Annotated in this window: 58 protein-coding genes, 2 tRNA genes and 3 pseudogenes (1 of these 63 only partly in view); 29 read left to right on the forward strand and 34 right to left on the reverse strand. The window is 67.2% G+C overall.

Annotation, left to right across the window (positions count from 1 at the left end; translation table 11 throughout):
* Positions 1–401: pseudogene (locus JAN5088_RS18110) on the reverse strand (transposase); the annotation flags it as partial.
* Positions 402–892: 491 nt separating this feature from the next.
* On the opposite strand from JAN5088_RS18110, the gene JAN5088_RS02165 reads away from it, so the two are divergent.
* The gene (locus tag JAN5088_RS02165) at positions 893–1,300 is read left to right on the forward strand and encodes a hypothetical protein (RefSeq protein WP_055681178.1); all 408 of its coding nucleotides are present in this window, start codon (positions 893–895) and stop codon (positions 1,298–1,300) included.
* Between the two features lie 54 nt (positions 1,301–1,354).
* Here the strand turns inward: JAN5088_RS02165 and JAN5088_RS02170 are convergent.
* Positions 1,355–1,429, reverse strand: a tRNA-Thr gene (locus JAN5088_RS02170).
* A gap of 113 nt (positions 1,430–1,542) precedes the next feature.
* Between JAN5088_RS02170 and JAN5088_RS19020 the strand changes: the two genes are divergently transcribed.
* From JAN5088_RS19020 to JAN5088_RS02225, 12 genes are all read left to right on the forward strand, one after another.
* The gene (locus tag JAN5088_RS19020; protein WP_177220074.1) at positions 1,543–1,701 is read left to right on the forward strand and encodes a hypothetical protein; all 159 of its coding nucleotides are present in this window, start codon (positions 1,543–1,545) and stop codon (positions 1,699–1,701) included.
* Entirely contained in the window at positions 1,694–2,968 is a 1,275-nt protein-coding gene (gene murA, locus JAN5088_RS02175) for a UDP-N-acetylglucosamine 1-carboxyvinyltransferase (protein WP_055681179.1), read from the forward strand. The genes JAN5088_RS19020 and murA overlap by 8 nt, the downstream gene beginning before the upstream one ends.
* A complete protein-coding gene (locus JAN5088_RS02180; protein WP_055681180.1) occupies positions 2,961–3,446 on the forward strand; it encodes a DUF2948 family protein in 486 nt (161 codons plus the stop codon). The genes murA and JAN5088_RS02180 overlap by 8 nt, the downstream gene beginning before the upstream one ends.
* On the forward strand, positions 3,443–3,964 hold the full coding sequence (locus JAN5088_RS02185; protein WP_055681181.1) for a GNAT family N-acetyltransferase: 522 nt from the start codon (positions 3,443–3,445) through the stop codon (positions 3,962–3,964). Before JAN5088_RS02180 ends, JAN5088_RS02185 begins: the two co-directional genes overlap by 4 nt.
* Before the next feature lie 31 nt (positions 3,965–3,995).
* Positions 3,996–5,297 (forward strand): histidinol dehydrogenase, encoded by a 1,302-nt coding sequence (hisD, locus tag JAN5088_RS02190; protein ID WP_055681182.1) that lies wholly within the window; start codon positions 3,996–3,998, stop codon positions 5,295–5,297.
* A gap of 58 nt (positions 5,298–5,355) precedes the next feature.
* Positions 5,356–5,826: a UPF0262 family protein gene (locus JAN5088_RS02195; RefSeq protein ID WP_055681183.1), complete on the forward strand. Its 471-nt coding sequence runs from the start codon at positions 5,356–5,358 to the stop codon at positions 5,824–5,826.
* A 63-nt stretch (positions 5,827–5,889) separates the two neighbouring features.
* Entirely contained in the window at positions 5,890–6,270 is a 381-nt protein-coding gene (locus tag JAN5088_RS02200) for an arsenate-mycothiol transferase ArsC (protein ID WP_233489701.1), read from the forward strand.
* Positions 6,271–6,366: 96 nt separating this feature from the next.
* A complete protein-coding gene (gene infA / locus JAN5088_RS02205; protein ID WP_055681185.1) occupies positions 6,367–6,585 on the forward strand; it encodes a translation initiation factor IF-1 in 219 nt (72 codons plus the stop codon).
* Complete coding sequence (locus tag JAN5088_RS02210; protein WP_055681186.1) at positions 6,586–7,152, forward strand: Maf family protein; 567 nt, start codon at positions 6,586–6,588, stop codon at positions 7,150–7,152. It abuts the gene before it with no gap.
* Entirely contained in the window at positions 7,149–8,153 is a 1,005-nt protein-coding gene (locus JAN5088_RS02215) for a ribonuclease E/G (RefSeq protein ID WP_055681187.1), read from the forward strand. Before JAN5088_RS02210 ends, JAN5088_RS02215 begins: the two co-directional genes overlap by 4 nt.
* Positions 8,150–8,341 carry a DNA gyrase inhibitor YacG gene (locus tag JAN5088_RS02220; protein WP_055681188.1) on the forward strand — a complete coding sequence of 64 codons (192 nt, stop codon included), beginning with the start codon at positions 8,150–8,152 and terminating at the stop codon, positions 8,339–8,341. The genes JAN5088_RS02215 and JAN5088_RS02220 overlap by 4 nt, the downstream gene beginning before the upstream one ends.
* 99 nt (positions 8,342–8,440) lie before the next feature.
* Positions 8,441–8,515: transfer RNA gene (locus JAN5088_RS02225), tRNA-Phe, on the forward strand.
* Between the two features lie 276 nt (positions 8,516–8,791).
* Here the strand turns inward: JAN5088_RS02225 and JAN5088_RS02230 are convergent.
* From JAN5088_RS02230 to JAN5088_RS19160, 5 genes and pseudogenes are all read right to left on the reverse strand, one after another.
* Positions 8,792–9,526, reverse strand: coding sequence for an inositol monophosphatase family protein (locus JAN5088_RS02230; protein WP_074962640.1), 735 nt, complete (start codon positions 9,524–9,526; stop codon positions 8,792–8,794).
* A complete protein-coding gene (locus tag JAN5088_RS19145) occupies positions 9,523–9,927 on the reverse strand; it encodes a P-loop NTPase family protein (protein ID WP_233489696.1) in 405 nt (134 codons plus the stop codon). The genes JAN5088_RS02230 and JAN5088_RS19145 overlap by 4 nt, the downstream gene beginning before the upstream one ends.
* Complete coding sequence (locus JAN5088_RS19150) at positions 9,902–10,141, reverse strand: hypothetical protein (RefSeq protein WP_233489704.1); 240 nt, start codon at positions 10,139–10,141, stop codon at positions 9,902–9,904. Before JAN5088_RS19150 ends, JAN5088_RS19145 begins: the two co-directional genes overlap by 26 nt.
* A 6-nt stretch (positions 10,142–10,147) precedes the next feature.
* A pseudogene (locus JAN5088_RS19155) lies at positions 10,148–10,585 on the reverse strand (ATP-binding cassette domain-containing protein); the annotation flags it as partial.
* A gap of 208 nt (positions 10,586–10,793) precedes the next feature.
* Entirely contained in the window at positions 10,794–11,309 is a 516-nt protein-coding gene (locus JAN5088_RS19160) for an ABC transporter permease (protein WP_233489697.1), read from the reverse strand.
* Between the two features lie 261 nt (positions 11,310–11,570).
* Between JAN5088_RS19160 and JAN5088_RS19165 the strand changes: the two genes are divergently transcribed.
* A complete protein-coding gene (locus tag JAN5088_RS19165) occupies positions 11,571–12,005 on the forward strand; it encodes a hypothetical protein (RefSeq protein ID WP_233489698.1) in 435 nt (144 codons plus the stop codon).
* Positions 12,006–12,124: 119 nt separating this feature from the next.
* Here the strand turns inward: JAN5088_RS19165 and JAN5088_RS19170 are convergent, their stop codons facing one another.
* The 6 genes from JAN5088_RS19170 to JAN5088_RS02265 form a co-directional block, all read right to left on the reverse strand.
* The gene (locus JAN5088_RS19170; RefSeq protein ID WP_158448460.1) at positions 12,125–12,289 is read right to left on the reverse strand and encodes a hypothetical protein; all 165 of its coding nucleotides are present in this window, start codon (positions 12,287–12,289) and stop codon (positions 12,125–12,127) included.
* A gap of 113 nt (positions 12,290–12,402) precedes the next feature.
* Complete coding sequence (locus JAN5088_RS18825) at positions 12,403–12,558, reverse strand: hypothetical protein (RefSeq protein WP_158448461.1); 156 nt, start codon at positions 12,556–12,558, stop codon at positions 12,403–12,405.
* Positions 12,559–13,024: 466 nt separating this feature from the next.
* Entirely contained in the window at positions 13,025–13,834 is an 810-nt protein-coding gene (gene iolB / locus JAN5088_RS02250) for a 5-deoxy-glucuronate isomerase (protein ID WP_055681191.1), read from the reverse strand.
* A 33-nt stretch (positions 13,835–13,867) separates the two neighbouring features.
* Complete coding sequence (locus tag JAN5088_RS02255; RefSeq protein ID WP_055681192.1) at positions 13,868–14,656, reverse strand: ATP-binding cassette domain-containing protein; 789 nt, start codon at positions 14,654–14,656, stop codon at positions 13,868–13,870.
* Complete coding sequence (locus JAN5088_RS02260; RefSeq protein WP_055681193.1) at positions 14,656–15,774, reverse strand: ABC transporter permease; 1,119 nt, start codon at positions 15,772–15,774, stop codon at positions 14,656–14,658. The genes JAN5088_RS02255 and JAN5088_RS02260 overlap by 1 nt, the downstream gene beginning before the upstream one ends.
* A gap of 61 nt (positions 15,775–15,835) precedes the next feature.
* A complete protein-coding gene (locus tag JAN5088_RS02265; protein ID WP_055681194.1) occupies positions 15,836–16,783 on the reverse strand; it encodes a sugar ABC transporter substrate-binding protein in 948 nt (315 codons plus the stop codon).
* Between the two features lie 151 nt (positions 16,784–16,934).
* Between JAN5088_RS02265 and JAN5088_RS02270 the strand changes: the two genes are divergently transcribed.
* On the forward strand, positions 16,935–17,927 hold the full coding sequence (locus tag JAN5088_RS02270; RefSeq protein WP_055681195.1) for a LacI family DNA-binding transcriptional regulator: 993 nt from the start codon (positions 16,935–16,937) through the stop codon (positions 17,925–17,927).
* Here the strand turns inward: JAN5088_RS02270 and JAN5088_RS02275 are convergent.
* The 3 genes from JAN5088_RS02275 to JAN5088_RS02285 are packed head-to-tail and all read right to left on the reverse strand — an operon-like array spanning position 17,911 to position 21,086.
* Positions 17,911–19,077 carry a Gfo/Idh/MocA family protein gene (locus JAN5088_RS02275; RefSeq protein WP_055681196.1) on the reverse strand — a complete coding sequence of 389 codons (1,167 nt, stop codon included), beginning with the start codon at positions 19,075–19,077 and terminating at the stop codon, positions 17,911–17,913. The genes JAN5088_RS02270 and JAN5088_RS02275 overlap by 17 nt on opposite strands.
* A gap of 1 nt (position 19,078) precedes the next feature.
* On the reverse strand, positions 19,079–19,969 hold the full coding sequence (locus JAN5088_RS02280; protein WP_055681197.1) for a sugar phosphate isomerase/epimerase family protein: 891 nt from the start codon (positions 19,967–19,969) through the stop codon (positions 19,079–19,081).
* Positions 19,970–19,973: 4 nt separating this feature from the next.
* Positions 19,974–21,086, reverse strand: a complete 1,113-nt coding sequence (locus tag JAN5088_RS02285; RefSeq protein WP_055681198.1) for a Gfo/Idh/MocA family protein — start codon at positions 21,084–21,086, stop codon at positions 19,974–19,976.
* Between the two features lie 93 nt (positions 21,087–21,179).
* Here JAN5088_RS02285 and iolD point away from each other — a divergent pair, with 93 nt between their 5' ends.
* The 6 genes from iolD to iolG are packed head-to-tail and all read left to right on the forward strand — an operon-like array spanning position 21,180 to position 27,499.
* The gene (iolD, locus tag JAN5088_RS02290; RefSeq protein WP_055681199.1) at positions 21,180–23,051 is read left to right on the forward strand and encodes a 3D-(3,5/4)-trihydroxycyclohexane-1,2-dione acylhydrolase (decyclizing); all 1,872 of its coding nucleotides are present in this window, start codon (positions 21,180–21,182) and stop codon (positions 23,049–23,051) included.
* Positions 23,052–23,891 (forward strand): phytanoyl-CoA dioxygenase family protein, encoded by an 840-nt coding sequence (locus JAN5088_RS02295; RefSeq protein ID WP_055681200.1) that lies wholly within the window; start codon positions 23,052–23,054, stop codon positions 23,889–23,891.
* The gene (iolC, locus tag JAN5088_RS02300; RefSeq protein ID WP_055681201.1) at positions 23,888–24,874 is read left to right on the forward strand and encodes a 5-dehydro-2-deoxygluconokinase; all 987 of its coding nucleotides are present in this window, start codon (positions 23,888–23,890) and stop codon (positions 24,872–24,874) included. The genes JAN5088_RS02295 and iolC overlap by 4 nt, the downstream gene beginning before the upstream one ends.
* Positions 24,855–25,697 (forward strand): 5-deoxy-glucuronate isomerase, encoded by an 843-nt coding sequence (locus JAN5088_RS02305; RefSeq protein ID WP_055681202.1) that lies wholly within the window; start codon positions 24,855–24,857, stop codon positions 25,695–25,697. Before iolC ends, JAN5088_RS02305 begins: the two co-directional genes overlap by 20 nt.
* A complete protein-coding gene (locus JAN5088_RS02310; protein ID WP_055681203.1) occupies positions 25,694–26,509 on the forward strand; it encodes a class II fructose-bisphosphate aldolase in 816 nt (271 codons plus the stop codon). Before JAN5088_RS02305 ends, JAN5088_RS02310 begins: the two co-directional genes overlap by 4 nt.
* A gap of 3 nt (positions 26,510–26,512) precedes the next feature.
* Entirely contained in the window at positions 26,513–27,499 is a 987-nt protein-coding gene (gene iolG / locus JAN5088_RS02315) for an inositol 2-dehydrogenase (RefSeq protein ID WP_055681204.1), read from the forward strand.
* A 49-nt stretch (positions 27,500–27,548) separates the two neighbouring features.
* Here the strand turns inward: iolG and JAN5088_RS02320 are convergent, their stop codons facing one another.
* The 5 genes and pseudogenes from JAN5088_RS02320 to speD form a co-directional block, all read right to left on the reverse strand.
* Positions 27,549–28,415, reverse strand: coding sequence for a spermine/spermidine synthase domain-containing protein (locus JAN5088_RS02320; protein ID WP_055681205.1), 867 nt, complete (start codon positions 28,413–28,415; stop codon positions 27,549–27,551).
* 54 nt (positions 28,416–28,469) lie between these two features.
* On the reverse strand, positions 28,470–28,673 hold the full coding sequence (locus tag JAN5088_RS02325) for a hypothetical protein (RefSeq protein WP_143114847.1): 204 nt from the start codon (positions 28,671–28,673) through the stop codon (positions 28,470–28,472).
* Positions 28,670–28,978 (reverse strand): hypothetical protein, encoded by a 309-nt coding sequence (locus JAN5088_RS02330; RefSeq protein ID WP_055681207.1) that lies wholly within the window; start codon positions 28,976–28,978, stop codon positions 28,670–28,672. The genes JAN5088_RS02325 and JAN5088_RS02330 overlap by 4 nt, the downstream gene beginning before the upstream one ends.
* 72 nt (positions 28,979–29,050) lie before the next feature.
* Positions 29,051–30,358 (reverse strand): hypothetical protein, encoded by a 1,308-nt coding sequence (locus tag JAN5088_RS02335; protein WP_144431845.1) that lies wholly within the window; start codon positions 30,356–30,358, stop codon positions 29,051–29,053.
* Between the two features lie 123 nt (positions 30,359–30,481).
* Positions 30,482–30,826 (reverse strand): annotated as a pseudogene (speD, locus tag JAN5088_RS19175) (adenosylmethionine decarboxylase).
* 206 nt (positions 30,827–31,032) lie between these two features.
* Between speD and JAN5088_RS02345 the strand changes: the two are divergent.
* Positions 31,033–31,941, forward strand: a complete 909-nt coding sequence (locus JAN5088_RS02345; RefSeq protein WP_055681209.1) for a sugar kinase — start codon at positions 31,033–31,035, stop codon at positions 31,939–31,941.
* A gap of 14 nt (positions 31,942–31,955) precedes the next feature.
* On the opposite strand, the gene JAN5088_RS02350 is transcribed toward JAN5088_RS02345, so the two are convergent.
* The 4 genes from JAN5088_RS02350 to cobT all read right to left on the reverse strand — a co-directional run bounded on the left by JAN5088_RS02350 (position 31,956) and on the right by cobT (position 37,895).
* Positions 31,956–33,635 (reverse strand): chloride channel protein, encoded by a 1,680-nt coding sequence (locus JAN5088_RS02350; RefSeq protein WP_055681210.1) that lies wholly within the window; start codon positions 33,633–33,635, stop codon positions 31,956–31,958.
* A gap of 142 nt (positions 33,636–33,777) precedes the next feature.
* Positions 33,778–34,119, reverse strand: coding sequence for a DUF427 domain-containing protein (locus tag JAN5088_RS02355; protein WP_055681211.1), 342 nt, complete (start codon positions 34,117–34,119; stop codon positions 33,778–33,780).
* A 57-nt stretch (positions 34,120–34,176) separates the two neighbouring features.
* A complete protein-coding gene (locus JAN5088_RS02360; RefSeq protein WP_055681212.1) occupies positions 34,177–35,952 on the reverse strand; it encodes an aminopeptidase P family protein in 1,776 nt (591 codons plus the stop codon).
* 77 nt (positions 35,953–36,029) lie between these two features.
* The gene (gene cobT / locus JAN5088_RS02365) at positions 36,030–37,895 is read right to left on the reverse strand and encodes a cobaltochelatase subunit CobT (RefSeq protein WP_055681213.1); all 1,866 of its coding nucleotides are present in this window, start codon (positions 37,893–37,895) and stop codon (positions 36,030–36,032) included.
* Between the two features lie 129 nt (positions 37,896–38,024).
* Between cobT and JAN5088_RS02370 the strand changes: the two genes are divergently transcribed.
* A complete protein-coding gene (locus JAN5088_RS02370; RefSeq protein ID WP_055681214.1) occupies positions 38,025–38,738 on the forward strand; it encodes a hypothetical protein in 714 nt (237 codons plus the stop codon).
* A 55-nt stretch (positions 38,739–38,793) separates the two neighbouring features.
* On the opposite strand, the gene JAN5088_RS02375 is transcribed toward JAN5088_RS02370, so the two are convergent.
* Positions 38,794–39,480 carry a hypothetical protein gene (locus JAN5088_RS02375; protein ID WP_055681215.1) on the reverse strand — a complete coding sequence of 229 codons (687 nt, stop codon included), beginning with the start codon at positions 39,478–39,480 and terminating at the stop codon, positions 38,794–38,796.
* Positions 39,477–40,463: a cobaltochelatase subunit CobS gene (gene cobS, locus JAN5088_RS02380; RefSeq protein ID WP_055681216.1), complete on the reverse strand. Its 987-nt coding sequence runs from the start codon at positions 40,461–40,463 to the stop codon at positions 39,477–39,479. Before cobS ends, JAN5088_RS02375 begins: the two co-directional genes overlap by 4 nt.
* 107 nt (positions 40,464–40,570) lie before the next feature.
* On the opposite strand from cobS, the gene JAN5088_RS02385 reads away from it, so the two are divergent.
* On the forward strand, positions 40,571–41,737 hold the full coding sequence (locus JAN5088_RS02385; protein ID WP_055681217.1) for a T6SS phospholipase effector Tle1-like catalytic domain-containing protein: 1,167 nt from the start codon (positions 40,571–40,573) through the stop codon (positions 41,735–41,737).
* A gap of 3 nt (positions 41,738–41,740) precedes the next feature.
* Here the strand turns inward: JAN5088_RS02385 and JAN5088_RS02390 are convergent, their stop codons facing one another.
* On the reverse strand, positions 41,741–42,355 hold the full coding sequence (locus tag JAN5088_RS02390) for a DnaJ domain-containing protein (RefSeq protein WP_055681218.1): 615 nt from the start codon (positions 42,353–42,355) through the stop codon (positions 41,741–41,743).
* Positions 42,356–42,443: 88 nt separating this feature from the next.
* On the opposite strand from JAN5088_RS02390, the gene JAN5088_RS02395 reads away from it, so the two are divergent.
* Positions 42,444–42,704, forward strand: a complete 261-nt coding sequence (locus JAN5088_RS02395) for a BolA family protein (RefSeq protein WP_055681336.1) — start codon at positions 42,444–42,446, stop codon at positions 42,702–42,704.
* Positions 42,705–42,783: 79 nt separating this feature from the next.
* Here the strand turns inward: JAN5088_RS02395 and JAN5088_RS02400 are convergent, their stop codons facing one another.
* The 3 genes from JAN5088_RS02400 to gatB all read right to left on the reverse strand — a co-directional run bounded on the left by JAN5088_RS02400 (position 42,784) and on the right by gatB (position 46,131).
* Complete coding sequence (locus JAN5088_RS02400) at positions 42,784–44,076, reverse strand: PQQ-dependent sugar dehydrogenase (protein WP_074962638.1); 1,293 nt, start codon at positions 44,074–44,076, stop codon at positions 42,784–42,786.
* A 141-nt stretch (positions 44,077–44,217) separates the two neighbouring features.
* Positions 44,218–44,532 carry a c-type cytochrome gene (locus tag JAN5088_RS02405; protein WP_055681219.1) on the reverse strand — a complete coding sequence of 105 codons (315 nt, stop codon included), beginning with the start codon at positions 44,530–44,532 and terminating at the stop codon, positions 44,218–44,220.
* Between the two features lie 84 nt (positions 44,533–44,616).
* Positions 44,617–46,131 (reverse strand): Asp-tRNA(Asn)/Glu-tRNA(Gln) amidotransferase subunit GatB, encoded by a 1,515-nt coding sequence (gene gatB / locus JAN5088_RS02410; RefSeq protein WP_055681220.1) that lies wholly within the window; start codon positions 46,129–46,131, stop codon positions 44,617–44,619.
* Positions 46,132–46,480: 349 nt separating this feature from the next.
* Here gatB and JAN5088_RS18120 point away from each other — a divergent pair, with 349 nt between their 5' ends.
* Complete coding sequence (locus JAN5088_RS18120) at positions 46,481–47,281, forward strand: transglycosylase SLT domain-containing protein (protein WP_082429781.1); 801 nt, start codon at positions 46,481–46,483, stop codon at positions 47,279–47,281.
* Positions 47,282–47,290: 9 nt separating this feature from the next.
* On the opposite strand, the gene JAN5088_RS02420 is transcribed toward JAN5088_RS18120, so the two are convergent.
* Genes JAN5088_RS02420 through JAN5088_RS02430 form a run of 3 tightly spaced genes read right to left on the reverse strand, consistent with a single transcriptional unit; the run spans position 47,291 to position 50,844 of the window.
* Positions 47,291–48,217: an AEC family transporter gene (locus tag JAN5088_RS02420; protein WP_055681221.1), complete on the reverse strand. Its 927-nt coding sequence runs from the start codon at positions 48,215–48,217 to the stop codon at positions 47,291–47,293.
* Between the two features lie 4 nt (positions 48,218–48,221).
* The gene (locus JAN5088_RS02425; RefSeq protein ID WP_055681222.1) at positions 48,222–49,016 is read right to left on the reverse strand and encodes an MBL fold metallo-hydrolase; all 795 of its coding nucleotides are present in this window, start codon (positions 49,014–49,016) and stop codon (positions 48,222–48,224) included.
* 43 nt (positions 49,017–49,059) lie between these two features.
* Positions 49,060–50,844, reverse strand: coding sequence for an SLC13 family permease (locus tag JAN5088_RS02430; RefSeq protein ID WP_055681223.1), 1,785 nt, complete (start codon positions 50,842–50,844; stop codon positions 49,060–49,062).
* A 140-nt stretch (positions 50,845–50,984) separates the two neighbouring features.
* Between JAN5088_RS02430 and JAN5088_RS02435 the strand changes: the two genes are divergently transcribed.
* From JAN5088_RS02435 to JAN5088_RS02445, 3 genes are all read left to right on the forward strand, one after another.
* Complete coding sequence (locus JAN5088_RS02435; protein ID WP_055681224.1) at positions 50,985–51,956, forward strand: TAXI family TRAP transporter solute-binding subunit; 972 nt, start codon at positions 50,985–50,987, stop codon at positions 51,954–51,956.
* A gap of 61 nt (positions 51,957–52,017) precedes the next feature.
* A complete protein-coding gene (locus JAN5088_RS02440) occupies positions 52,018–53,940 on the forward strand; it encodes a TRAP transporter permease (RefSeq protein ID WP_055681225.1) in 1,923 nt (640 codons plus the stop codon).
* A 36-nt stretch (positions 53,941–53,976) separates the two neighbouring features.
* Positions 53,977–54,042, forward strand: partial view of a YebC/PmpR family DNA-binding transcriptional regulator gene (locus JAN5088_RS02445; protein ID WP_055681226.1) — the 5' portion only. Its footprint extends 678 nt past the window's final position; only the first 66 of its 744 coding nucleotides appear in the window; it begins with the start codon at positions 53,977–53,979; its stop codon lies off the right edge, out of view.

The raw sequence follows: 54,042 nt of genomic DNA on the forward strand, positions 1-54,042 counted from the left end.
CCCCCTTTCGGCAGCATGCCGCACACGCGCCTGCCGGGCAGGGCATGGCCTTCGCGAGGTCGTCGACGAAGCGCGTGGGGATGCCCTGATACAGGCTTCCCGGATCACGGCAGTCCGCGCCTTCTCGGCCATCCGGCGCGGCTCGAGAAGGCCGGGGAAGGTGCCGCGGGCACGCCCTTCCAAAGCTTCGGAACGCACAGTCCGACCGTTCCGGACCGAGCCTCCCGGTCCCGGTCGCGATAGCCGTTGCGCCGCGCCTGTCGGGCCGGGTCCTTCCGGTCATAAGCCGCGCCAGTGGCGGCACCGACCTTTCTTTCCATCAGGCGCCCGGCTGCACAGCCGGCCATCTCGCGCAAAAGGTCAGCATCCGGGGCCTTCTCGACAAGGTCGCGCAAGTCCATCGCGTCAACGGCCGTCGGTGGTCTTTCCGGTCCAGGCCGGCGCCAACAACCAGACCCTGCCGGAACATCGCCGGTGACCACCTCAACCAGAACCCACACGACGCGGCGGGACAGGATCCGACACGGCCGATCGAAGTGCCCCAAGATTTGCAGACGCTTCGCCCCCTGACTTTGAGGTCGGGAGGTCGACATTGGGACGAGCCGTGACAGCGATGAGTTCGAGCGGGATGCGGTCGCGCGGATCACCGAGCGAGGTTGCCCGGCCAGCGGGGTGTCGGGGCGGCTCGGGGTAGGTCCATACTCGCCCTCCGCCTGGAAAGGAAGTTCGCGACGACGTCACCCGGCGATGGTGGGAAGGATACCGGGATCGGGCGTCTGAAGCGCGAGCTGGCGCGGGCGATCGAGGAGCGCGGTACCCGGAAAAAAGGGCGAGGCTTGTCCGCCATCGGTCCGAGGACGATGCCCAGCGCGTACTTCGCGCGAGAGTTCCGATGAAGTACGCCTTTGTTCAGGCGCATCGCGAGGAGTTCGGCGTGCGGGCCATGTGCCGGATGCCGCGGATTGGCTCTGCTGCACGGAACGCGTTGAAGGTTGATCTCCCGCTTTCCCTGATTGGCTTGATCGGCCGTCTGGTTGATATCGAGAACCGGACGGTCGCCGGGAAGCTTGAAGAGCGCATCGACACGCTGGAGCGCCAGAAGCTGATGCTGGCCGAAAAGGCTGCAAAGGACGTGCCGAGCAAGGGAAGGCTGGAGGATTGTATGGAACTAACGCTCAAATTCCTCTCAAGACTTTGTAATATCGAAAATAATGGTACTCATGCAGTGAGCAGGCAGTGCTTCGGGTGGCCTTCGCAGAGCCTCCGAGATACTGCCGGAATCAGGGGTATGGAACTATAAAAACTGCCTTCCCCTATAAGGTGCCAGGAGATTTGACATGCCTAGATGGAGAAATGGTGCTGTGAGAGAGGATTGAACTCTCGACCTCACCCTTACCAAGGGTGTGCTCTACCACTGAGCTACCACAGCATTCGGGGGCGGATTAGACCGAACCTCGCGGCGCTGCAACCCCCCAATCGGGCGGGATTGCTGGACCCCGGACGGCCGAGCCGCTATGGGGGCGCCAGAGAGCAGGAGCCCCGATGCCCGGCAAGGCGACCCCCACCCGCGAGGACCGGCTGAAGGCCGCGCTCAAGGCCAACATGGCCCGGCGCAAGGCGCAGAAGCGGGAACGCGCGGAGGAGGAGGACGCTGCCGCGGAGGGGCAGAGCGACAGGCAGGACCAGACCGAAAATGGATAGCATCATCGTCACCGGCAATGGCCCGCTCTGCGGCACCATCCCGATCGCCGGGGCCAAGAACGCCTGCCTGACCCTCATGCCGGCGACCCTTCTGTCGGAGGAGCCGCTGACCCTGACGAATGCGCCGCGCCTGTCGGACATCCGCACGATGACGACGCTGCTGCAATCGCTGGGGGCCGAGGTGTCGGCGCTGTCGGACGGGCTGGTCCTTGCCATGTCGAGCCATGACCTGAACGGCGACCGGGCCGATTACGACATCGTCCGCAAGATGCGCGCCTCGATCCTGGTCCTTGGGCCGCTGCTGGCCAGGCTGGGCCATGCGGTCGTGTCGCTGCCCGGGGGATGCGCCATCGGGGCGCGGCCGGTCGACCTGCACCTGCGCGCGCTGGAGGCTCTGGGCGCGGAGCTGGAACTGCGCGACGGATATGTCCATGCGACGGCGCCTTCGGGCGGGCTGCGCGGTGGCATCGTCGAGTTTCCCTTCGTATCCGTGGGCGCGACCGAGAACGCGCTTATGGCGGCGACGCTGGCGCGCGGGACGACGGTGTTGAAGAACGCCGCGCAGGAGCCCGAGATCGTCGATCTGGCCCGGTGCCTGAGTGCCATGGGCGCGCAGATCGGGGGAGCGGGGACCGCCACGATCGAGGTTCAGGGCGTCGACCGCCTGCACGGCGCCACGCACCGCGTCGTCACCGACCGGATCGAGCTCGGCACCTATATGCTTGCGCCGTTGATCGCCGGCGGAGAGGTGACGTTGCAGGGCGGACGCCGCGACCTGCTGGAGGCGTTCTGCGCCAAGATCGAGGAAGCGGGTGCGTCGGTGTCCGAGTCGGACGAGGGTCTGACCGTGCGGCGGGCGAACGGCCCCATTCGGGCCGTGGACGTCGAGACGGAGCCGTTCCCCGGCTTTCCCACCGACCTTCAGGCACAGATGATGGCGCTGCTCTGCACGGCGGAGGGAACCAGCGTTCTGGAGGAGAAGATCTTCGAGAACCGCTTCATGCACGCCCCCGAACTGATCCGCATGGGGGCGAAGGTCGATGTGCACGGCGGCCATGCAACCGTCACGGGCGTCGAGCGGTTGAAGGGGGCGCCGGTGATGGCCACGGACCTGCGCGCCTCGGTCAGCCTGATCCTTGCGGGGCTGGCGGCCGAAGGCGAGACGCGGGTGGGCCGTGTCTATCATCTGGACCGCGGCTATGAGCATGTCGTGGCCAAGCTGCGCGGCGTGGGCGCCGATATCGAACGGGTGAAGGACGATGGCTGACACGACGAACCGGACTGGCGCGGAGGACGCGCGTTTCGCGGATGGCGAGGACCGGCCGCTGCGCCTCTGGGCCACGGATGCCGAGGATTTGCAGGTCATCGCGGCGCTGTGTCAGGACGCCGTCCTGCCCGCGTCGGAAATGACGTGGCGGAAGTCGTCCCGGCGCTTCGCGCTGTTGCTCAACAGGTTCCGGTGGGAGGGTGGCACGCGTACGGCCGAGCGGGTGCAGAGCGTGCTGGCCGCGGGCGACGTGTCGTCGGTGCGGGGTCAGGGCATCTTGCCGGGCGACGCGGATACGGTGCTGTCGCTGCTGACCGTCGAATGGGAGGCGGGAGCGGATGCCGAGGGCGTGCTGCGCCTGACCTTCGCGGGCGACGGGGTGGTCGAGGTGGCCTGCGATTGCCTCGACGTGACGCTGCGCGACGTGACGCGGGCTTACGGCGCCCCTTCGGGACGGACGCCGCGCCACCCGGAATGAACGCGGCGCCGGTCCTTCGACGGTTGGGTGCGGAGGACGGGCGGGCGTGGCTTGCGCTGATGCTCGCAGGCGTGCGGGAACTGCCGGATGCGTTCCTGTCGACCGAGGACGAACTGCTCGCCCTGACGCCCGATGACATTCACGCCCGGATCGAACGGAGCCTGCTGCACGGCCTGTTCGATGGCGACCGTCTGGTGGGGGTCGCGGGCCTGAACCCCGGTGGCCCGCGCGCCGTCCGGCACCGCGCCGAGGTCGGGCCGTTCCACATCCTGCCCGAATGGCGGGGCAGGGGCCTGGCCGACCGCCTGATGGAGGCGATGGTGTCCGAGGCGCGGACGCGGGGGATCGCGTGGCTCGACCTTTGGGTCGCGGCGGGGAACGGCCGGGCGCTGGCTTTCTATGCGCGCCACGGGTTCCAGAGGACAGGCTTTCGCGCCGATGCCGTCCGGGTCGACGACGTGCCCTGCGACGACGTCCTGATGGCCCGGAGCCTTGAGGCCGTCGCATGGGGCGTCTAGGCAGGCGGCACGCAATCCGCCCGGAGGCCCGATGCCGCATTTCCTCAACAGCGCCGACGCGGACTTCGACGCGAGGTTCGCAGCCCTTCTGACCATGAAGCGCGAGGATGCGGCCGATGTGGACGATGCCGTGGCGGCGATCATCGCGGACGTGCGGGAGCGGGGCGATGCGGCGGTCTGCGAGTTGACGGCGCGGTTCGACCGCTTCGACCTGACGCCCGACACGATCCGCCTGACCGGATCCGAGATCGCGGAGGCCGCCGCCGGAGTGCCCGACGCCGAACGCGCCGCGTTGGAACTGGCCGCCGCGCGCATCCGGGCCTATCACGAACGCCAGATGCCCCGCGACGAAAGCTGGACCGACGGCGCCGGCGCCACGCTGGGCTGGCGGTGGGGGCCGGTGGATGCGGCGGGCCTCTATGTGCCGGGCGGGCTGGCGAGTTATCCGTCGTCGGTGCTGATGAACGCCATTCCCGCACGGGTGGCGGGGGTCGGGCGGCTGGTCATGTGCGTGCCGACGCCGGACGGCGTGCTGAACCCGCTGGTCCTGCTGGCGGCGCAGATATCCGGCGTGACCGAGATCTGCCGGATCGGCGGCGCACAGGCCATCGCGGCGATGGCCTGGGGCACCGAGAGCATCGCGCCGGTGGACAAGATCACGGGGCCGGGCAACGCCTATGTCGCCGCGGCCAAACGCCGTGTCTTCGGACGCGTCGGCATCGACATGATCGCGGGCCCGTCCGAGATCCTGGTGATCGCCGATGCCGACAACGACCCGGACTGGATCGCGGTCGACCTGCTGTCACAGGCGGAACACGACGAAAGCGCGCAATCGATCCTGATCACCGACGACGCCGCCTTCGGGCGGGCCGTGGCGGAGGCGGTCGAGACGCGCCTTGTCACGCTGGAGCGCCGCGCCATCGCGGGCGCGTCCTGGCGGGATTTCGGGGCGGTCGTGGTCGTGCGCGATCTGGACGAGGCCGCGGCCCTGTCGAACCGCGTCGCGCCCGAGCATCTGGAACTGGCCGTGGCCGACCCGGACGCGCTGGCCGCGAAGATCACCCATGCGGGGGCGATCTTCCTCGGCGCCTGGACGCCAGAGGCGGTGGGCGACTACGTCGGCGGGCCGAACCACGTCCTGCCCACCGCGCGGTCGGCGCGGTTCTCGTCGGGGCTGTCGGTGCTCGACTTCATGAAGCGCACGACGCTGGCCCGCATGAGCCCCGACGCCCTGCGTGCCATCGGCCCGGCGGCGGTGACGCTGGCCACCTCCGAGTCGCTCGAGGCGCATGGCCTGTCGGTGCAGGCGCGGCTGGATCGGTTGAACCGATGAAGGGGATGGCAATGTTCCGTCGTGACAAAGGCACGGGCGCCGTCGTATCCCCGGCGACATGAACGCACGTATCGCCAGCATCCGCATCGACGACCGCAACCTGCCGACCCCCACGCCGGAGATCGAGCAGGAACGGGCGGTCGCCATCTTCGACCTTCTGGAGGACAACTCCTTCGCGCTCTGCGCGGCCAATGCGCCGGAGGGGCCGTATGACGTGCAGTTGGCGATCCGCGACCGGAGGCTGGTCTTCGATGTCGATACGGAGAACGGCAAGGCGGGGGAGTTTCACCTGTCGCTCGGGCCGTTCCGGCAGGTGGTCAAGGACTACTACCAGATCTGCGAGGCCTATTTCGACGCCGTCAAGAAGCTGCCCGCCAGCCAGATCGAGGCGATCGACATGGCGCGGCGCGGTATCCACAACGAAGGCGCGCGCATCCTGCAGGAACGTCTGGAAGGCAAGGCGCAGGTCGATGCCGACACTTCACGCCGTTTGTTCACACTTATCTGCGTCCTGCACTTCGGAGCCTGACGGGTGGGCGCAAACCCGCAGTCCGTGCTGTTCTGCTGCGATCACAATGCCGTCCGGTCCCCCATGGCGGAAGGGTTGATGAAGCAGCGCCACGGTCACTCCATCTATGTGCAGTCCGCCGGGGTGCATAACGACCTGGAGATCGACGGCTTCGCTATCGCCGTCTGCGGCGAGCTGGGGGTGGAGCTGTCGCGTCATCGGACGCGGTCGTTCGAGGAGATGCGCGAATGGGGCGACGACCTGGAGCAGTTCGACCTGATCGTCGCGCTGTCGCCCGCCTCGCAGCGGGTCGCGATGGAACTGGGCCGGCACGCCCATATCGATGTGGAATACTGGCCGATCATGGACCCCACGGGTCTCGGCGCGCACCGGGAGGAAAAGCTGGCCAGCTATCGCCAGACGCGCGACCAGATCGCGGAGCGGCTGAAGGTGCGGTTCGGCTGACGCCGGACGGCCAGATCACCCCTTGAACTTCTGGCCGATCCGCCCCATCTAGCGCCATCCAGTCGCAGTGCGTGCGGCGTCCCCACAGGAGAGACCATGGCCAAGGAAGAAATGCTCGAATTCCCCGGCGTCGTTAAGGAACTCCTGCCCAACGCGACATTCCGGGTCGAACTCGAGAACGGCCATGAGATCATCGCGCATACGGCGGGCAAGATGCGCAAGAACCGCATCCGGGTTCTGGCGGGCGACAAGGTGCAGGTGGAAATGACCCCCTATGACCTGAGCAAGGGTCGCATCAACTATCGCTTCAAGTAAGTGCTGATCCTCGGATCAGGATCGCCCCGTCGGCTGGAGCTGCTGGGGCAGATCGGCGTCGTGCCCGATGCCGTCCGTTCCCCCGACATCGACGAGACTCCCCTGCCGCGCGAGACGCCCCGCATCTATTGCGAGCGGATCACCGCCGCCAAGATCGCCGCCATCGAGGCCGACGCTGACGACGTCGTTCTGTGTGCCGACACGACCGTGGGGCTGGGTCGGCGCATCCTGGGCAAGCCCCAGGATGCCGCGGACGCGGCGCGGTTCCTGCGCCTGCTGTCGGGCACGCGCCACAAGGTCGTCACCTGCGTCGCCGTGCGGCGGGGGGAGCGGACGTCGCAGCGCACCAGCGTCACCTCGGTCAAGTTCAAGCGTCTGTCGGAGGCGGAGATCGACGGCTACCTCGCCACCGGCGATTGGCAGGGCAAGGCGGGAGGCTACGCCATCCAGGGTCCGGCGGGCACCTTGATCCCCTGGATCGAGGGCAGCTTCACCGGCGTCATGGGCCTTCCGCTGCACGAGACGGCGAACCTGTTGCAGGCCGCGGGCGTGGAGGTCTGGCGATGAAGGGCGAGCAGATCGTTCTGGGTCACCACCACGGCCGCACCGCCGCCGCGAGGATGGTCGATGGCCGCCTGTCCGACCTGCTGATCGACGGGGCCGACGACAGGCCCGTGCCGGGCACCGTGTTCCGCGCCGTCTGCGACCGGCCCGTCAAGGGGCAGGGCGGCATGTTCCTGCGGCTGGGCGACGGTCTGACCGGCTGGCACCGGGGGGCCAAGGGCCTCGCTCCGGGGCAGGTGCTTCTTGTGCAGGTCACTGGCCATGCCGAGCCGGGGAAGGCGATCCCAGTGAGCGACCGCGTGCTGTTCAAGTCGCGCTATTGCATCGTCACCCCCGGCGCGCCCGGTCTGAACGTCGCGCGCAGCCTGACTGACGAAGCGGAGCGCGACCGCTTGCTGGAGATCGCCAACGACGCGGTGCCCGACCGCCAGGGTCACGGAATCATCCTGCGGACTGCGGCCGAGGGCGCGGACGAAGGCACGCTGACCGACGACCTGACCGCGACCTGGGCCACCGCGATGCAGGTGCTGGGGGACGCCGACACCAAGGCCGAACGCCTTCTGGACGGGCCGGACGCCCATACGCTCGCCTGGCGTGACTGGCCCGCCGCCGAGGTCTCGGAGGATTGGGATGCCGTCGCCGACCAGATGGATGCCCTGCGCTCGCCCGAGGTGCGGCTGGGGCAGGTAACGCTGTCCATCGAACCCACGCGCGCGCTGGTCGCCGTCGACGTGAACACGCCCGAAGGCGGGGCGGGGGGCCTGAAGGCCAATCTGGCTGCTGCGAAGGAACTGCCGCGGCAGTTGCGCCTGCGCGGTCTTGGCGGGCAGATCGTGCTCGACCTCGCGCCCATGCCCAAGAAGGACCGCAAGGCCGTGGAGAGCGCGCTGCGCGCGGCCTTCAAGGCCGACCCGATCGAGACGAGCCTGATCGGATGGACCCCGCTGGGCCATTTCGAGTTGACCCGACGCCGCGAGAGACGACCGTTGGAGGAGGTGCTGTGACCTGCCCGATTTGCGACAAGCCGACCGATCCGAAATACCGACCGTTCTGTTCGCGCCGCTGCGCCGACGTCGATCTGGGCAAGTGGCTGACCGGCGCCTATTCCGTCCCGTCCGCCGACCCGGACGACGTGGACGAAGCGCTGGATGCCGCGAATCCGGGACCGGAGCCCAAGTCCCGCCCGAACTGACGATTTTCGTCTGGACAGCGTTTTGAGCCTGTCCTAGACGGTGCGGACCCCGCGGAGAAATCCTCCGCTTCCGACGGAAAGCGCCGTGGGAAAACCAGTGCCTGGGTAGCTCAGGGGTAGAGCAGTGGATTGAAAATCCTCGTGTCGGTGGTTCGATTCCGCCCCCGGGCACCACTTTTCCCTAAGCGCGGCGACCTCGGGGCTTCACCTTGTCTTTGCAGGTTTTGAGGTGCTGAAGCGATCTCTGAGATTTTTTGACCATTTGCGCGGATTCCCGGGAGCGGTGTCGGTAGATGAGTCCGGGGGACGTGTGGCAGCGGGCCGTTCCCTGCATTGTCCGCGGCGGATCACGATCCGTCAGGGTCTTCCGCCCCGGCAGTTCCCCATAGGTCCAGTCGTCGAGGCGGGTCGGGCGAAGAACGTCTTTGTAGGTACCGGCCTTAACCCCCATTAACGGGGGCGGGGCGGGTCAGGCCTGGGTCGGTCGGTAACCTGAGGGTGCGGCCTCCCGCGGCGTCCATCGATCAGGCAGTAACCGGCGATGCAGCCCCACGCACTCATCCTCGGTTCGGCGTATCCAAGCAGGCGGCCGACGGTGAACCAAGCCAGCATCAGGGCGCCCGACGCGTAGCGGACCCAGCTCGCTCCTGCGTCCATCGGATCGGCCATCATCCGCCCGACCTTCTCCGACGGGGCGCGATCCCTGGCGTCCACGTCAAGCAGGCCGGATCGGAGATCGAGCGCTTCCGCGTCGATCCGGATCCGCTTGCCGTTCAGGGTGGCGCAGTGGCCGCGTCTGGCGACGAACATCTCGTTCACGATGGGGGCACGGATGACACCGATGACCGGACCCTTCGCATCCAGCAGGCCGATGGAGATGCACCAAGCCGGCTGGCCGGCCAGGAACGGCGCGGTTCCGTCGATGGGGTCGATCACCCAGATCAGGCCGGAGGTGCCCGGCCTGAGGCCGTGCTCCTCGCCCAGTTGCGCGTCGGCGTGAAAGACCCGGGCAAGCGCTTTGCGGATCAGCGTCTCGACTTCCCGGTTGGCTTCGGACACCATGTCCTGCCGGCTGAGCTTGGCTTCGATGTTGAAGTCGCCGCAGCGCCCCAAACAGTGGAGCGCCAGCGTACCGGCGCGGCGGGCGATGTCCTCTGCCTCGCTCAGGCAGTCGACGAGGCTCATCCGATGCCCTCCTGAATGACGGCCAGCCCGCGAGACCGGAATGCCAGGGCGACCACGGTTCCGACGTTGAGTGGCGCGTCGCTGTTGATCGCGTACAGCCGGTCGATGGGTTCAGCGACTCCGTATGCCACATGGTCGGCGAGATAGGCCGATGACTGGACGCGTCGCCGTAGTGGTTCTTCGCCGGGCGTGAGCGCGATGGCGTCTGCCCGCACCGCCAGCTTCGCCGGACAGGCCGTGACGCCTCGTGCGGGCACGGGATGGCGCAGGCCCCCGACCCGGATCGTCGCGGTGCCCACTTCGACGCGTTCCTTGTCGCAGGGGATCAGGTTCGCCTTGCTGATGAAGTCGACGATGAACTCCGGTGCGGGCGCGTCATAGAGGTTGCGCAGTGCACCCACCTGCCCGGACCCGGCTTTCTCGCATCACGACGATCCGGTCGGAGACCACCAGCGCCTTCTTCTGGTCGTGGGTGACGTAGACGGCCGTGAAGCCCAGCCGCTGCGGCAGGTTGCGGATCTCGGTCCGTATTCGGCCACGCAGGCGGGCATCAAGGTTCGACAGCGGCCTGTCGAGCACCACCATCTGGGGCTCCAGCGTCAGCGCGCGGGCCACCGCGACGCGTTGCTGCTGTCCGCCGGAAAGTTCGGGTGCAGGCAGTCACCAATGTCGTCGAGACCGACGGGGTTCAGCCCCTTTCCGGCAGTGGCCCGCGCCTCGCGCGGTTTCATGCGGCCTTGTTCGAGATCATCGGCCAGGTTCTTCGTGACGCTCATATGCAGTAAAAAGCGCGTAGCTCTGAAAGACTATCGACACGTCGCGGCGCTCGGCCGGCAGACGGGTCACACCCTCTCTGCCGATCAGGATGCGGCCGGAGGTCGTGCTTTCTAGTCCCGCCAGCATCCGCAGCGTCGTCGTCTTGCCGCAGCTGGAAGGGTCCAGAAGCGTCACCAGTTTGCCCGGCTCGATCGACGACGACAGGTCCGGTATCGTGGTGAAGGCGCCGAAATCCCTGCGGACATGCCAGAACGCGACCGCGCCGCGGCTTCTGTCGGCCATGCCGGAGCCCCCTTGGCCCTGCGCGCCGCGGCCCAGCGCGCGCCGTCCTCCCTCGTCGCAGCAGCCGGCGGCCCACGGGGAGCTGGAACCCGGCGATCAGCGTGATCATCACTAGGATGAAGACCTGGGAATAGGCAGTCGTTTGGTTGTACTTGGCCGAGACCAGCAAGATCACCGCGGAAATCGAGTTGATCGCCCGGACGAGGGATTAGATCAGGGTGGCCAGGACGGCAGGGCGAAGCAGCGGCAGGATCATCCGGCGCAGCGCGCGCCACGAGGATGCCCCCAGCGAGAGCGACGCCTCATCGAGCGATCCGTCGAGTTGCGAAGTTGCCCCGACGCCGCCGCGCACACCGACCGGCGTGTTGCTGAAGATGAAGCAGAAGACCAGAATCGTGGCCGTGTCTGTCATCTGGATGGGCGGCAGGTTGACCGCAATGATGCAGCTTATACCGATGACCATGCCGGGGAGTGCGAAGCTCAGCATCCGGACGAACTCAAGGATGTCACGGCCCGGAAAGCGTTTCCGCACGATCAGCCAGGCGGTCAGCATGCCCACGGCCGCCGTCAAGGGTGCCGCGATCTCTATCCCGGTCCAGAACCTGTTCCAGGCGATGCCGTCCGAGAAGGAGATCGCGAAGTCGCGGCCGTAGTGGTCGAGCGTCAGGCTGTGGTCGAAGCCCCAGACGCGCACGATGCTTCCGAACAGGATCAGCGTAGACAACAAGCGCGACCGCCGACCATAGGGCCATCGGCGCCACGCGCGGCGGACGCCGCCGGCGCCGTTGCCGGATACGGTCGCAAAGTTGCGCCGCCCGAGCCAGAGCCGCTGCGCGGGGAAGGCGGAAAGGGGTGAAGCCAAGCAGGACCGTCGCAAGAACGGCAGCGCGGACCGTGTCGCGCTGTGCACTGACGAAGGCGAAAAAATCTCGGTCGAGAACACGCCGTCCGAGCCGCCGAAAACAGGGGGTTGCCGAAATCGGCCATGGATTCAATGAAGCCGATCAGGAACGCATTGGCGAGGCCCGAAGCCATCGGCGGCGTTGAGGCGCGGCGGAACGTCCGCTCCCGGATGAAGGTCGTGACGAACCCCGCCTATCCCGGCATCGGCGTGAGCGCGAGACCGATCCCGAAGGGCGGTGTGATGATGGGCAGCACCGTCAGGAGACGCAGCGCCTTCTTGAACAAAGCGTTCGTGCGCGTCGTCATTAGCGCGAACGCGAGGCCAATGAGCGTCGTTCCGGTGGCCGTGCAGACCGCAGGGAACAAGGTGCGCCAGGTGACGCCGCAACTGCCCGAAGCGGTCAGGCACCGGAGGCTTCAGATCTGCGGATCGCCGGTATTGCGGGCGATCCCGGTCGCTGTGAAGGAGCCGTCAAATTTCTGGAACGCGCCGGCGAACGTCGGCAGGATCGGGTAGAGGACGAAGGTTCCCTCGCGCAGGACCAGAAACCCGATGGAGCCGAGGACGTAAGCGTCGCCCTTCAGCGCGCCCCGGCTCCAGTCGCGCGGACCGATGGAGGGCCCTTGCGCGATCAATCAGAGAAGGCTCGCCGCCCCGATCCGGGCCAGCCTGCACCCCGCCAATTCGGCGAGCCGGGCCAGACCGAAGGAACCGCTTCGGACGCGGTAAGACGGCAGGACCGCGAAGGAGGTCAGGGACGCAAGGAACAGGACGTCCAGACGTCGGTTGTCACGGATCATGTCCGGCCCTCGGCCGACCGATCACTTGCCGACGCCGCCGACATCTCGTCCCCATCGGTCCATAAGTTCGCTGCGATGCTCGGTCGAGCCGTATTCCGCGAAATCGTAGTCGATCAGTTTGATGTCGTCGAAGTCGGGTCCATGTCCGGGATTTCTTTCTGAAGGGCCGCTTCGAGAAGATCGGCCCAGCATTTCGGCCCCCCGATCCCCTTTTCGGCGAAGATCTCGGTGTCGTAGCCCCATTCGAGCGCATCGGAATAGACGTCCACAGTCCGGTTGCCCGCGCTTCGGCCTGGCTCACCTCCCACGGCTGCAACTGATCCCGCACGGGCAACTGGTATTCGGCTGTCAGACCGTCGTCCTGCGCCGCATGCAGGTACGGGTCGCCCGTGCCGCCCCGGCAAGTGTCGGTTTGAGGGTTGCGCCCCTCTGCCCGGATCCTGGCGTAGGTCTCGCCAGACGACATCCGGACCATGTTCACGTCGCTGTCGTGATCGCCCTCGAAGGTGCGTGTCAGTGTCTAGCAGATCACCACGTCGGCCGAGCAGACCAGGTTCAGTTCGGCCTTCGTCGCGGCATTTCCCATCAGGGCCTCCATGCCGCCTGCCAGAACGGGGATCATCCGTTTCATTGTCGCCCCTCTCTTTGATCGCGTCCCACCCCGTGCGAGGGTCGGACCTCCGGCCGGGTAGCCTTGGCTCTCGATGGAAAGCCGTCAATGACCCAGCGACGGGATCAGGTCGCGTCGCGATCCATGATCCATTCGACCTCCGGCGCGGCGATGAAGCGCCATTTGCGGAGCGGACCTGCCATGACGTTCAGGTAATACAGTTCGAACCCATAGGGCGCGCCGCAGGGATGGTGGCCGCGCGGCACGCAGACGACATCGCCGTCCGAGACGGCCATGGTTTCGTCCAGGCTGCGGTCGTCGGTATAGACCCGCTGGACGGCAAAGCCGTTCGCCGGGTTCAGGCGGTGATAGTAGGTTTCCTCCAGCAGGGTGATCCGGGGGAAATCGTCTTCGTCGTGGCGGTGGCTCGGGAATGACGACCAATGGCCCGCTGGGGTGAACACTTCGGTCACCAGCAGGGAGTCCGCATAGTCCTCGGCTTCCATGGCGATGTTGTTGATGTGGCGCGTATTGGTGCCGCGACCCCGCTCGGTCAAGGTGATGCCCTCGGGCCCGATGCGCCGCGCGGCGTGCCCCGACCTGCCGGGCGCGGTGCAGACCGCGATGGTGCAGTCGGTTACGGCCACCGCGCGCCAATCGGTGCCGCCGGGCAGGTAGAGGCAGTGCGGCGGCGTCTTCTCGAACACGTCCATCCGGTCGCCCAGCACGCCCCAGTCGCGATCAGCCCCGGTAAGCCGGGCCTTCCCCTCGACCATCACGATGATCACCTCGCGGTCGCCCGTCGCCTCGATCGCCTCCTCTCCGGCGCGGAGGCGGTAGAGCGAGAAGCCGACGTAGGTCCAGCCGGCATCCTGGGGGGTGATGTCATGAACCTTGCCGTGGTCAGCGGTGGGGCGGTGCAGAAGTCGGGTCATGTGCGCGTCCTTCTCGGGCGACGGCCGCCGGGATCAGACCGTTCCGCCGAGGCTTCCTTCCAGCGTGGCCATTTCCTGCCCGCCGGCCATCATGTCCTGCAATTCTTCCGGCGTGATCTCGCCGCGCTCGGCCGTGCCGAGCGTTTGTCCGCGGTTGAGGACGGTGAAGCGGTCGCCCACTGCCATCGCATGACGCACGTTGTGAGTGATGAAGACGACGGCGATCCCCTTCTTGCGGACCTTGTCGATGGTGGCGAGCACGTTCGACGTCTGCCGAACCCCGAGCGCCGAGGTCGGCTCATCCAGGATGAGGACCTTGGCGCCGAAATACACGGCGCGCGCGATGGCGACGGTCTGGCGTTCGCCGCCCGACAGGGTGCCGACGGCCTGATCGGGGCCACGCAGGTTGATGCCCATACTCTGCATCTCTTCCATCGTGACGCGGTTGGCGAGGTCATGGTCGAAGAACGGCAACCCCGCGATCCGCCGGATCGGCTCGTTGCCCATGAAGAAGTTGCGGCTGACCGACATCAGCGGGATCATGGCGAGATCCTGATAGACCGTCGCGATGCCCGCCGCGATCGCGTCGCGCGGATCGGCGAAGGACATCGGCCGCCCCTCGAAGAAGATTTCACCGCTCGTCGGGCGGTGAACGCCCGACATCGTCTTGATGAAGGTCGATTTTCCCGCCCCGTTGTCGCCGAGAAGGCAGTGGCACTCGCCGGGCAGGATATCGACCGACACGCCATTGAGCGCGATTACGGACCCGAAATGCTTTTCGATGTCCTTCATGCTGACGATGGGTTTCACTGTGGGCTCCATCAGCGCTCTCCCGTGATGATGCGGCGGATGTAGGTGTTGAGGATCACCGCAAGGAGCAGGATCACGCCGAGGAACACGCGGAACAGCGACGATTCGACGTTCGCGAAGAACAGGCCCTGCTGGACGACCCCGAAGATCAGCGCGCCCAGGGCCGCGCCTATGACCGAGCCGTAGCCACCCGTCAGAAGCGCACCGCCGATCACGACCGCGATGATTGCCTCGAACTCCTTGAGAAGGCCCCGGTCGGCGCCGGCCGAGCCGAACTCCATGACCTGGCAGGTTGCGAAGACGGTGGCGCAGAACGCGGTGAAGACGAACATCAGGATCTTGACCCGGTCCACCGGAACGCCCGCATAGCGGGCCGCCTGCGCGTCGCCGCCGGCGGCGAAGATCCAGTTGCCGAAGCGGGTGCGGGTGAGAAGGATGTGGCCGAACACGATCAACACGAACGCCCAGATGATGAGCATCGGCACGCCGTTGACGACCGGTTCCCCGGCGCGGTTGCCGCGGTCGAAGACGCCGATGACGCCCGCGTCGCCGAGCCACTGGAAGAACGGGCGCCCGATGGTGCCGCCGAACAGCGCGGCGAGCCAGTCACCCTCCGCCGCCTCGCGGATGCCGCCGATGATGGTCTTCCGCTCCAGCGTCTGGGGAATGAAGATGGTGAAGCCGCGCAGGATGAACAGCGTGGCCAGCGTCACGATGAAACTGGGCAGGCCGGTGCGCACGACGATGACGCCGTTGAGCGCGCCGAACGCCATGCAGATCGCGAAGGTGACGAGGATCGCGATCCACATGGGCCAGCCGAGCGTCACGCCGAAGATGGCGATCATCATGCCCGCGAAGCCGATCATCGAGCCGACCGAGAGGTCGAATTCTCCCGCGATCATCAGAAGGCAGGCGCCCACGGCGATGATCATGAACTGCGCGGACACGGTCGACCAGTTCAGGATGCCTTGCGCGTTGAACATGCCGCTGTCGTGGGCAAGCAGGGCGAAGAACGTGAAGACGGCGACCGTGCCGATGATGCCCCCCAATTCGGGACGGATCAGAGCCTTTCGCCAGGGCGAAACGTCCTTCACGCGCTCGTCGATCACTGCCTGCGGCGTATCGGCCATCCTGCTTCTCCTCCCCGAATGAAAGGCCGGGTCGGCGTCACCGCCCCCCGGCCAATTGAGATCAGCGGAATTCGCCCGCGAGTTCCTCGACCTTGTCGATGTTGTCCGCCGTCACGAAACCGGGGCCCGAGTTGACGTTGTTGCCGGGAAGCACCCCGTAGCGATCGTAGTTCGCCAGCACGACGACGGGCAGATAAGCCTGCAGGAAGGGCTGCTGGTCGATGCCCCACTGGATCGTGCCGTCCTTGATGGCCTGAACGATCTCGGCGCCCAGGTCGAAAGTGCCGAAGTAGATATCTCCCGCGAGACCCATTTCCTCGACCGCCTGGATTGTCGGATTGGCCGAGGTCGGGCCGAGCGTCAGAATCGCGTCGGTATCGGGGTTGGTATTCAGATAGGCCATGACGCGGTTCTTGATCTCGGCCGGGTCTTCTCCCGAGTCGATCATGCTGCTGCCAAGCTCGATGCCGAGACCGTCGGCGAAGCCCCGGCAACGGTCGGCGATGACGGGGTTGGAGATCTTGTGGTTGACGCAGACGAAGCTTTCGACACCGTCGCCCTTGGCCCGCTGACCCGCGGCCAGCCCTGCATCGTACTCGGGCTGGCCCACGAACATAAGCGCCCCAAGCTCACGAACCTGCTCCGGCGTGCCGGAGTTCATGATGATGACGTCGATGCCCTGATCGACGGCGGAGCGGATCGGGCCGGCCAGAACATCGTAGTCGGCCACTGTCGTTATGATCCCGTCGGGACCCGACGCGGCCGCCTGTTCGATGATGCGGGCCATGTCGGCCAGATCGCCGGTGGGCGGATTGCGGTATTCCACATTGACGCCCATCTGCTCCCCGGCAAGGTTCAGCGCGTTCTTGATGGTATTCCACCAGGCATCCGAATCGGGCGCGTGGCTCACCATGATGTAGGACAGATCGTCGTCGATCGCTTGCGCGTGCGACGCGAACGGAACCGTCAGTGCCGTGGCTGCCAGCGCCAAAGTCTTGAAAAATTTCATAGTATTCCTCCCCATTTGCTACCAAGACCGGTCCGCTTTCGCGTCCTCCCCCGCTCTCGAGACAAAGCTAAGCACGGTTCGAGATTCTTTGCAACCGGTTGCAAAGTCCACATCTTGACTTCAACCTGCGACTGGTAGGCATAGGGATCCGATGGCAGTCACCCTCAAGGACGTAGCGCTTCGCGCCGGAGTCAGCCGCTCGGCGGTATCGCGCACGTTCACCGATGGCGCATCGGTCAGCGCCAAGACCCGAGACAAGGTCGAGCAGGCGGCGAGGGAGTTGGGATACGCCCCCTCCGCGCTCGCCTCGGCATTGTCGACGGGGCGGACCAAGCTGATCGGTCTGGTCTCCTCCAACTTTCACAACCCGCTTTTTCTGGAGATCTTCGACCTGTTCACACGGGGGTTGCAGGACCGCGGGTTGCGTCCCCTCCTCGTCAACCTGTCGGGGGAGACGGATCCGCAGGCGTCGCTCAGGATGCTGCGGCAGTATTCCGTCGACGGGGTGATTATCGCATCGTCGACCCTGCCGCCCAGCTTCGCGCGGGCCTTCAAGGATGCCGGTTTGCCGGTGGTGCATTCCTTCGGCCGTCGGCTCAGCGTGCCCGAGACCCATGTCGTCGGCATCGACAACGCGGAATGCGGGCGCATGGCGGCACGCACGCTTCGGGCGCGGGGGTACCGGTCCATCGCCTTTCTCGGCGGGCCGGAGGCGGCAACCTCCACGCAGGACCGGCTGGCCGGGTTCCGGGAAGGGGCAGGGGCCCTCGCCGTTCCCGCCACCTTTGCCGCGTCCTATACCTTCGAGGCGGGGCGCACGGCGATGCAGGCCGTGCTAGGCGGGGGGGCGCCGGCCGACGCCTACTTCTGCGGCGATGACGTCCTGTCGATCGGCGCGATGTCCGCCTTGCGGGACGCCGGGTTCGGCGTGCCGCGGGACGTGGGTATCATCGGCCTGAACGACATGGAGATCGCGGGCTGGGCCAACATCGACCTGACCACCATCCATCAGCCCGTCGCGGACATCATCGCGTCATCCATCGACCTGATCGTCGCGACCGTGGCGACCCCCGATTTGGCGCCCGAGGCGCGGCTGTTCCCCTGCCGGATCGTGGAGCGCGGGACGCTCAGGCCTCTGCCCTGAACATGGGTGGGCGGGCGTCGACCCATGCGCCGTCGGCCTTGCCCGATTGCGCCACGGCGAAGACCGCCGCCATCGAGCGCAGCCCGTCCTCGGCACGCGGATAGAGGTTCGCCGCCGGGTCCATCGCGCGACCGTCCTTCTGCGCGCGGATCGTCTCCGCCATATCGGCGTAGATGTTGGCGAAGGCCAGCGGCATCCCTTCGGCATGCCCGACGGTCACGCGGCTGGCGCGGTCCGCCTCGGGCGAGAGGTTCCCCTCGCCGCGCTCGATCACCTGCAGGCGCCCGCCGAGCGGCATATGGTAGAGCTGGTTCGGCTGTTCCTGCGCCCAGCGGAGGCCGCCGGTTTCCCCGAACACCTGAAGCGTCAGCCCGTGTTGCCGCCCGAGCGCGATGGAGGATGTCCAGAGCCGCCCGACCGTCCCGCCGTCCATCCGGAAGTTGACCATCGCGTCATCCTCGAGCACCCGGCTGTCGATGGTCGAGACGATGTCGGCGCTCAGGCGTTCGACGTTCTGGCCGGTGACGAAGCTGGCCATGTGCATCGCGTGGATGCCGCAGTCCGCGAACTGCGCCGACACGCCGGCCTGTGCGGGATCGTATCGCCAGCGGACGCGCGGATTGTCGGCATCGGCCGCGTCGGCATGATGGCCGTGGGCGAACTCGGCGACGACCACGCGGATGCGGCCAAGATCGCCCCGCGCCACCATCGCCCGCATGTGCCGCACCAGCGCATAGCCGGTGTAGCCATAGTTGACGGCGCAGATGCGTCCGCTGCGCTCGGCAAGGCGCACGATCTCCTCGCCCTCATCAACGGTCATCGTCATCGGCTTTTCGCAGAGGACGTTGAACCCGGCTTCGAGGAAGGCCTTGGTAATCTCGAAATGCGTCGCGTTCGGCGTGGCGACCGTCACGAGATCCAGACGGTCCGCGCGCGCCCGCTCGGCCCCCAGCATCTCGCGCCAGTCGCCGTAGGCGCGATCCGGGACGAGGCCGAGGCGTTGGCCATAGTCGCGCCCCGCATCGGCCCGGTGGTCGAGCGCGCCCGCCGCGAAGGTGAAGGCACCGTCCAGTCCGGCGGCCAGCCGGTGCGCCGGTCCGATCTGGCTGCCTTCGCCGCCGCCGATCATTCCCCAGTTGAGCTTTGCCATGTCAGAATCCGATCGATTGGAGGTATTCGCGATTCGCGCGCGCATCGCCCAGCGTGTCGGTGCCCATCGACGGATCGCAGTCCTGCTCGACCGTGCACCAGCCTTCGTAATTCGCATCCAGAAGCACCTGCCGCACCGCCGGGAAATCGACGTCACCCTGGCCCAGGTTGCAGAAGATCCCCTGGCCGCAGGCGTCGTAGAACCCGGTCCGGTTCTCGATCGCGCGGGCCTTTACCACCGGGTCGATGTCCTTGAAATGCATGTAGCTGATGCGCTCCATGTGCCGTTTCATGAAGGCTACGGGGTCGTATCCGGCATAGGAATGGTGGCCCGTGTCGAAACAGATCTTGAGGATGTCTTCCGGCACTTCGTCCAGCAGGCGGTCGAGTTCCGGCTCGAAATCCATGAACCCCGCGGCGTGGGCATGGATGCCGACGGTCAGACCGTATTCCTCCGCTCCCATGCGGGCGATGGTGGCGATCCGATCGCGGAAGGGCGCCCATTCGATGTCCTGCATCTGCTCGGATTCGCCGGCCCGCCCGGCGGTCGGCGCGCGGCGGGGCGAGATGGAGTCGATCAGCACGAGATGCTTTGCCCCATGCGCGACCAGCGCCTTGCAGGTTCGCACCGCGCCATCCTTCACGTCGTCCCAGGCGTCGGGGTCGTGGAAGGCGCGGAAGACCACGCCGCCGATGAGGGTAAGGTCGTGTTCCGCCAGCGCGTCGGCCAGAATGGCGGGATCTTCCGGCATGAAGCCCACGGGGCCGAGTTCGATGCCCTTGTAACCTGCCTCTGCGCATTGCTTGAGGACCGACTTCCAGTCGGGGTTGCGCGGGTCGTTGGCGAATTCCACACCCCAGGAGCAGGGCGCGTTTCCGATGCGTATCGTCATTCTTCTAACCTTCAATCGAAACCCAGCTTCGGGAAGCGGAGGATGCCCAGGCGGTGTCGACCACCCGGTTCACCTCCATCCCGTCGCGGAAGGTGGGAAACATGTTCTTTCCTGTCTCGATCGCGCGGAGAAAGTCCCGCGCCTCGATGATGATCTGGTCAAGATAGCCAGTCCCATGACCGGCTCCCTGACAGAAAGCGGCATAGTCGGGATGTGCGGGGCCCGTCAGGATACGGGTGAATCCGCGCCCCGCCTCGGGCCCTTCGCGAAGATAGACGTGAAGGGAGTTCTGGTCCTCCTGATCGAAACGGATGGACCCTTTGGTGCCATGCACCTCGTAGGCATAGCCCATCTTCCGCCCGGTGGCGGTCCGGCTGAAGTAGAGATGCCCCATGGCGCCGCCGGCGAACCTTACCATCATCTGCGCGTGATCGTCGTTTGCGACCTGCTCCGGGCCGTCAGGCCCGGGACGGGTGTCGTGCACGGTCTCGATGACGGCGGACAACGCGGCGATGGGGCCCATCAGCGCGAGCGCGCAGTTGATCATGTGCGGCGCAAGGTCGCCCATGGCGCCCGAGGCCCGATCCCGCGTGCGCCAGTTCGCGGGGGCGTCGGGGTCGGCCAGAAAATCCTCGGTATGCTCGCCCCGGAACCAGGTCACGTCCCCGATGGCGCCTTCGGCGATCAGACGTCGGGCTTCCTGCGTCGCCGGCGTGCGGACGTAGTTGAAGCCGGTCATGTTGACCGCGCCTGCGGCTTCGGCGGCGGCGACCATCGCCTTGCTGTCGGCCAGCGACGCACCCAGCGGCTTTTCGCAGAACACCGGCAACCCGCGCGCGAAGGCGGCTTCGGCGATGGCGCGATGGGTAGACTGGGGGGAGGCGATGATCACCGCCTCCACCGCCGGGTCCGCGACCAGGTCGCGCCAGTCGTCCGTAGCGCCTTCGAACCCGAACGCAGCGCGATACCGTTCCGCGGACTCGGGGGAAGTGGCGCAGACCTTGACCAGGCGCGGGCGCAGATTCGTCTCGAACACCGCGCCTACGGCGGACATGGCGACGGCATGAGCCTTTCCCATGTAGCCTCCGCCCACGATCCCGATTCCGATTGGTCGCATGTCCCGATCCTTTCCGGTTTAGGATTGCAACCGGTTGCAATATTCGTATGCTCGGATTTCGAGACGTGCAAGCGGATTTCAGGAGGCGCGATCATGACCTCAACCGGACGAACCGTCAGGCTGACCGTGGCGCAGGCCATCGTCCGCTGGCTGATGAATCAGTACATCGAGATCGACGGCGTCGAGACGCGCATCTGCGGCGGGGGTTTCGGCATCTTCGGCCATGGCAACGTCCCCTGCCTGGGCGAGGCGCTCTATGCCGTTCATTCGGACCTGCCGCTCTACCGCGGTCAGAATGAACAGGGGATGGGATTCGCGGCCGCGGCCTATGCCAAATATCACCTGCGCCGCCGCTTCATGTTCTGCACCGCCAGTGCGGGGCCGGGGACGGCGAACCTGCTGACCGCCGCGGCGTTGGCGCATGCGAACCGCCTTCCGATGCTGATGCTTTGCGGCGACACCTTCATCACGCGGCTGCCGGACCCGGTGCTGCAGCAGCTGGAGCATTTCGGCGATCCGACGCGGGGCCTGAACGATGCGTTCCGCGCCGTTAGCCGCTTCTGGGACCGGATCACCCACCCCGCGCAGGTTCTGCAATCCCTTCCTGCCGCGCTCGCCACCATGCTCGACCCCGCCGATTGCGGCCCGGCCTTCCTCGGGCTGCCGCAGGACGTGCAGGGCTGGGCGTGGGACTATCCCGAACGATTCTTCGACCGGCGGGTGCACCGCATCCGCCGGCAGGCCCCGGATACCGCCGAGGTGGCCGAGGTCGCGGATCTTCTGCGCGCGGCTCGACGCCCCGTTCTGATCGCGGGCGGAGGCATCCAGTATTCCCGCGCCGTCGAGACGCTGACGACGTTCGTCGAGGCGCACGACATTCCAGTTATCGAGACCATCGCCGGGCGCGCGAACCTGGTCGACGACCATCCGCTCAACATCGGGCCCGTCGGTGTCACGGGCTCCGACTCGGCCAACGCCATCGCCGCCCAGGCCGACCTGATCCTGGCCGTGGGCACCCGGCTGCAGGACTTCACCACGGGGTCCTGGACCGCCTTCGCCCCCGACGCACGGTTGGTGACGTTGAACGTCGGTCGCCACGATGCCGCGAAGCACTTGGCGACGACGATGGTGGGCGACGCCCGGCTGGGCCTGGAGGTGCTGGGCGCGGCATTGGGTGATCACAGAGCGCCTTCCGAATGGGTGGATCTGGCGAAAGCCGAGCGCCGCGCGTGGATGCGGACGGTCTCCGAAACCGTCCGGCCCGGAAACCGTCCGAACAGCTATGCCCAGGCCATCGGCGTGGTGAACGACCTCTGCGACCCATCCGACCGGATCGTCGCGGCCGCCGGCGGCCTGCCGGCCGAAGTCACGGCCAACTGGCGCACGCTGAAGCCCGGGACCGTGGACGTGGAATTCGGCTTTTCCTGCATGGGATATGAGATCGCGGGTGGCTGGGGCGCACGCATCGCGCAGGCGGAGGCGGAGCCGGACCGCGACACCATCGTCTTCTGCGGCGACGGATCGTACCTGTTGATGAACTCGGACATCTATTCCAGCGTCCTGACCCGAAAGAAGCTGATTGTCCTCGTTCTCGACAACGGCGGCTTCGCGGTCATCAACAAATTGCAAAACAATACCGGACAGGAGAGTTTCAACAACCTGATCGCGGATTGCCCCACCGTGCCCGAGCCCTTCACAGTGGATTTCGCGGCCCATGCCGCCGCGATGGGTGCCAATGTGGAAACGGTCGAGAATCCGGCCGGTCTGGCCGAGGCGTTTCGCCGCGCGCAGGCCGCCGACAAGACGAGCGTCATCGTGATGAAGGTCGATCCCTACGAGGGCTGGACCACCGGCGGCCATGCCTGGTGGGAGATCGGAACGCCCGAGGTGAGCGAGACGGAAAGCGTCCGCGAGGCCCATGAGGAGACCGAAGCGATGCGTGACCGCCAGCGGCAGGGGGTCTGAATGAAGACCTTTGCGCATGACCGGATCGACCCCGACGCGATCGTCGATGAGTTGTTGAACGGCGATGGAGCCGTGCGTCTGACGGGGTTGTTCGCGCCGGAGGACATCGCCGAGGCGCGGCGCACCGTCATGGAGCATTCGGACCGTGATGCCGGAAAGGTGACGCATTTTCAGGGTGTGGCCGAGGCGGAGGGCGCGCTCGCTCTGCAACGCCGGGTCTGGAACCTGCTTGCCAAGGGCGAGGTCTTCGCCCGCATGGCAGCCCATCCCGCCCTGATGGACATCCTTCGCAGGTTTCTGGGCACCGAGTTCATCATGGGTTCCATCGCCGCGAACCGCATCCTGCCGGGCGGGCCGGGGCAGGAGCCGCATGTGGACTATCCCTATTGGGACTTCCATGCACCCGAGACGCACCCCGTGGGGCTGAACGCCAGTTTTCCGATGAACGCGCAGGTCTCCGTCATCCTCGACCCGTTCACCGTGGAAAGCGGCGCCACAGCCTATGTGCCCGGAAGCCAGCGCCACCTGCGCTATCCGACCGAGGCGGACGATTTCCATGCCGGAGCCGAGCGCATGACGGGCGAGCCGGGCGACGTCGCCCTGTTCTTCGGCGCAGCTTGGCACTGCGCCATGCCGAACCGGTCGGACCATGACCGGAGCGCGATCCTGATCCAGTACCTGCCGAAATGGGTGAAACCGATGGAAGACATGCCGGCCGCCCTGCCGCCCGACGTGATCGAGGGTGCCTCGCCCGACCTGCGCCAGCTTCTGGGCCTGAACTACCCCTATCCCGAAGTGCTGGACACGGCGGCAGGCGGCAACGTGGAGGGCCGGGCATGAAGCTGGGTGGCAAGGATTTCCTGATCGTCGGACGCGCGGGAATGGATTTCTATCCCGATCCCCCCGGCACCCGGACCGAGGATGCCGCGCACTTCGTGTCCTGCCTGGGCGGCAGCAGCGCGAACATCGGCGTGGCGCTGGTGAAGCAGGGGTGCACCGCCGCGCTCGTCACCCGCGTCAGCGACGATGCCATCGGGCGGTTCGCGGTGAACCAGCTTGACCACTATGGCGTCGATCGCACCCACGTGACACCGGTGGGCGGCGAGGCGCGCAATTCTCTGGCCGTGGTCGAGACGCGGGTGGAGGACCATCAGTCCGTCATCTACCGCAACGGTGCCGCGGATTTCGAGATGACCGAGGCGGATATCGAGGCGGTCGATTACGCGCCTTACGACGCCCTCATCACCACCGGCACCGTCTTCGCCGCCGAGCCGAGCCGCACCGCCGCCTTCCGGGCCTTCGATCTGGCGCGAGGGGCCGGGCTGCCGCTGATCTTCGACATCGACTACCGCCCCTATTCCTGGCCCTCGGCCGAGGTCGCCGCCGAGGTGCTGGGCCGCGCCGGGGCGGCCTGCGACTGCATCGTGGGCAACGACGTCGAGTTCGGGTTCATGGCCGGCCGCTACGACCGCGGCCTGGACAAGGCGCGCGCGCTTGCGTCCGAAGGCAAGCTGATCGTCTACAAGATGGGCGAGAAGGGCGCGATCACCTTCCACGAAGGCGAGGAAATCCGGACCGGCATCTATCCGACCAAGGCCCTGAAGCCTACCGGCGCGGGCGACAGCTTCATGGGCGGGTTCATCGCCGCGCTGGCCAACGGCCACGATCTGAAGACGGCGATCCTGCGCGGCTCCGCCTCGGCGGCGATGGTCGTCGCCCGCGTGGGCTGTGCTCCGGCCATGCCGACCACCGACGAGCTCGAGGCCTTTCTGGCCGATCACCCCGGACCGACGGAGCAATCCCATGCACATCCCGCCCCATGACAACCGCAACAAGCCCATCGTCGACGTGGACGATGCGACCGTGCCGCTCAACTATTTCAACATCGTCAAGCTGACCGAGGGGCAGAGCTTCGACTACCGTGTTTCCGGCTACGAGACCTGCATCGTGCCCGCGACCGGCACCGTCACGGTCGAGGTCGCAGGCGAGACCTACCGCGACATCGGCCTGCGCACCGAGGACGTATTCGAGGGCGACCCGGAGGGCGTCTATGTACCCACCGACACCGCCGCCCGCATTACCTGCCGCTCGTCCGCCGCCGAAGTCTTCGTCGCGGGAGCGAAGTTCGACAAGACGCTGAAGCCGTTCGAGGTGCGCGCAAAGGATCTCGACAAGGTTCAGTACGGCTCGGACGACACCAAGACCCACCGCCGCATCGCCCACGTTCTGGGCGCGCAATACCACGACCGGGTGGGCCGCCTGTTGGTGAGCGAGCTGTTCACCGTTGGCGAGGGCGGATGGTCCGGGTTTCCCAGCCACAAGCACGACACCGACCGCCTGCCGGAGGAGACGCGCCACGACGAGACCTACAACTTCCGCTTCAAGCCGAACTACGGCTCGGGCGTTCAACTCCTCCAGCGCGTCGACAATGAGCCGGGCGACGCCTACCACGTCATGGATGGCTCGACGATCTGCATCGACAAGGGCTATCATCCCTCCTGCGTCCTGCCCGGATATCAGATGTACTACTTTACCATCCTGGGCGGTCTGAGCCAGCGGTCCTTGAAGCAGTACTTCCAGCCCACGCACGAAGCGCAGCTGCGGACCATACCCGGCATCATGGACATGGTGGCCAAGTTCAAATGACCCTTGCCACGCTGACCGATGTCTTCCGTCCCGACCGCGCCGTCGGCGGATTGGTCTGCCTGGGATGGGAGGACGCACGCGCCTATGCCCAAGCCGCCCAGTCCCTGAACGTGCCCGTCATCCTTCAGGCAGGTCCAAGTTGCCGCGATCACACGCCGCTGCCCGTCCTCGGCGCAATGTTCCGGTGGCTGGCGGCGGACGTGGACGTACCGGTCGTCGCGCATCTCGACCATGGCTACGACGCGGAAACCTGCCGCGCCGCGATCGAGGCGGGCTTCACCTCGGTGATGTTCGACGGCTCGAAACTGCCGCTCGACGAGAACATCGCCCGCACCCGCGAGATCGTCGAGATGGCCCATGCGGCGGGCGTGAGTTGCGAGGGGGAGATCGGGTTCGTCGGCTATGCCGAAGGCGTCGAGAGCCGGGGCACAGACCCTGGCGAAGCCGCGCGGTTCGCTTCCGAGACCGGGGTCGACGCGATGGCCGTGTCGGTCGGCAACACGCATCTGCAGACGCAGGCAGGGGCAGGGCTGGACGAAGACCTGATCGCGGCCATAGAGGCGGTCACCGATGTGCCCCTCGTCATTCACGGCGGATCCGGCGTTCCCCATGCGCAACGGGCGCGGCTGGCCCGGACCTCCGCCATCGCCAAGTTCAACATCGGCACCGAATTGCGACAGGCGTTCGGTGCGGCCCTGCGGGAAGCCGTCAACCGCGACCCGGACCGCTTCGACCGTGTCCAGATCCTGCGCGACACACAGGAGCCCGTGATGCGGGCGGCTGTCGCCGTCCTTCGATCCCTGAAAGGCTGATCCATGCTCAACATCGGCATCCTCGGCTGCGGCCGCATCGGACAGGTTCACGCGGCTTCGCTCGACCGGATATCCGGGGCGCGTCTCGTCGCCGTCGCGGACGCCGTTCCCGATGCCGCATCGCGTCTGGCGGACCGCAGCGGCGCCCGTGCGATGGAAGCGAACGAACTGATCGCGTCGGCCGACATCGACGCGGTGGTGATCTGTACGCCGACTGACACGCACTTCGATCTGATCCATGCCGCGGCGACAGCCGGCAAGGCGATCTTCTGCGAAAAGCCCGTGGATCTCGACGCCGCCCGCATCCGCATTTGCGCCGAGGCGGTGGCGCGCGCCGGTGTGCCCTTCATGACAGGGTTCAACCGTCGCTTCGACCCGAGCTTCGCCGCGCTCCGCCGGCGCCTGCTGGAGGGTCGGATCGGTTCGCCGGAACTTGTTACGATCCTCAGCCGCGATCCCGCTCCCCCGCCGATCTCCTACATCGCGACATCCGGCGGGCTGTTCCGCGACATGATGATCCACGATCTCGACATGACGCGCTTCCTGCTGGGCGAGGAGCCTGTCAGCGTCCATGCCACCGGGTCCGCGCTTGTCGATCCGGCAATCGGGGACGTAGGCGACGTCGATACGGCCGCGGTCCTCCTGACCACCGCGACGGGCCGGATCGCCCAGATCAGCTGCTCCCGGCGCGCGACCTACGGCTACGACCAGCGGATCGAGGTGCACGGCGCCAAGGGGATGCTGCGCGCCGGGAACCGACTGGAGACGACGGTGGAGGTGGCCGACGACGGAGGGTTCTGCCGCGACCCGGCCATGAGCTTCTTCCTGGAACGCTATGCGGAGGCCTATCTGGCCGAAATGCGCGTCTTCGTCGAAGCCGTCACGCAAGGCACGGCGCCCGATCCGGGGATGGAGGACGGCCTGCGTGCCCAGATCCTCGCCGATGCCTGCGACCGGGCCTGGCGCGAAAGGCGGGTGGTCGAGATCTGACCGAAGGTCTGCGCCGCGTTTCCGGAAGGGTGCGAGCGGTCACACGGTCCTATCTGCGCTTGCAGTCTTCGGAATAGCGTTCGTAGATCGCCGGATTGAGATCGAATTCGCTTCCAACGGTTTGGCGGGCATCAGGTCGGCCGAAAATACGCGCGCGGCGGCGAAGGCTTCGGACGTGAGGGTGCGCAGCCCATCGGGCAGGGCGCCCAGCCCGCCGCCGGGGGTGCGGGAGGCCATGTGGACCCCCCCAGATGCCGAAGGACGGGACCGAGGTCTGATAGCTGACGACCTCCGGGAACATCTCCTCCAGCGTCCGGGCGACCGTCCAACAGGTGTTGGTGGTCGAGAAGGGCGAGGAACTCTGCGTCACCAGCGTCGCGTTCTGGGTCATGACGGCAACGACCAGTGAATAGACCTGCAGCGAATAGAGCTTGGACAGCGCCTCGTTGTGCGGATCGGGGAAGTCTATGATGACCCGATCATAACGCCGGTCGATTTCGCGGACGTAGAGGAACGCATCCTCGTTGTGGGCATGGACCTTGGGCGGCGCGACGCTGTCGCCGTTCAGCCGCGTGACCGGCGCGAATTCGATGCCCAGCCGCGTCATCTCGGGGTCCAGGTCCACGAGGTCGATCCGGGGGACGGAAGGATGGCGCAGCACCTCGCGCACGGCCATCCCGTCGCCTCCGCCCAGGATCAGCACCGTCTCCGGCGGGGCGGGCGTCCAGGACATGACGGGATGCACCAGTGCCTCGTGATAGCAGTATTCGTCGACCTGGGCGGATTGCAGGTGGCCATCGATGAACAGGCGGACGTCGTTGTGCGTCCAGGTGTTGGTTACGATGAGCGACTGATGGGGCGACTGCGTCTTCCAGACGACCCGGTCGAAATACAAATGGTCCTGCGCATAGGCCATGACATTCGACGCGCCCAGCGTCAGGACGAACAGCGCCGCGATGGTCAGGCAGATCTAGACCAGCATCCGTCGATAATCGTCGAGGTGATCGCGCAGTCGGAAGACGTTGGGCAGGGCCACCAGCGCGTTCGTCAGCCCGATCGCGAAGGAGGCGGTGATGAGCCTCAGCGACGGCAGCAGCAGGATGGGAAAGGCCACCGACCCGATCAGGGCGCCGACGTAGTCGCGCGACAGCACGTCAGCGAGCGATTCCCTCATGGTGGAGGTTGCGACAGGACGCGGGTGAGGAGCGGTATCTCGAGGCCGACGAGGAACCCGATCGTCGAGATGAAGGCGAACATCCCCGTCGTGTAAAGCCATGGCGCAAAGGGAAACAGCATGAACAGGGATACGCCGCAAAGCCCGCGGACGATGGCCAGCACGAGTTCGACCCGGATGAAGGCCTGGATCAGGTTGCCGTGGATGAACCGAGAGACGTAGGAGCCGATGTCCATGGCGAACATGAAGAAGCCGATGGTCAGAGAGAACTGATAGACCGAGTCGCCGATCAGATAGCTCGACACCGTGCCGATGATGAGCCCGTAGACGATGCCGCAGAGCGCGACGACGAGGATGGACCCCCGAAGGATGATCGCCTACCGCTGTGGCAGGGCGGAATAATTGTCCGTCTCGGGGCCCGAAATCTCGGTCACGCCATTGTCGCCCAGATAGCCCTGATAGGTGTCGAGGACGTATTGCGTCCGGTCGAGCACTTGGCCGAGACCGGCCATCTGCGCCTTATCGGCGGCGAAGAAGATCGAATAACCGACGAAGCCCGCGATGGCCACGACGGCAATGAGTTTGATGTTTCCAAAGATGTCCTGTCCCAGATCAGGCTGGTTCACCCGACGTCCGAACGACTGAGCATGACCATCACACCTGCGGCGATCCTGGTGCGTAGTAATCGGTTGATTGTCTGCAATGCACGAAACCCTGCGCCTTCGATGCCACGCCCTGGCATCCGATATGTCGCTCGGCAGGGACGGCACGGCCATCCGTGCGCCATCGCGGTGTGCCCGGTCCAGACGGTCGGCCAGCCCCGCGATCCCTTCGGGGCGGCCTTCCCAGACCAGACCGGCGGTGCCGTCGGTCTCGGGTTCGTGCTTGGCGCCTGTGATGGCAAGGCCGGTGTCGGAGTGGGGCTCCGGCGCCTGGCCCGCGTAGAATTCGGGGTTGTCCAAGCCATAGACGATCTTTGCCTCGCCCGGCGCGTGATAGTCGGGGACGGTCAGCTCGACCTCGGCGCCGAAGTCGGCATACATCCGGTAGGCGGCATGGATAACCTCTCCGTCCTTGGCATGGTCGCTCGTGACGATGAAAATCTTGCGGATGCCCCAGTCCTTCAGGCGACCCGGCAGGTCGTTCAGCATGAAGCCGCCCGGCCCGCCGCCCGTGTCGGACCCGGTCAGATAGGTCCAGGACGGCCAGACCACGTCGGGCACCTTCTCGTCGAGCGCATAGCCGGTGACGCCCATGACCTGACGGTCCTTCATCAGGACGAACATCCCGTCCAGGGCGCCCTTCAGGAACCCCTGCTCGGCCTCCAGCGCGTCGTCCTCGTCGGTCTCCTCGATGACGGCGACGACGCGGGCGGCGTGGGTCATCTGCATGGGCTTCAGGGCGGGTTCACGGCTGGCGAACAGCGATCCGAACATGGCAAGATCTCCTCCGGTGATTGCCGAAACGACGTGAGTAGCGAGTGAGAGACGGTCGCCGAAAATCGCCACTTCGACGCCCAGGACGACGGCGATGGCAAGCGCGGCGGTCAAGACCCGGCCGCGCGGTGACGACGCCATCGCCGGTATCCGCCAGAGGCCGACACGACGCTCGGTCCGCGTGCCGAAGACGGCGATCGGCGCCGGGTTCATGGCCGGATGGGTCGCGTGGCCATGTCGCAGGGACACCCAGCATGGTATCGTCCAGCCCGTCCAGTCCCGTGGCGTTCCGCACTGGCCCGCTCCACAGGTGGACGCCGGCGATGGCGCAGGAGAGGACCGGCGTGGCCCAGGGCGTCGCCGCGCGTGTCGTCAGCTTGCCAATGCCGCGGTCTCCGGCACCCCTCGGACGAGGTGCGTGACGTCCTCGCGCGCGAGGCGGAAGTAGCGGCGCAGACCGTCCAGCGCGACCAACGGATCGCAATCGCCGCACATGAAGATGTCGATGGCGGCATATTCCGCTTCGGGTCAGGTGTGGATCGAGATATGGGACTCGGCCAGAAGGGCCACCCCGGTGAAGCCGGCTCGCTGGGCGAAATCGTGCAGCTTGACGTCCAGCACGGTGGCCCCTGTCGCCCGCGCCGCCTCGTGGAACATGGCCTCTGCCGGCGCCCCGTCCAGCAGGTTCCTAGCACCGTGAAAATCGGGCCAGGACATGCCGACCCCAAGCTGGAACGACCGGGAGGCGGGAGGTCTGGATGATCGGAACGTCGTGTTTGATTTATGCGGAAGCCTAGAAGCCCCCCCCGCTGCCGTTCAATCGCGTTCGGCCAGGTTGGAGAATCCACTGTGGCACCGGCGCCGTCTTTCCCTGACGAGTGCGGTTGGCTATGGCTTTCGGGCACACCAGCCGGAGCCTTGTCATGACCGACCGCCGCCCCCAGAGGATCGCCTGCCTTGGCGAAGCCATGATCGAACTTGCGCTCGACGGCGACATGGCGGTGGTGGGGTTCGCGGGCGATGTGCTCAACGCCGCGATCTATCTGCGCCGGGCGCTGCCCGGCCCCCATTCGGTCAGCTTCGTCTCGCTCGTGGGCCGCGACCCCCTGTCGAACCGTATGGTCGAGCGGATCGAGGCGGAAGGCGTGGACACCGATCACATCGCCCGCCACGAGAACCGCATCCCCGGTGCCTATGCGATCATCACCGACGATCACGGCGAACGCAGCTTCGTCTACTGGCGCGACACATCGGCCGCGCGAACGCTGTTCATGCCGGGCTGCCCCATCCAGCCCGAGACGCTGGCCGGCTTCGACGTCCTGCACCTGAGCGCGATCACGCTGGCGATCCTGACGGCCGACGCACGGCGGGCGCTGATCGACTGGCTGCCCGCCTTTCGGGCGGGCGGCGGACGGGTCGCCTTCGACAGCAACTATCGCCCGCGCCTCTGGCCCGACGTCGCAACCGCGCAAGCCGCGGTGACCGACCTCTGGCGATTGACCGACATCGGGTTTCCCAGCGTGGACGATGAAATGGCGCTGTTCGGCGATGCGGATGCAGCCGCCGTCCTCGCGCGGATCGAAGGGGCAGGGGTGGCGACGGGTGCGCTCAAATGCGGCGAGGCGGGGCCGCTGCCGATCGGGGCGCGGCTGCCGGGAGCGGGCTATACCCCCGCGCCGCGCGTCGTCGATACCACAGCCGCGGGCGACAGCTTCACCGGCGGATACCTTGCCGCGCATCTGACCGGCGCATCGCAGGCCGATGCGCTGCAGGCGGGTCACGCGACGGCCAGCCACGTGATCGGCCACAGGGGCGCCATCGTCCCGCGCTGACGGCTGTGCGCGTTTCAGGAATGTTCCTCGGCCGCGCGCGCCGCCAGTGCCCGGTTGAACACGCGCAGCGCATCGACATGAAGCAGGACACCCAGGATCTCGGGCGTCGTGTCCTTGTCGCTCAGGCGCACGACGGCCAGGAAATCGGAGCTCGACTTCTCGAACAGGGGCATGGCGACCTCCAGCGTGTCGGCGGGTGAGACGAACAGCCCTTCGTTCAGGGCGCGGCGCACACGGTCGGCCTGCGGCGCCCGGGGATGGTCGGGTGCCTTCATCACGCTCGACACCTTGAACGTCGCCAACAGATACCGCTGCGGCCCGTCGGCGAGGTGGATGCCCCGCCGCTCCAGCTGGGTCAAAAAGAACGACCGGTCCACCAACCGTCCGGCCAGGGCCGATGCGATGGAGACCGCGACCATGACGGCGAGGCCCGTCTGCCAGTCGCCCGTCAGTTCGAACACGATGAGCGTGGTCGAGATGGGCGCCCCCAGCACCGCGCCCGCGACCGCCCCCATGCCCGCGAGCGCATAAAGCGTCTCGGACCCGGAGATATTGGGAAACACAGCTGTGGCCATCGCCCCGAAGGCAAGGCCCGTGAGCGCCCCGACCATGAGCGAGGGCGAAAAGATGCCACCGCCCATCCGCCCGCCCATGGTGATGCTGACCGCCGCGACCTTTAGGATGGCGAAGACCACCGCTTCCCGCAGGATGAGATCGCCCGACAGCGCGGCCGAGGTCGTCTCGTATCCGACGCCGATGATGTGGGGAAAGAAGATCGCCATGCCGCCCAGCATCAGGCCCGATACGGCGGGCCGCAGGATCGGCGGCAGCGACAGCCCGGACTGGATCCGGTTCGCCACGTCTTCGGCGAAGAATACCGATCGCATCAACACGAAGGCGATCACCCCGCAGGTCAGCCCGAGCAGCAGGAACGCCGGAAGTTCGGCATAGAAACGCAATACCCCGTCGAGCGGCAGGACGAATTCGGTCACGTCGCCGAAATGGGTCCGGCTGATGACCGACCCCGAAACGGCGGCGATGGTGATGGGCGCGAAGGCGTGGACGGCGAAGTGGCGCAGCACCACCTCCATCGCGAAGAGCGCGCCCGCCAGCGGGGCGTTGAAGCTGGCAGCCACGCCGGCCGCCACCGCGCAGCCCAGAAGGTCGCGGCCCGTTACCCCGTCGGCGTTGAGCTTGTTGCTGACCCAGCCCGCGATCATCCCGACCATGTGGACGACCGGCCCTTCGCGCCCCGTTGATCCGCCCGACGAGAGCGTGATGAGCGATGCGGCGATGGACGCAAGGCCCGCGCGCCGTTCGACCCGGCCCTCCTTGACCGCCGAGGCTTCGATCACCTCGGCCACGGCGCGGACGCGCGCGTCGGGGGTGAAGCGCGTCAGGATGTAACCCACGGCCAGCCCGCCCACGCAGGGCACCAGCAGCACCCAGAACCAGGGCAGCGTGCGCGCGAAGCTGTGCAGCGTGCGGGGGTCGTCCGTGCGGTAGAGGGCCGATTGCAGCAGTTCGATCGCCGTCATGAAGGCCACGGCGGCATAGCCCGAGACGATCCCGATAACGAGCGCGATGAACCAGAACTGCACCTTGGACGGGCCACGCCTGCGGATGACGTCCCAGCTTTCGCGCAGGAAGGTCGCCGCGCGGGTCGATGGGGTCGCGGGCGGCGTCTCCGTCACGTCTGGTTCCTCGCACCCCCCGCCGCGCCAGTCGCGGTGCGGGAAGGGGCGATGATCCCGCAGGATGCTTTATGCGAACCGCGACGATGCCAGGTCAACGGTCTGCCGCGGGGAAGGGTGATCTGATCCGGTCCGAAAGCGCTCAGATCTGCTCGACGGCGACCTTGTCGCTGTAGAAGGCAAGATGCCCCTCGATGGCCTTGATGTCGGGGTTGGTCACGTCCTCATAGGTCCAGGCCACGTCGTCCATCGTCGCCGATGGCCCGACGTAGGAATAGTAGCTGGCCGTCCCCTTGTGCGGGCAGGTCGTCGTTGTGTCCGACCGCTCCATCAGGGCCATGGCCACGTCCTCGCGCGGGAAATAGATCACCGGGGCCATCGCCCCTTCGGTCAACGCCTTGGCGTTGCGGCTTTCGACCACCAACCCGTCGGCGGTGCGGACGGACCAGACACCCTCGGCGGGCGAGACATTGACTTGAACCATTTGGATCCTCCCTGCGGTCGCGCGCAACCTAACGGCCCCGGTCCCGGGGCGAAAGGGTCAGAGCGGCGCGCACATGACGGCAAGCCAGCGACGGTCCGCATCCTCCAGCCGGGGGCCGATACGCGCGAGGACCTCGGCGTGGTAGCCGTCGACCCAGGCCCGTTCGTCCCGCGACAGAAGGCCCGTCACGATCAGGCGGCGATCGATGGGCACCCAGGTCAGCGTCTCGAACCGCAGCATGGCGCGGTCGTCTCCGCCCTCGGGGCGCTCGGCCGGGCGGACGACCATCAGGTTCTCCAGCCGGATGCCGTATTCACCCTCGCGGTAGTATCCCGGCTCGTTCGACAGGATCATGCCCGATTCGAGGGGGACCAGGCTGGCCCGGCTGATCCGGGCGGGGCCTTCGTGGACGCCCAGGTGGACACCGACGCCGTGGCCCGTGCCGTGGTCGTAGTCGCGGTGATCCATCCAGAGCGGCGCACGCGCCAGCGCATCCAGATGCGCGCCCGCGACGCCGGTCGGGAAGACGACGCGGCTGATGGCGATGAGACCTTGCAGGACGCGGGTGAAGGCATGGGCGATGTGCCGGGACGGGTTGCCCAGCGGCATGGTGCGGGTGACGTCGGTGGTGCCATCCAGATACTGACCGCCGGAATCCACCAGAAGCACGCTGTCGGTGTCGAGCAGGCGGTTCGTCGCCTCGTTCACGCGGTAGTGGACGATGGCGCCATGGGGGCCCGACCCCGCGATCGTCTCGAAGCTGATGTCGGTCAGCTTGCCCGTCTCGCGCCGGAACCCCTCCAGCGCCTTGACCACGTCGATCTCGGTCGTGCTTGCCGGCACATGGTCGAGCCAGCGAAGGAAGCGTGCCATCGCCACGCCGTCGCGCAGGTGCGCCTCGGTCGTGGCGGCGATTTCGGCATCGGTCTTGCGCGCCTTGGGAAGGGCGAGGGGGTCGGGCATGGGCTTGCCCTTGTCGAGCGCGCGGGCGAGCGCCACGGGGCAGGTGCCCGGATCGTAGCCGACGGGTCCGGTCTGGCGCCCGAGCAGGGGGATCAGATCCTCCTCCGGCACGATCCGGACCTGCGGCCCGAGATGCCCGATCACCGCTGCGGCCTTGGTGGGCGCGCAGATCAGGTCGACCGTCGCATCCGCATGGATCAGGGCGAAGGCCTGCGCGATGGGCGTGCGCGGAATGTCGGCACCCCGAATGTTCAGAAGCCAGGCCACCGCATCGGGCTGGTTCGTCACGAAACTGTCGACACCCGCCTTCTTCAGCGCCTTGGCAATGTCGGCGCGCCTGTCGGCCGAACTGCGACCGGCCAGCGCATCGGGCCAAGCCGTCATCGCGCCCAGCGGTGCGGGGGGCCTGTCGGCCCAGATCGCGTCGACGCCGTTCTCGGTGGCCACGGGCTCGATCCCCGGCACGGCTTCCAGCGCCTCGATCTCGGCTACGGTGTGCAGCATGGGGTCGAAACCCACGCGGCCGCCATCGGGCAGCGCGCCTGCAAGCCATTCGGCGAGCTTGGTCGCGGGCCAGGCGACCGTCTCGAACGTGGCGGGGTCGGTCTGCGCGCGGACCTGCACGGTATAGCGCCCGTCGGTGAAGACCGCCGCCCGGTCCCGCAGGATCGCCGCGAACCCGGCCGAGCCGGTGAAGCCGCTGATATGGGCCAGCCGTTCGTCGCGGGCGGCGACGGTCTCGCCCTGCCAGGCGTCGGCGCGCGGCACGATGAAGGCGTCGAGGTCACGGGTCGCCATCCACTCGCGCAGGCGGGCGACGCGGGGCGGGGCGGCGTCGGGGCGGGTCGTGACCTCGAAGGATTGGAACATGGCGAACCTCCTGTTGGCGCAGGGTTAGTCCGGGGGGCCGCTAGGGGCAACAACAAGCGCGCCCTGCAGCCTGTGGATCAGGATGCCCGACGGATGCCCATGACCCGCGCCCGTGCGCGCGGATCGCTGTCGAACAGCGCGGCGAGCTGTTCCGTCATGGCGCCCGCCAGCTGCTCCACATCGGTGATCGTCACGGCGCGGTCGTAGTAGCGCGTCACGTCGTGGCCGATGCCGATGGCCAGAAGCTCCACCGCGCGGCGCTTCTCGACCATGGCGATCACGTCGCGCAGATGCTTTTCGAGGTAGTTCGCGGGGTTCACCGAGAGCGTCGAGTCGTCGACCGGTGCGCCGTCCGAAATCACCATCAGGATCTTGCGCGCCTCCGGTCGGGCGGTGGCGCGGCGATGGGCCCATTCCAGCGCCTCGCCGTCGATGTTTTCCTTCAGCAGTCCTTCCTTCATCATCAAGCCCAGGTTGGGCCGCACCCGGCGCCAGGGCGCATCGGCGGACTTGTAGATGATGTGGCGCAGGTCGTTCAGACGGCCCGGCGTGGCGGGCCGACCGGCCTTGAGCCATTCCTCGCGCGACATCCCGCCTTTCCACGCGCGGGTGGTGAAGCCCAGGATCTCGACCTTGACGCCGCACCGCTCCAGCGTCCGGGCCAGCACGTCGGCGCAGATCGCAGCGATGCTGATGGGACGCCCGCGCATGGAGCCGGAGTTGTCCAGCAGAAGCGTCACGCAGGTGTCGCGGAACTCGGCCTCCTGTTCCATCTTGAACGACAGGGGCGTGGTGGGGTTGGCGACCACCCGGGCAAGGCGCCCGGCGTCGAGGATGCCCTCCTCGAGGTCGAACTCCCACGAGCGGTTCTGCTGCGCCTGCAGGCGGCGCTGCAACTTGTTGGCAAGCCGGCTGACGGCCCCTTTCAAGGGCTCGAGCTGCTGGTCGAGATAGGCGCGCAGGCGTTCCAGCTCGGCCTGTTCGGCCAGATCGGCGGCGCCCACGATTTCGTCATGGGCGGTGGTGAAGACGGTATAGGTCGGATCGGCGTCGGACACGGGCTGCGGGGGCGGCGGGTCGGTGGCCTCGTCCGCGTCGGGGACTTCGGCTTCCTCGCCCGCCTCCTCCTCGGCCATGTCGTCCATGCTGACCTGCGCCTGGCTCGGGTCGTCCTGCTGCTCCTGCGACTGCTCGGGCGAGGCGTCTGCATCCTCCTCCTGATCGTCATCGCCGGTGGAATCGGGCTCCTCCTCCTCGGCCTGGCCTTCGTCCTCCTGCTCCTCGTCCTCCATGTCGGGGTCGTCGCCGAGTTGGTCGCCGTAGCCCAGGTCGGCGATCAGGTCGCGGGCCAGCCGCGCGAAGGCCTGCTGGTCGCCCAGCACGGCCTGAAGGTTGTCCAGACGGTCGCCGGTCGATTCCTCGATGAACCCGCGCCAGAGATCCAGCACGTTTTCGGCCCCCTTCGGAAGCGGCCGCCCCGTGGCCATCTGGCGGATCCAGTAGCCGGCGGCGACGGCCAGCGGGGCCTGCGCCTTGTCGCGGATGTCGCCATAGCCCTTGCGCTGCGCCTCGACCCCGATGCGGGCGTCGATGTTGCGCGCGGTGCCAGGCATGGTGCGGGCGCCGACGGCTTCGCAGCGCGCCACCTCCATCGCGTCGTAAAGGTCGCGCGCCATGTTGCCCTGCGGCTGGTATTTCGCGTTGACGCCCGCGTCGTGGTGGCGGTGCCGCAGTGCATAGGAATCGGCCGTGCCGCGCGCCAGCGCCACCTCGTCGCGGGTCATGCGGCGGCTGATTTGCGGCAGGCGGATCGAATCCGGTGTCATCCCCGGCGGATCGACCGAGAAGGTGACGGTCAGGTCCGGATCGTCGGCCATCGTCTTGGTGGCTTCGATCAGCGCCTTCTTGAACGGATCGGCCGGATTGTCGCTGGGCTTGGTCATGGATCTCTAGATGATGCACTCGGCGCCTCGGGGCAAGCCGTCCGCGCGGTTGAACCGCCGGGCGTCTGGTGTGTTGACCCCGGTGATGCGCCATCTCCGCGCGGGGTGGCCCAACCTAAGGAGAGACCGATGAAAACCTGCAGGACTTCACTGATCGCCGCTTTCGCTGCGTCCACGATGCTCGTCGTGCCGGCGCTGGCGCAGCAGGAGGGCGGCACGATGCGGCCGCTGGGACCCGACGAGAGGATGTCGGAATCGATCGACCCGAATTCGGGCGCGACCATCCGCATCATCACCCGCCAGATGGCGCCGGCCGCCCAGCAGGGGACCGAGGCCGAGGATCCCGACGTGTCGGGCCCCGAGCCGGACGAAGGGTCGGGCGACACGGCGACGGACGATGCCGGGACGGACGACAGCGACATGGCGGCCGACGACATGGACGGCGCCGACATGCCCGGGGGCATGGACATGGACACCTTCGCCCGCGACCTGTTCGAGCATGGCTATCGTCAGGGCTATGTCGCCGCGCTGACCGAGATGCGGATGCGCGCCATGCGCGAGATGCGCCGGGACGGGATGCGGGGAGAAGACATGCGCGGCGACCGCAGGCGTGGCGACCGTCCCGTGATGCGGAGCGACCGCCGGATGCAAAGCGATCCGGACGAGCGGGGCGAGCGCGGGATGCGCGGCGAGCGGGACCGGGACGATGACCGGCGCGGCGACCGCAGGCGTGGCGACCGCGTCCAGATCGTCGAGGATGCCGAGGGCAACACCATCGTGATGCTGCCGCCCGGCATGACGCCGCAGATGTTCCTTCGCCAGTTGGAACAGCGGGGCGATTGACCGTGCACTGACAAAAGGCGCGCCCCGCCGAGGCGCGCCCGATGCCCCGGGTGCTTCAGTCCGGCACCTGCACCTCGCTCAATTCCCGGATCCGTTTGAAGGCATCGTCGCAAACAGCGGGACGGTCGGTGGTTCCGCTGGAGCCCTCCGCCACCCATCTGGATACCTCACGGATATCGGGCGTGCCCAAACCCGAAGCCGCCTCGTCGTATCCGTCCAGCGCGCCGATCCCGATGCCGGTTTCCCAAGCCCCGGTCAGCAGGTTCACGTCGCAAAGGCTCCAAGCGGTGTTCAGCCGGTCGCGCGACGAGAACGCGTACCCCGCCAGAACGAACCGTCCCTCGCGAAAGGCGATGGTCAGCGTCTGGTTCCAGGCTGTGCCTCCGACGCCCTCGTTCCCCGAGACGACCCGCAGACTCTGCATCCGGTCGGCAGCGGCGTCGGACGCCTCCAGCCCCGGACCCTGTCCCCACATCGGTCCATCCCAAACGATCCCGGGCGCCACCGCCAGAACTTCGACAGGGGCGTCGTGGCGGTCGGAGAGGATGACGAGGTCGACCAGATGGGGATCGTCATCGGACACGAGAAGCATCGCGGTCTCGTAGCCGTTGCGGTCCTCGTCGAGGTTCAGGTCGAGCCTGCCGATGACCCGCGGCAGGACGTCCGTTTCCGCCGGCGACAGGCCTTGGGCGGCGGCGGTTCCGGCCGTCAGGGCCACGAGCGCCGCGGCCCGCAGGATCATCCGAGCGACAGGGAGGCCGCGCTTTCGGGCAGTTCCTCGTCGAAGCAGCGCTGATAGAACTCCGCCACCGTCTGACGCTCCAGTTCGTCGCACTTGTTCAGGAACGTCAGGCGGAAGGCGTAGCCGATATCGCGGAAGATCTGCGCGTTCTGCGCCCAGGCCAGCACCGTGCGCGGCGACATGACCGTCGACAGATCGCCGTTCATGAAGGCCGTCCGCGTCAGGTCGGCGACCGTCACCATGCGGCTGATGGTCTGGCGACCCTTTTCATTGTTGTAGTGCGGGTTCTTGGCCAGCACGATCATCGTCTCGGCATCGTGCGACAGATAGTTCAGCGTCGCCACCATCGACCAGCGGTCCATCTGCGCCTGATTGATCTGCTGCGTGCCGTGATACAGGCCCGTCGTGTCGCCCAGACCCACGGTGTTGGCCGTGGCGAACAAGCGGAAGGACGGATGCGGCGTGATGATCTCGTTCTGGTCCATCAGCGTCAGCTTGCCGTCATGCTCCAGGACGCGCTGGATCACGAACATCACGTCGGCGCGGCCGGCGTCGTATTCGTCGAAGACGATGGCCACGGGGTTCCGCAGGGCCCAGGGCAGGATGCCTTCCTGGAACTCCGTCACCTGAACGCCGTCGCGCAGGCGGATCGCGTCCTTGCCGATCAGGTCGATCCGGCTGATGTGGCTGTCGAGGTTGACGCGTACGCAGGGCCAGTTGAGCCGCGCCGCGACCTGCTCGATATGCGTGGACTTGCCGGTGCCGTGATAGCCCTGGATCATCACGCGGCGGTTCCAGCCGAAGCCCGCGAGGATCGCCAGCGTCGTGTCCGGGTCGAACTTGTAGGTCGGGTCGATGGGCGGCACCCGGTCGGCGGCCTGATCGAAGCCCTTGACGGTCATGTCGCTGTCGATGCCGAAGACCTCGCGCACCGAAATGTCCCTGGTGGGCATCGCGTCCCTCTCCATGCTCCCGTCAGCCATTCGTCGGTCTCCTTGCAGCGCCTCGCCCGGATGCAACATATGGGAACAGGCCGCAAGGGGAAGGCCGGGTGCCGCCAAAGGGTGCGGCGATGTGCTAGGGTGGGCTCATGAAACGTATCGTCATCCTGTGCGACGGAACCTGGGGCGCGGCCGAGGCGCCGCATCCAACCAATGTGGTCCGGCTGGCGCAGGCGCTCACACCCACGGCAGACGACGGGCTGACGCAGGTTCCCGTTTATGTCGAGGGCGTGGGCACCGGACGGCGGGGCGTCACCCGCATGACCCGCGCGGTGGACCGCTGGCTGGGCGGGGCGATGGGGCTGGGCCTTCTGGACAATGTGGTCGAGGCGTATCGCCACCTCGTCTTTCTCTATGAGCCGGGGGACGAGGTCTTCGTCTTCGGCTTTTCGCGCGGGGCCTTCACCGCGCGGTCGCTCGTCGGGTTCATCCGCTTCACCGGCCTTCTGTCGCGCGCCGACCTCAACCTGCTGCCCGAGGCGGTCGCCCGATACGCCGAACGCCGGGACGAGACGTCGGAGGCCCGGCAGGCCCGCAATGCCGACTGGCGCGCGCGCCATTCGCCGTGGGTCATGACCGACCCGGCCGACGCGCCGGCCTATGCGCGGCTGGGGTCCGACCGCTCGATCCCCTTCGACATCGCCTATCTGGGCGTCTGGGACACGGTGGGTGCGCTGGGGGTGCCGGGGCATTTCACCATGGCGCCGATCATCAACCGCAAATACGCCTTCCACGATACGGCGCTGACGCCGATGGTCCGCGCCGCCCGGCACGCGGTGTCCATCGACGAACGGCGCCGTGCCTTCCGTCCGACGCTCTGGTCGAACCTCGATGCGCTGAACGCGGGGAAGGCGGAGGCGCCCTACCGTCAGCAGCACTTCGCGGGCGATCATGGGGCCGTGGGCGGAGGCGGCGACATCCGCGACCTCAGCTCCATCGCGCTGGCCTGGGTGATGGAAGGGGCGGAGCAGACGGGCCTGTCGTGGGACAGCGTCGTCGCGGCCGCCATCGCGGCAGAGGCCGACCCGCTGGGGCCGTTGTTCAACGCCGAGAAACCCGCGGGCGGCCTGTTCGCCGACCTGATGCGCCGGATGGGTGGCCCGCGCGACGCGGTGGGGCGGCTGGACGACGTCCATACCGCCGCGCGCGAACGCTGGGCTTTTCACGGCCACGGGCCGGGGTACCGCCCCTATCGCCCGGAGCCGCTGACGCGGCTGGCGGCGAAGCTGGAGGAATGGCGCGACAGCCGTGCCTGACCGTCACTTGAAGTTGCGGCTGTCCTTCAGCTGGTCCCAGGCCCAGACGACCTCGCTCAGCTGTTCCTCCTGGCTGCGGTCGCCGCCGTTCATATCGGGATGCAGCACCTTGATAAGACCCTTGTAGGCCTTCCGGATGGCAGCCTTGTCCCAGTCGTCGCGCGCCTCCAGGATGTCGAGCGCCTTGCGCTCCGTCGGCGGCAGCTTGCGCCCCACGACGCCGCGACCCGGGTTGCGGGTGGCGTTGACGCCCAGCACCTGATGCGCGTCCTCGATGCCGAGACGGGCCCAGGCACGCTCCTCCACCGACTTGCGGAAGGGGGTCGTCTTGCGCTCGTCGGCCTGGGCCTGCCGGGCTAGTTCGGCCTCGGTCGCGCCGTCGAAGAAGCTCCACTTGGCGTTGTATTCGCGCACATGGTCCTTGCAGAACCAGAAGTAGTCGTCGGTCGTGTCGCGGGACTTGGGCGCGCGGAACTTGCCTTGCTCCTGACAGCCGTCATGGTCGCAGACGCGGGTCGAGGTCTCGACCGCGCCGGACATGCCCCGGCGGCCACGCGGGTTGCGCTTCTTGGCCGTCGACACACGCATGTCGAAGTTGAACGGGTCGTTCTTTGTCATCGTCGTCCCCCCTTCCGGCCAGAGGCATTGGACTTTAGTCATTGCACCGGCAGAGGGAAGGCCTTGACAGGAAAAAGGGGTGAAAATCATGTCCATGGAAGCAACGATCCGCGCAAGGCTGGAGGCGGCGCTGACCCCCGCGCGGCTCGAGGTCGTGAACGAGAGCGGCAAGCACGCGGGACACGCCGGCGACGACGGCAGCGGGGAAAGTCACTGGCACGTCGCCATCACCTCCGACGCCTTCGCCGGGCAGGGCCGCGTCGCGCGGCAGCGGATGGTCTATGCCGCCCTGGGCGACGTGATGGACCGCATCCACGCGCTGTCGATGGAGTTGTCGGAGGGAGAGTGAGGCCGACGCTACGATACGGGTGCCGACCATGACATGAGAAGCCGCGCCGCCCCCAGTGGACGGCGCAGCCCGCGTCGCCTCAGTTCGGCGTCAGCTTGTGGATCATCCCTTCGTCCACGGCCGCATAGAGGCTGCCGTCCGGCCCCTGAACGAGCGAGCGGAAGCGGCCCGATTCCATCGGCAGGGTCATCTCGGTCACGTCCACGACCGAGGTGCCATCGTCGGACAGCTCGATCACGTCGATGCGCTGGCCGATGGGAGTGCCGCCGAAGCCGATGCCCATGATGCCCACGACCATGGCCCCGTCCCAATCGCCCCATTGCTCGCCGGTCAGGAACTCGGCCGAGGAGGTCCCCTGCGACCAGCCGTTGTTGTCCCAGATTGGCGGCATGGCGTCGGGATAGGTGTCGAAGTCGGTCATGGGCATGAAGGCCGCGCGCTCATAGCGGTTCATCCCCTCCATCTGGTTGGGGGAATAGCCGCAGTAGTCGTCCGGGCATTCCTCGCGCCCCGCCATGTTCGGGCGGGGATCCCATCCGCCGTTGCCGCCGTTCTGAAGCACCGTGATCTCGTCGGAGTGCCAGGGGCCGTGTTCCGCGACGATGGGTGTGTTCGTCTCGGGGTGGAAGGCGATGCCCTGCACGTTGCGGTGGCCGTACGTATAGGTCCGCGGATCGAAGCCCTCGGGCGGCGCATTGTCCGGGGCGGCATTCCCGTCGCGGTCGATGCGAAGGACCTTGCTGCCCATCATGGTCGGGCTCTGGGGGATCTCGCTGTTGTGGTTGTCGCCCGACGTCACATAAAGATAGCCGTCGCCCGGATTGAACTTCAGCCGCCCTCCGTTGTGGGCGCCGGGTCCGCCGAATGGGTGATCAGTCGCTGCGACCTTGTAGGGGATGTCATCGACGATGTCGGTACGGTCGGCGACGCCGCTGAAATCCTCGGCTACGGTCATTCGCATCACGCGGTTCGTCTGCGGCGACGACAGGTTCGACACGGAATAGACGTAGATCGTGCGGTTCTCGGCGAAGTCGGGGTCCACCGCGACGCCGTTCATTCCGGCCTGACCTTCGCAAAAAAGGTCCTCGGCATTGGCCGGATAGCCTTCCGCCTCGCCCATCCCGAGAAGCGGCATGACTTCGCCAGACGGCATGAGAACGGAAAGCCCGTCGCATTTCTCGGTGAAGAACATCGTGCCATCGGGCAGGAACGCCATGTCCCACGGGCTGTCTAGGTCCGACAGGACGACTTCATGCGTCATGTTGCTGGTGTTCATGCCCGTCTGCGCGGCGACGGGGGCGCCGAAAGCGGCGAGCGCGGCCACGACCGTCGTGAGCGGCAGCGTGATTTCAACGCTTGATCTGGTAATCATCGTCATCCTCCCTGGATACGGTCGGATCGTCGGCCGGCGCGGCAGACGTCCGTCCTGCGGGTCAGGCCCGCAGGGCCGAGCGTAGGTGCGCAGACACCAAGGCATCAAGACATTTCATGAACCGGGGTCCGGACGCCGCCGTCAATCGAAGGAGGTGGAGATGTACCGGGCAAGGTCCGCAATCTCCTCGTCCGACAGGTCGATTGCGTTTGGCTGCATCAACGCGGAGTTCGGCCCGACCTTCTCGCCCGCGCGGTACTGCGTCAGCCGCATCGCCAGGAAATCCTCCTCAAGACCGGCGAGCTTGGGGAAGCTGGCCATTCCCTTGGCCTTGGGGCCGTGGCAGTTCCGGCAGGTATCGCGATAGAGGTCTTCCGCCCCCGTCATATCCTGCGCCGCCACGGGTCCGGAGCCGAGCGACATGCAACAGCCGACGACCGCAAAAATCAGACGCATCACGCAAACCCCTCCCGGTCCCGACCGGCCGAGATTGGTCGATGTTCCTGCGCCAATCAAGGAAAATGGCGGCGAACGCCCCCCTCAAAGCCCCAGCTTCGCCGCCACCAGATCGTTCACCGCCTTGGGATTGGCCTTGCCGCCGGTGGCCTTCATCACCTGGCCCACGAACCAGCCGGCCAACTTCGGATTGGCCCGGGCCTTCTCGACCTGCGCGGGGTTGGCGACGATGATCTCGTCCACCGCCGCCTCGATCGCGCCGGTGTCGGTCACCTGCTTCATGCCGCGCGCTTCCACAATCTCGGCCGGGTCGCCGCCTTCGACATAGACGATCTCGAACAGGTCCTTGGCGATCTTGCCCGAGATGTCGCCCGCCTCGATCAGGCGCAGGATGCCGCCCAGCTGCTCCGGCGACACCGGGCTGTCGGCGATGGCGCGATCGTCCTTCTTCAGCCGCCCGAACAGGTCGTTGATGACCCAGTTGGCCGATGCCTTGCCGTTGCCCGCGACGGCAACCACCGCCTCGAAGAAGGTGGCGTCGGTGGTGTCGGCCGTCAGGACTGATGCGTCATAATCCGACAGGCCGAAGTCGGCGACGAAGCGGGCCTTGCGCGCATCGGGCAGCTCCGGCAGCGAGCCTGCGATGTCGTCGACCCAGGCCTGCTCGATCTCGAGCGGCAGAAGGTCGGGGTCGGGGAAATAGCGGTAGTCATGCGCTTCCTCCTTGGAGCGCATGGACCGCGTCTCGCCCTTATCGACGTCGTAGAGGCGGGTTTCCTGTGTGACGGTTCCGCCCGCCTCCAGGATGGCGATCTGGCGCCGGGCCTCGACCTCGATCGCGGCCTGGATGAATCGCAGGGAGTTCATGTTCTTGATCTCGCAACGCGTGCCCAGATGCGAGAAGTCCTGCGTGTCCTGGTATTTCTCGTACTGGCCGGGCCGGCAGACCGACACGTTCACGTCCGCGCGCAGGTTGCCGTTCTGCATGTTGCCGTCGCAGGTCCCCAGATAGCGCATGATCTGGCGCAGCTTGGTCACATAGGCCGCGGCTTCCTCGGGCGAGCGGATGTCGGGCCGGCTGACGATCTCCATCAGGGCGACGCCGGTGCGGTTCAGATCGACGAAGCTGAGCGCGGGGTCCATGTCGTGGATCGACTTGCCCGCGTCCTGTTCCAGATGGATGCGTTCGATGCGGACGATCCGCGCGGTCCCGTCGCCCAGTTCGACCAGCACTTCGCCCTCACCCACGATGGGATGATAGAGCTGGCTGATCTGATAGCCCTGCGGCAGGTCCGGATAGAAATAGTTCTTGCGATCGAAGGCGCTGCGCAGGTGGATCTCGGCATTCAGGCCCAGCCCGGTCCGCACCGCCTGCGCCACGCAGAACTCATTGATGACGGGCAACATGCCGGGCATTCCGGCATCGACAAAGGCCACGTTGCTGTTGGGTTCGGCCCCGAAGGCGGTCGAGGCGCCCGAGAACAGCTTGGCGTTCGACGCCACCTGCGCGTGCACCTCCATCCCGATGACCAGTTCCCAGTCGTGCTTCTCGCCCGCGATGACGCGGGGCTTCGGGGTCGGTGCGGCGTGGTCAAGCATCTGGGCCTCCGGGAGGACGGGAACGGGGCGGGTTTACGGCGCGGGGCCCAAGGGGGCAAGCGGGCGGAATGACGCCGGCGAAACGCCCCGACCGGCTGATGATCGCCACCCGGCGGACCCTGCGGTTTTCGCAAAAGCGATGAAATGCTATCCCCCCGGCGACGACGGAACGGGCTGCCACCCTGACCGTAAGTCCCGACCTACCGGAATTCTCTGCGAATGGCAGGGTTTGTACCCGGTCAGCACGTCGGTCCGAGACATGGAAAACGTCACCCGGGGGTGCCCTTTGATAACGATTCGATCCGTTCGCGGGCTTCGCGCGACCCTGTTCGCCGGCCTTGCATTGGCCATGACCACTGCCGCGTCGGCAGAGAACCGCCCATCGCCTGCCACGCTGTCCACCACGCTCAGCACGATGTCGGTGCAGCGATCCGACGCTCCGGTCTTCGCGCCGCGAGCGTCCGACCGCCCCGCCGCCCGTCCGCAGGAGGAGGAGATGCCCGACCTGCGGTGGGACCACGTTCGCGGGTCCGACCGCTGGACGCAGGCTGCGATGCGCGCGCTCGACACCCACGGGCAGAAGCTGGTCGACACCGTGCCCGCCGACATCGGCGAATGGTGTCCCGCCTACGTCCAGGCCGACGACTGGGGCCGCAAGGCGTTCTGGGCCGGCCTCCTGTCGACCCTGTCCAAGCACGAGAGCACCTGGCGGCCCACGGCCGTCGGCGGCGGCGGTGCGTGGTACGGGCTCGTGCAGATCCTGCCCGCGACGGCGCGCGGTTACGGCTGCCAGGCGCAGTCGGGCGAGGCGCTGAAGGATGGCGCGCTCAACATGTCATGCGCGGTCCGCATCATGAATCTCACCGTGCCGCGCGATGGCGTCGTGTCACGCGGCATGAAGGGCGTGGCCGCCGACTGGGGTCCGTTCCATTCGTCGCGCAAGCGCGAGGACATGCGCGGCTGGCTTGCATCGCAGCCCTTCTGCAACGGCATCCAGACGTCGATGCGTCCGCTTCAGCGGCCAAGCTGGCTGGGCACCCCGGCAGACGAGGCCGATGAGGTTCCGCTGTTCGTGTCGTGGGAACTGGACAGGAACGTCCTTACCGGAATGGGAACGGCGCGCTGGATCGACGGGACGATCGACAGCTAGGGCCGCGCGTCAGAGGATCAGCAGCCAGAACGAGACCGTCAGGACCGAGGCCGCCGTTCCGATCAGCACCGAGGAGGCGCCGATGCGGACGGCACGGCCATAGATCGCCGCGAAGAGGTAGCTGTTCACCCCCGGCGCCATCGCCGCCAGCAGGACGGCGGCGCGGAACGGGGCATCCTCCAGCCCCAGAAGGCGACCCATGCCCCAGGCCCAGGCCGGGTGCAGCACCAGCGCGATGCCGCAGACGAGCGCGATGCCCCGGCTGTCGCCTTCGGGACGGTATTGCACCAGCACCCCGCCCAGGCCGAACAGGGCCGCCGGCAGTGCCGCGCGCGCGATCAGGGTGACGGCTTCGTCCAGGGGGCCGGGCAGGGGCAGGCCGGTCAGGTTGACGGCCAGGCCCAGGACGACGCCGATCACCAGCGAATTGCCCGCGAGGCGCCGCCCCACCGAAGCCAGCCCGCCCAAGAGGCCGCCCCCGCCGGCGCGCACCACCTCCATCGCGGTGACGCCGATCAGGTAGCAAAAGCCCGCGTGGAACGCGATGATGGTGAAGAACGGCGCCAACGCGCCCGTGCCATAGGCCCGTTCGGCGATGGGCAGGCCCAGCAGAACGGTATTTGCGAACATTCCAGCGAAACCCACGGCCACCGCATCTTCGGCCCCGCGGCCCAGCCAGAGGAGGGTGCCCGCGATGCCTGCCGCGAAGCAGACGAGCGAGCCGGAGTAGTAGGTCGCCAGCAGCCTCCAGTCGAAGCCCTCGCTCAGGTCCAGCCGGGCCATGGCGAGAAACAGCAGGCAGGGAATGGCGAACCGCTGGGTGAAGACCATCAGGCCGTCCACCTGACCCGCACTGAACAATCCGCGCCAGACGGCCAGGTACCCCGCCCCGATGATCAGGAAGACCGGCAGGGTGACGGCCAGGACGCCCTGCAACGCGCTACCCCTCCAGCTCGATCACCATGCCGTCGTGGGCGGGGGTGACGTGGGGCGGCGTCTCGGCGTCTATGGTCGCGCGGTCGAGGTCGATGTGCATGTTCGTCAGCACCGCGCGGGCAGGCGCCATCCGGTCGATCCAGTCGAGCGTCTCGGGCAGTGACAGGTGCGAAGGATGCGGGCTGCGGCGCAGCGCGTCCAGGATCCAGACATCCATCCCCCGCAGCAGCGGCAGCGATGCGTCGGGAATTGTGTTGACGTCGGGCATGTAGACCATCCCCCCCACCCGCAGGCCGAGCGCGTCGATATCGCCGTGTCCCACCGGAATCGGCGTGACCGTCACCTTGCCGCCCGCCCCGTCGATGGTGATGGGCCCAGCCATCGGGTGTCGGGTCAGGATGGGCGGGTAGTGCGACCCTTCGGGCGTCTCGAACACATAGCGAAAGCGTTCGTTCAGCGCGGCATAGGTGTCGTCGTCGGCCCAGACGTCCAGCCGTTGCCGTTGGTTGAAGACAATCATCCGCAGGTCGTCGATGCCGTGGACATGATCCGCGTGGGAATGCGTCCAGACCACGCCGTCGAGCGCGCCCACGCCCGCATCCAGAAGCTGCGCCCGCATGTCGGGCGATGTGTCGAACAGGACGCGGGTGATGCCGTTTCCTCCGATGCGCTCGACCAGAAGCGAACAGCGGCGGCGGCGGTTCAGCGGGTCGTCCGGATCGCAGTCGCCCCAGTGGCCGCCCAACCGGGGCACGCCGCCGGAGGACCCGCAGCCGAGGATGGTGAAGCGCAGCGTCATGCCCGCTACATGCGACGGCGGAAGGCGAGGGGCAAGCCGTCCGTCACAGCGGCCAGAAGAACAGCGTCGCCGGCAGCGACACCGCCAGGATCACCAGCGTCAGCGGCAGCCCCATCTGCCAGTAGTCGCCGAAGCGGTATCCGCCCGGCCCCAGGATCAGCGTGTTGTTCTTGTGTCCGATGGGCGTGAGGAACGCGCAGGACGCGGCGACCGCCACGGCGATCAGGAAGGCGTCCGGATTCACGTTGAGGGCGCGGGCCATCTGGATGCCCACCGGCGCCGCCACGATGGCCGTCGCCGTGTTGTTGAGCACCGCTGACAGAACCATCGTCACCACCATCAGAAGCAGCATCGCCACCCAGGCCGGCTGTCCCGCCGTCAGTGCGCCCAGCCACCCGGCGATAAGCTCGGTGCCGCCCGATGTCTCCAGCGCGGAACCCAGAGGGATCATCGAGCCGAGCAACACCACCACCGGCCATTCCACGCTGTCGTAGAGCTGATGCAGCGGCACGATCCGGGCGACGACATAGACGGTCACGACCACGCCGAGCGCCACGGTCAGATCGACCATTCCGAAGCTGGCCGCGGCCACCGCGGCGGCGAAGGCCCCCACCGCGGGCCAGACCTTCTTGTTGTCGGTGACGGCAAGGCCGCGGTCGGCAAGGGGCAGGGCGCCCAGCCAGTCCACCACTTCTTCCGCCTGTTCGGCGGGCGCGAGCAGCAGCAGGATATCGCCGGCCTGGATCCTCTCGCGGCGCAGGCGCTCGGTGATGCGGCGGCCGCGGCGGGAAATGCCCATGAGGACGGTGCGCTGCCGCCAGGCCAGACCGATGGCCTGCGCAGACTTGCCGTTGATGCGGCTGTCGTCGCGCACGACGACCTCGATCAGCGACAAGCCCTGCTCGGCCTCGTCGAGCAGGGTCATCCGTCGGTCGTCCGAAAACTCCAGCGACTCGCTTGCACGGAACTCGTCCAGCGCATCCGGGTCCGCCTCCAGCACCAGCGCGTCGCCCGCCTGGATCGTGACGTCGCGCGACGATCCGAACATGCGGCGGCCTTCGCGCAGCAGGCCGATGATGTGGACGTTGGTCTCGTCTGCCGTCTCGTAGAGGGCGTTGACCTTCTGCCCCACACGGCGGTTCCCCTCGGGGACCGTGAGCTCGGCGACGAAGCGCGCCTTCTGATCGGCCACCGCGCCACCCTGCGCCTGTGCGCCCTCGGGGTCGGGGATCAGCCGCCAGCCCAGCACCGCCACGAAGATCAGCCCCGCCAGCGTCGTCACCAGACCGACGGGCGCGAAGTCGAACATGGCGAAGCTCTCACCCAGCTGGTCGCGCCGGATGCCCGCGATGACGATGTTGGGCGGCGTCCCGATCAGGGTGACGGTCCCGCCCAGGATCGTGGCGTAGGACAGCGGCATCAGCGTCTTTCCCGGCAGCCGCCCCGCCTTGCGCGCCGTGGCTATGTCGACCGGCATCAGCAGGGCAAGCGCGGCGACGTTGTTCATGAAGGCCGACAGAACCGCGCCGATGCCGCCCATGATTGCGATATGCCGCCCCACGCCGCGCCCCGCGTCCACGAGCGTGCGCGTGATGAGCAACACCGCCCCCGAGCGCACCAGCCCCGCCGAGACGATCAGGACGAGCGCGACCACGAGGGTCGCCGGATGGCCGAAACCCAGAAACGCATCCTCCTTCGGCACAACGCCCAGGATCACGCCCAGCAGCAGGGCCGAGAAGGCCACGATGTCATATCGAAACCGCCCCCAGAGCAGCATGGCGAAGACGCCGCCGAACAGGGCGAAAAGGATGATCTGGTCGGTGGTCATGCGGGCGCGATCCCATTGGGTCGACCACGGTCTAGCCTGCGTCGGGCCGGCGGGCAAACACGGGATCGGCGATGGCGCGCATTGACTTTGCAATCGTATGCAAGGATCGTGGCAGCGGGAAATCAAGGGGAGGACATCTGATGACCGGACTGAAACACGCCATTGCCGCGGCGCTGGCACTATCGGTAGCTCCGCTGGCGGCAGCCGCGCAGGACCGTCTGGCGTTCGGGGCGTCGAACGCGCAGTCGGCGCATTACGCCTATTTCGCCGCGCTCGCCAAGATCGTGAACAACGCCTACCCGGACACCTATCAGGCCAGTGTGGTCGAGACGGGTGCGACGGTCGACAACCTCAAGCGGATGGAGCGGGGGCAACTCGACATCGGCCTCATCACCACCTCGGCGCTCTATCACGCCAACAAGGGCGTCAAGACGTTCGAGGATGGCGCCATCGACTCGCTCCTCCTGTGGGCCTATTCGCTCGCGCCTCAGAACGTGACCGTCCGTCAGGATAGCGGCGTGACGGAACTGGCCGGACTAGAAGGTCGCCGGATGGGGCCGGGGCAGCGCGGCTCCTCGACCGAGGCGACGTCCGAGGATGTCATGGCCGCCTTCGGGATCGCGCCGGAATGGGTGCGCGGATCGAACGGCGAACTGGCCGCGGCCATCAAGGACGACCGTGCCATCGGCTTCATCAAGTCCGCCGTCGGTACCGGGTTCGATGCGCTGACCACCGACATCGCCGCGTTCACGCCGCTTCAGGTGCTGGGCCTGTCCGAGGATCAGGTCGCCACCATCCAGGCCGAACTGCCGGAACTCAGCATCGTGGACATGCCCGGCGGCGAGATGGAGAACTCCGGCCCCTACCGGACCTGGGGCTTCATGATCGGGGTTTCGGCGCGGCCCGGACTGGACGAGCAGACCGCCTATGACCTGGTCAAGGTCGTGATGGAGGACGAGGTCGAGCAGGCCACTGCCTTTCCGGCCGTCAAGGGGCTGAACCTCGCGGAGCAGACGCTGCAATACGCGACCTCGCCTCTGCATCCCGGCGCGATCCGCTGGTTCGAGGAGAACGGCTACGAGGTGCCCGACCGCCTGCGGCCCGCCGGCTGAGGCCGCGTCACCATCGCCCGCGCCGCACGACCGGCGCGGGCCGTTTGCTCAAGAGGCGCAGATGACGAGCCAGGATATCAACACGGCCGAGGCGACCGCGGCCGAAAAGCTGCCGCAGACGCTGCGCGAACGGGGGATCGCGGCGCTGTCGCTGTTCGTGGGGCTGTTCGTCTTCTACACCTCCTTCTTCGGCGCGTTCGAGACGCTGGTGCAGCGCGCCATCTTCGTGGCCCTCATCGCCTGCATGGGCGTGATGCTGTTCCCGCTGGGACGCAGCCGCCGGTGGCGAGGCTTGGGCATCCTGATCGACCTCGGCATGGCGGCCTGGGTCTGCGTATCGGCCGGATACGTGATCGCCAACTTCACCGAAATCATGACGGGCCTGCCCTTCGCCGAACCGCTCGACGCCTGGCTGGGGTTCGGCACGCTTCTGGTTATCCTGGAGCTTGCACGGCGGTCGGCGTCGCTCGTCTTCCCGGTGATCGTGGGCGCGATGGTGGCCTATGCCTATTTCGGTGCGGCCATCCCCGGATCGTTCGGCCACCGGGGTTTCGACGTCTATTACATCACCGAGGTCATGTTCCTGTCCGACCGGGGGCTGTGGGGAATGCTGGTCTCCATCGCCTCGACCACGCTGGCCGCATTCATCCTGTTCGGCGCGCTGCTCCTGCACACGGGGGCGGGGCAGACGTTCTTCGACCTCTCGGCCCGCGCGGGCGGCGCGTCGCCGGGCGGTGCGGCCAAGATCGCCACGATCGCCAGCGGCCTGTTCGGCTCGATCTCCGGCTCCTCCGTCGCCAACATCGCCACGACGGGCAATTTCACCATCCCGCTGATGAAGCGCCTGAAATACCCCGCACCCTTCGCCGCCGCGGTCGAGGCGGTGGCGTCCACCGGGGGCCAGCTCGCCCCGCCGATCATGGGCACGGCGGCCTTCGTGATGGCCGAACTCGTTGGCGTGAACTACTGGACCATCGCAGCGGTGGCCTTCATCCCCGCCTTTCTTTTCTACCTCGGCGTCTTCACCACCGTCCATCTGATCGCCAAACGGCAGGGGCTGGGGCGGGTGGCGCAGGACGACCTGCCCGACTGGCGCGCCGCGCTGAACTGGCGACGGATGGCGCCCATCCTGGCCGGGGTCGGCGGGTTGGCCTGGGGCATCTGGAACGGCAATTCCATCGAACTGACGGCCTGCTTCGGGATGATCGGCATCATCGTCGCCTACGCCATCGCCACGCTCACCGGCGGCGGAACGCCGCGCGAGGTGGCCGCAACCCTGATCCGCGCTTTGCAGGACGGCGGCAAGGGCGTGGTGATCGTGGGCATCCTGCTGGTCGCGGCGCAGGTCTTCGTCGCGATGGTCAACCTGACCGGCGTGGGCGTGGCGGTGACGTCGCAGATCCTGAACCTCGCGGGCGACAACATCTGGATCATCGCGGTCATCATGGCGGGCGTCTGCCTGATCGCCGGGATGGGTCTGCCCACCTCGGCCGCTTACGTGCTGGTTGCCGCCGTCTTCGCGCCGGTTCTGATCCAGCAGGGGCTGGACCCGCTGATGGTGCATATCTTCGTGCTCTACTATGCCGCGCTCTCGGTCATCACGCCGCCCGTCTGCGTCGCTGTCTTCGTCGCAGCGACCATCGCCGACGCGCCCTGGCTCCGCGTGGCGCGCGACACCCTGCGGCTGGGCGGCACGGCCTATGCGCTGCCCATGCTGTTCCTGGCCTACCCGGGCCTTCTGCTGAACGGCGGGCCGGAGGCAATCGCCCATGCCATCCTGTCGGGCGCCGTCTTCGTGCTCGCCTTCGCGGCGCTGTTCGCGGGCCAGCCGGTCTGGCGGCTGGGCATCGCATCCTCGGGGGTCTGGATCGGGATCGCCGTCCTCGCGCTCCTGCCGGGGTGGCTGCCGTCGCTGGCGGCGCTGGCGCTGCTTGTCGCGGCCTTCATGCCCGGGATTGCGAAAGCGCGGCCACGGGCGGTATAGACGCCCCCGAACTCATCTGAATTTCGGAGCAGATCCATGGCAGGCCATTCCAAGTGGGCCAACATCCAGCACCGCAAGGGGCGCCAGGACAAGATCAGGGCA

Origin of the sequence: Jannaschia rubra, assembly GCF_001403735.1 — a bacterium.
Lineage (GTDB): Bacteria > Pseudomonadota > Alphaproteobacteria > Rhodobacterales > Rhodobacteraceae > Jannaschia > Jannaschia rubra.

Excerpts from the sequence above, each read along its gene's own strand:
- JAN5088_RS02165 (WP_055681178.1), top strand. The coding sequence starts at position 893 with ATGAAGTACGCCTTTGTTCAGGCGCATCGCGAGGAGTTCGGCGTGCGG.
- JAN5088_RS19020 (WP_177220074.1), top strand. The coding sequence starts at position 1,543 with ATGCCCGGCAAGGCGACCCCCACCCGCGAGGACCGGCTGAAGGCCGCG.
- murA (WP_055681179.1), top strand. The coding sequence starts at position 1,694 with ATGGATAGCATCATCGTCACCGGCAATGGCCCGCTCTGCGGCACCATC.
- JAN5088_RS02180 (WP_055681180.1), top strand. The coding sequence starts at position 2,961 with ATGGCTGACACGACGAACCGGACTGGCGCGGAGGACGCGCGTTTCGCG.
- JAN5088_RS02185 (WP_055681181.1), top strand. The coding sequence starts at position 3,443 with ATGAACGCGGCGCCGGTCCTTCGACGGTTGGGTGCGGAGGACGGGCGG.
- hisD (WP_055681182.1), top strand. The coding sequence starts at position 3,996 with ATGCCGCATTTCCTCAACAGCGCCGACGCGGACTTCGACGCGAGGTTC.
- JAN5088_RS02195 (WP_055681183.1), top strand. The coding sequence starts at position 5,356 with ATGAACGCACGTATCGCCAGCATCCGCATCGACGACCGCAACCTGCCG.
- JAN5088_RS02200 (WP_233489701.1), top strand. The coding sequence starts at position 5,890 with ATGGCGGAAGGGTTGATGAAGCAGCGCCACGGTCACTCCATCTATGTG.
- infA (WP_055681185.1), top strand. The coding sequence starts at position 6,367 with ATGGCCAAGGAAGAAATGCTCGAATTCCCCGGCGTCGTTAAGGAACTC.
- JAN5088_RS02215 (WP_055681187.1), top strand. The coding sequence starts at position 7,149 with ATGAAGGGCGAGCAGATCGTTCTGGGTCACCACCACGGCCGCACCGCC.
- JAN5088_RS02230 (WP_074962640.1), bottom strand. The coding sequence starts at position 9,526 with ATGAGCCTCGTCGACTGCCTGAGCGAGGCAGAGGACATCGCCCGCCGC.
- JAN5088_RS19165 (WP_233489698.1), top strand. The coding sequence starts at position 11,571 with ATGGATTCAATGAAGCCGATCAGGAACGCATTGGCGAGGCCCGAAGCC.
- JAN5088_RS19170 (WP_158448460.1), bottom strand. The coding sequence starts at position 12,289 with ATGATCCGTGACAACCGACGTCTGGACGTCCTGTTCCTTGCGTCCCTG.
- iolB (WP_055681191.1), bottom strand. The coding sequence starts at position 13,834 with ATGACCCGACTTCTGCACCGCCCCACCGCTGACCACGGCAAGGTTCAT.
- JAN5088_RS02255 (WP_055681192.1), bottom strand. The coding sequence starts at position 14,656 with ATGGAGCCCACAGTGAAACCCATCGTCAGCATGAAGGACATCGAAAAG.
- JAN5088_RS02260 (WP_055681193.1), bottom strand. The coding sequence starts at position 15,774 with ATGGCCGATACGCCGCAGGCAGTGATCGACGAGCGCGTGAAGGACGTT.
- JAN5088_RS02265 (WP_055681194.1), bottom strand. The coding sequence starts at position 16,783 with ATGAAATTTTTCAAGACTTTGGCGCTGGCAGCCACGGCACTGACGGTT.
- JAN5088_RS02270 (WP_055681195.1), top strand. The coding sequence starts at position 16,935 with ATGGCAGTCACCCTCAAGGACGTAGCGCTTCGCGCCGGAGTCAGCCGC.
- JAN5088_RS02275 (WP_055681196.1), bottom strand. The coding sequence starts at position 19,077 with ATGGCAAAGCTCAACTGGGGAATGATCGGCGGCGGCGAAGGCAGCCAG.
- JAN5088_RS02280 (WP_055681197.1), bottom strand. The coding sequence starts at position 19,969 with ATGACGATACGCATCGGAAACGCGCCCTGCTCCTGGGGTGTGGAATTC.
- JAN5088_RS02285 (WP_055681198.1), bottom strand. The coding sequence starts at position 21,086 with ATGCGACCAATCGGAATCGGGATCGTGGGCGGAGGCTACATGGGAAAG.
- iolD (WP_055681199.1), top strand. The coding sequence starts at position 21,180 with ATGACCTCAACCGGACGAACCGTCAGGCTGACCGTGGCGCAGGCCATC.
- JAN5088_RS02295 (WP_055681200.1), top strand. The coding sequence starts at position 23,052 with ATGAAGACCTTTGCGCATGACCGGATCGACCCCGACGCGATCGTCGAT.
- iolC (WP_055681201.1), top strand. The coding sequence starts at position 23,888 with ATGAAGCTGGGTGGCAAGGATTTCCTGATCGTCGGACGCGCGGGAATG.
- JAN5088_RS02305 (WP_055681202.1), top strand. The coding sequence starts at position 24,855 with ATGCACATCCCGCCCCATGACAACCGCAACAAGCCCATCGTCGACGTG.
- JAN5088_RS02310 (WP_055681203.1), top strand. The coding sequence starts at position 25,694 with ATGACCCTTGCCACGCTGACCGATGTCTTCCGTCCCGACCGCGCCGTC.
- iolG (WP_055681204.1), top strand. The coding sequence starts at position 26,513 with ATGCTCAACATCGGCATCCTCGGCTGCGGCCGCATCGGACAGGTTCAC.
- JAN5088_RS02320 (WP_055681205.1), bottom strand. The coding sequence starts at position 28,415 with ATGGCCTATGCGCAGGACCATTTGTATTTCGACCGGGTCGTCTGGAAG.
- JAN5088_RS02325 (WP_143114847.1), bottom strand. The coding sequence starts at position 28,673 with ATGAGGGAATCGCTCGCTGACGTGCTGTCGCGCGACTACGTCGGCGCC.
- JAN5088_RS02345 (WP_055681209.1), top strand. The coding sequence starts at position 31,033 with ATGACCGACCGCCGCCCCCAGAGGATCGCCTGCCTTGGCGAAGCCATG.
- JAN5088_RS02355 (WP_055681211.1), bottom strand. The coding sequence starts at position 34,119 with ATGGTTCAAGTCAATGTCTCGCCCGCCGAGGGTGTCTGGTCCGTCCGC.
- JAN5088_RS02360 (WP_055681212.1), bottom strand. The coding sequence starts at position 35,952 with ATGTTCCAATCCTTCGAGGTCACGACCCGCCCCGACGCCGCCCCGCCC.
- cobT (WP_055681213.1), bottom strand. The coding sequence starts at position 37,895 with ATGACCAAGCCCAGCGACAATCCGGCCGATCCGTTCAAGAAGGCGCTG.
- JAN5088_RS02370 (WP_055681214.1), top strand. The coding sequence starts at position 38,025 with ATGAAAACCTGCAGGACTTCACTGATCGCCGCTTTCGCTGCGTCCACG.
- JAN5088_RS02375 (WP_055681215.1), bottom strand. The coding sequence starts at position 39,480 with ATGATCCTGCGGGCCGCGGCGCTCGTGGCCCTGACGGCCGGAACCGCC.
- cobS (WP_055681216.1), bottom strand. The coding sequence starts at position 40,463 with ATGGCTGACGGGAGCATGGAGAGGGACGCGATGCCCACCAGGGACATT.
- JAN5088_RS02385 (WP_055681217.1), top strand. The coding sequence starts at position 40,571 with ATGAAACGTATCGTCATCCTGTGCGACGGAACCTGGGGCGCGGCCGAG.
- JAN5088_RS02390 (WP_055681218.1), bottom strand. The coding sequence starts at position 42,355 with ATGACAAAGAACGACCCGTTCAACTTCGACATGCGTGTGTCGACGGCC.
- JAN5088_RS02395 (WP_055681336.1), top strand. The coding sequence starts at position 42,444 with ATGTCCATGGAAGCAACGATCCGCGCAAGGCTGGAGGCGGCGCTGACC.
- JAN5088_RS02400 (WP_074962638.1), bottom strand. The coding sequence starts at position 44,076 with ATGATTACCAGATCAAGCGTTGAAATCACGCTGCCGCTCACGACGGTC.
- JAN5088_RS02405 (WP_055681219.1), bottom strand. The coding sequence starts at position 44,532 with ATGCGTCTGATTTTTGCGGTCGTCGGCTGTTGCATGTCGCTCGGCTCC.
- gatB (WP_055681220.1), bottom strand. The coding sequence starts at position 46,131 with ATGCTTGACCACGCCGCACCGACCCCGAAGCCCCGCGTCATCGCGGGC.
- JAN5088_RS18120 (WP_082429781.1), top strand. The coding sequence starts at position 46,481 with ATGACCACTGCCGCGTCGGCAGAGAACCGCCCATCGCCTGCCACGCTG.
- JAN5088_RS02425 (WP_055681222.1), bottom strand. The coding sequence starts at position 49,016 with ATGACGCTGCGCTTCACCATCCTCGGCTGCGGGTCCTCCGGCGGCGTG.
- JAN5088_RS02430 (WP_055681223.1), bottom strand. The coding sequence starts at position 50,844 with ATGACCACCGACCAGATCATCCTTTTCGCCCTGTTCGGCGGCGTCTTC.
- JAN5088_RS02435 (WP_055681224.1), top strand. The coding sequence starts at position 50,985 with ATGACCGGACTGAAACACGCCATTGCCGCGGCGCTGGCACTATCGGTA.
- JAN5088_RS02440 (WP_055681225.1), top strand. The coding sequence starts at position 52,018 with ATGACGAGCCAGGATATCAACACGGCCGAGGCGACCGCGGCCGAAAAG.